The following is a 57,671-nucleotide window of genomic DNA, read 5'->3' on the forward strand; positions in this document are numbered from 1 at the left end:
GGTGCCAGCGACTAATGGAGCGTGGACGATCTATAGCGCCTACCTGAATCGCGCGTCTTACTTGAACGCCAGCGGGCTGCAGCGGCTTTGGTACGACCTGCCAAATGACCGGTGGGTGATTTCCGCAGTCCCAGGCACGCTTGGGGCGGCGTACTGGACGACAGCGAGCGGAGCCGGTCCCGATGGCGTTTACACGCCGAATGGAACCGCCACGGGCGTGCCGGATCTTGTCGGATACGGACCCACTGTACTTTCGAATTACCAGCCCAAATTGTCTACCCTGAAGTTCCCCGCGTCGATTGCGGCCGGGGACATCGCCACCGATGCGATTAATGCTGCATCGCTGAAGGCGGACGGCGTGACGAAGATTCAGACAGGTCTTTCAACGAACACGGCGGTTTCTGCAATCAGCACAACGCTTGGCGTTGCAGGAGCGGGACTCACGGCGATCACCGGAAAGACGAATCTGATTCCTGCCAACCCAGCTGAAGCTGGCTCGCAGATGGATCTCGTTGATTCGCCCAATGCGACGGCCCGCACTGCGATCGCAACGACGTTCTGGGGGTTGGATTTCAACGTCGTGCTGAATCTGCCCGGTTCCGTTGGTAACTGGATCATGAGCGGCATCAATCAACTTTGGGGTGGCGTGCAGACAATTGAGGAACGGACCAATCGGTTGCCGGATGCACCAGCGAGTACGACGAACATTGCCGAAGTTGGCTCGGTTGCAACACCGGTGCATGTGAACGTTCAAGACGTTGCGGGAACCGTGTGGTCGGCCGAAAGTCGAACTCTGACCGGAGATATCAGTGTTGATCTCTCCGGAATCCCCCCGTTGTCGATTGTCGTTCCTCAAGCAATTGCCGCTGTTTCACAAGAAGTATTGTTGATCGCAGTAATTCGGGGAGACACATTGCGAGTCTCTCTCCCCCTGGTGGGAAGTCTTGCATCAAGGTTGAAGCTGATACTGACGGTGAAAGCGAACATCAACGACAGCGATCGACAGTCTGTTGTGCAACTCGCAGAGGGTGTCGGACTTGTCCGGCTCAACGGACACGAAGTGGCCTCGCCCGTGGTGGGTGCACTGACTGTTCGCGACGAAGTCACCGGACAGGTGGATTTGGAGCTTGATGCAAGCGTGACAGCACAATTGGCCACGAGTGACTTCGTATGGGACTTGCAGGTTCACTCGGCCAATCTGATTCAGACACCGCTCACTGGAACGATGAGTGTCGTCGCTGACGTGACACAGTCCGTGACGTGAGTAAACGCCCGAATGGAACTCGTGCTGGCCAGAATATGGACGAAGAAAAAGCAAAAACAGAGCCGCCCCTGCCTCACCCGGGACCGCAACAGCAGTTTCTGGCCACCGAGGCGGAGATTGCAATTTATGGAGGTCAAGCTGGTGGTGGAAAAACGTGGGCTCTGCTTGCGGACGCTTTGAGGCATATTGGCAATCCACAGTTCGGTGCGGTGATCTTTCGACGAACGTCAAATCAAATCACGAATGAGGGTGGACTGTGGGATGAATCGATGTTGATCTACCCTCCATATAAGGCGACGCCGAAGCACACGCTGGATTGGAAGTTTCCTAGTGGAGCGAATATTGGATTTCGTCATTTGCAGCATGAACACGACAAGCTGTCATGGCAGGGGGCTCAAATCGCCTTGCTGGGCTTCGACGAACTCACCCACTTCACTGAATCTCAGTTCTTCTATCTGCTGTCACGCAATCGATCTACGTGCGGCATCAAACCGTATGTGCGAGCGACGACCAATCCAACCCCGGCAGATGATCCCATTGGCGGATGGGTGAATCGGTTGATTGCCTGGTGGATTGATCAATCCAGTGGATATGCGATTCCCGAGAGATCAGGGATTGTCAGGTGGTTCATCCGACGACAAGGGGAGCTGATTTGGAGTGAATCCAAAGGCGAATTGATTCGCCGATTTGGTCGAGATGATTTGCCTGAAAACGATGAGCGACAACCTGCTCAGCCGAAATCACTGACATTCATCCCCGCGAAGCTTTCGGACAATCCGACTCTTGTCGAGCGTGATCCTTCGTATCGAGCGAACTTGCTCGCCCTGCCCGATGTCGAACGTGAACGGCTGGCAGAAGGAAACTGGAATGCCAAGGTTCAGTCTGGTCTGTTTTTCAAGGTGGGAAGAGTCGAAATCGTTGAGGCACTGCCCGTTTCCCTACGGATGTGTCGCGCTTGGGATCTGGCTGCGACAGATGGAGCTGGCGATTGGACCGTAGGTGTCAAGTTGGGGCGCGATAGCGATGGCACGTTCTACATTGCAGATATTCAAAGAGGTCAGTGGGAGGCGAGCTATCGCGACTGCGTGATTCGACAGACGGCGGATCTTGATGGAGATTGCGTGATTCGGATACCGCAAGACCCAGCGGCTGCGGGCAAGAGCGAAGCGCAGCGGATGACAATCATGCTTGCCGGCCATCATGTGAAAACGATCCCTGTGACTGGCAACAAGGTGACTCGAGCAACCGGTTTTGCCGCCCAGCTCAATGTCGGCAATGTGAAAATCTTGTCAGGGCCTTGGAATCAAGGGCTGCTGCAAAGACTTGACGCGTTTCCTGCTAAGGGCATGGCGGATGACGAAGTTGATGCTTTGTCCGACGCATTCAACGAACTGACCTCAAAGAAGCGAGTTGTTGTCGGTCTTTAAGACGGTGGGTGACGCGCGGGCAACACGGATGACCAATCGCCGGCCCCTGGTCACACGATCGCGTTGCGTTCCAGCAACGTGAAAACCTCGGGAACGGGTTTCACTGAGACTTGAAAAGGGTGTGACAACGTGAAGGCCAACGGAATCGTCGCCGCCAATTCAACCTGCTGCCAGTGATGGCAGGCGAGCTTTGATTTCGACGTTTCGAGTCTGCGCAGCGCAATGTCGTCGTGAAAGGTGACCTTAAATATGAGTTTGATGAATTGGTTTGCACGATGGACTCGTCGCACTTCGAAATCACTCGGAAGCCTCGGTGTCGGCGTTCGCGCCGCGCTCGGAGGGGCCTCACCTGGCGGATGGGCGTCTGATCATCGAGAGGAAACGGCGCATTATACGGGGTTCAACTACGTTGCCATTCATGCGATCGCCGCGCAGGTTGCAGGGGCAACCGTCACGGTGTTCGCGGATAGTTGCCACCAGGTCCAGCGTCAAGCACGCCGAAAATCGCTTGCGGGACGATGTGGATCATTCAGGCAATGGAAATCGACATATGGAGCCGATGATCGAGAAACGGATTCATTGTCCTCTGAGCATCCGCTGGTTCAATTGCTCAAACGACCGAATCCTTATGAAAGTGGTGCAAGCTTTCGTTACCGGCAAGCTCAACAGATACGTCTGACAGGAACGTGCCTGGTCTGGAATGTTCCGAACAGGGCGGGGATGACTTGCGAGCGGTATGTCATTCCCACGGGTATGGCGTCGCCTGTCAGTCCGACGCAAGAACTTCCTGCGGGAGGCTGGAGGATCAGCCCAGTCGCGTCGCGTTATACGCCCATCGTGGGCGATGGCTTTGTCGACGGTCCAAGCTGGTATCGGATTCTTGGACAGATTGTCGACGCGCGGCAGGTGCAAGTCATTCGTTTGCCACATCCCTGGTATTTGGATGATGGCCAAAGTCCACTCTCGGCCGGAGCGAAATGGGTGGATGCGGGCGAGGCGGTCGACACGGCTCGATTTCACCAATTGCGCAATGGCATTGATCCCTCGATCGTCTGGAACTTGCCCCCCGACGTGTCGCCAGATCAAGACGAGATCGATCGTTTGCAAATGAAGATTAGCTCGAAATATGGCGGCCCGACGAACGTCGGGCGAGTCATGGTGGCTCAGAATGGAACCTCGATTACACCGCTAAGCGTTAGCCCCAAAGAGATGTGTTACTCCGAAGGCTTTCAGGATTTCAAAGCGGCGATTCTGGCTCTTCACCAAACGCCACCCGTGGCTGTCGGTTTGCAAGAACCGGGCGCTTATGCCGCTTACAACGCAAGCATGAAGGCTTGGCGTCATGCGGCGATTCAACCGCTGTGTGACATGATTGCCGAGTCCGAAACAGAGTATCTGGCACCACAATTCGGTGAAGGGCTGACTGTCGAAATCGAATCGGACACGGTTGACGATACGGAGTTGATTGAGCGGCAGTTGCAGAATGACCTTGCGGCAAAGACTCGAACTCGCAACGAATGGCGTGCCGTTCGTGGCATGCCTCCGTTGCCTGGACCATTGGGCGAAGAACTGGTGGGAATTGGAGAAGGCGGCGGGAGTGGAAAGATTCGGCAAAACTCCTCTGAAACCGACGATGTCAATGATCTCGATGACTCGTTTTCCACTTCCGATCGCGATCCAATCAATCGCAACGAGGACAAGAACTCCAGTAAGTCTCAGAGGCTCCAACGCTACGCTGTCTCCGCGGAGATGAAGGCCGAAGTACCGAGACGAATCGTCGACGATCCTGCGTTCGTCCAGATTGATTCGGGCGAGTCAGATGAACGACATCTCGAGATAATTGTCGAAATCCTCTATGGGCGATTCGGCGAGGCTCTGATCCCCTGGCTCGAGGAAACGCCTTCATCGAGCGAAAAGACTTTCGATCCTGAATTGCACCCGCGCGATGAGCGAGGTCGCTTTGTGCATCGTGGTTCGGGAGCAGCCAATGAGGCTGCGTATCAACTCATTTCGAACGTTCTGCGACAGCCCGATTCGGCATTGACTTCTGATCCGAAAATTGCGAATGCACTTTTTCAGTTGTCTCGATCTCAATTGGAGGCATTGCATCGCGAATACGGCGTTGTTCCGCTACCCCGATATCGAGACCACCTGATCGAGAGCGTTCGAGCGCGACTCGATCGTTGGTCTCTCGATCCCGAACCTGAATCGAAGCCCTCCATCAGTGCAACGACTTCGAAGCAAGTGGATGTTTTTATTCAGGAGCCGGATGTCCTCAATCGAATTCTTGGCAGAACGATGGGATCCGAACAGTGGAGTGGCCTTGTGGGGGCACAGCCGGGAGCACGCGTGCATGTTCTTCCTGTTCGAAGTAACCATGCCAAAGTGGTTGTGGAACACCCCGACTATCTTGCGATTCGTCAGATACGCGCGGACTCAATGACCAACGTAAGCCTCAAAGTTCGCTCTGAAGTTCAATCGGAAGGAATCGCGACTCGGATTCTCTCTGAACAAGTTGAAATGGCCGTTGCGCTCAAGTTCGATCGTATTGAAGCATTTGCCGCAGGAAACGGCACAGAGTTGCCTGACGTGATGCCCGACGGTGAAAGAGATGCAGGGTTTTACGCTTGGGCGCGCCTTGGATACGAAGGGAACGTACGGGAGGTCATCGATTCGCGGCAGAACGCAACGGATGAAGAGTTCGCCACGATTGCGGACTTTTATGATCGATTCGGAGATGTCAAGAAGATTTCCGAAATGATGCTGACGCCAGAACGCCGTGAATGGTGGAGGAAGTTTGGCGGGCCTTTTGAGGCGACCTTCGACCTTCGTCGCAATAGCCGGTCGCGGAAAGTCCTCGCTGCCTACGTGGCAGAGAGAGCCGCTCGACCGAAGCTGTCCGAAGGCAAGCAGTGGTTGCCTTCAGACGAGGGCCGCCATCTGGTTTCCGCGAAAATCCAGAATCTCGAATCGGAGTATGAATTGAATGAGACACCCGATCTTCTGACGGCAGATGACGAGGCACTTCTCGACCGGATTTGGGATCGATTTGGTCAAGAAGTGAGTGTCTTCGAGTCATAGATAGATCGTCGATCCGAGACTTTGTCGTCGCGCAATTCTGAGACGCGTGTCGAGATCGCGCGATGGATTTGTCACGAGACCGACGATCAAAACGCGTGCCGATCCCCATGGCCTCCAAAGGCGATTGGCCGCCTGTTGAAAAAAGGGGGCTGGCATATTTTCTCGGGTCATTGGAACCCACTGTGCTTCGACCCGAGAGCCCTTTTCTTTCCCGCGGGAAAATGAGCCAGTCCCTGGACGGTGAACGGTTACGTCTCGTTATTTCAGCAGGCCGTGACGCGTCTGCACGCAACCTCATCGAAACACTTCCGGCAGCAGTGATGCTTGCTTTCCGGATGAATCTCACTGCCGTCTCAACTCAGGAGAATGAATATGTCAACAACTCCCGCCAAGCGAAATTGGATACCATGGTACGCGCTGCCTGTACGTCCGATTTGCGTGGACTGTCAGGTCCCCTGTATCGTCAAACGTACGGAGACGGCTCCAAACGGCCGGCGAATTCAACATCGTTACTGTCCCTTGTGTCATAAGCCCAATAAGACGAGTTATACACCCGACGCTCCTGATTTATTGGCACCCGATTGTCCCTTGGATCAAGAGCGATCGTCGGATTCATCGAGTTGAGTCGAATGTGATTGCGAGCGCACCCTTGCCCGTGCGAGGATAGAATTCTCATGGCTGCCACGCGCCCTGACGCAGTTCAACGAATCGTGCGGACGAAGACGGGATTCAAGAACGTCCATTTTGGAACTTGTGCGAGAGGCAGCGTGATCGGTGTTTTTGTCAAAGCCTGATGTCAGGGCGCTAACAATCCAATGCCTAAAACACTCTTAGAATATGCAGATTGGTTGGCGGAGCGGAAGCTGCTTTGGCCATCGGCACCGAGCCGCGAAACGATCAACGCGACACCTTCCACGAAACCAGTTGAAAACATTCGAGCTGTCACGTGGAGTGCTTACGGCACGCTGCTCAGGATCGCCGATGGCGAACTTTTGTTTCAGCATCCGCAGACGATTCGGATGGAAGTGGCCATCGACAAGACGATTCACGAATTCAATATGTGGAATAGTATGACTCGGCGACCTGGAAAGCCGTCGGATTCGTTCCTGCCCAAATATCGGAATGCACTCGAAGATGAATGCTTAAGGTCAGGGAATCGCAAAGGCGATATCCCAGAAGTTGACTCGGCCCACGTGTGGAAGAAGATGCTCGGCCTGCTCAATAAAAAAGACTACCAATACGACGAATCGTTTTATGGTGAGCTGAACGCCTTCTCCGAGAAGATCGCCTATTTTTTTCACAGCTCGTTGCAGGGAGTGGAAGCATTGCCTCATGCCTTGTCGACGCTCACAATTCTGGCTGGGGCGGGATTTCGCCAAGCGGTCCTCGACAACGCTCAGTGCTTTACACTTGTCCAATTGACCCGAGCATTGCGCGCTCAAGGTGCATTGGCAGACGTCAGAGATCTCTTGCCAGACTCTCTGAATGCCATGTCGTACGAATGGGGGATTCGAAAGCCATCCGTGTCCCTTTACGCACAGTCGATCCTGCGATTCAACCAGATCGGGATCGAACCGAACCAGGTTCTGCATGTTGGTACACGAATGCAGGGCGACTTGGCCGTCGCGAAATCTTGCGGCTTTCGAACCGTCCTCTATGCCGGCGAAAAGCTAAGTCTTCAGGCTTCGCTCGAAGAATTGAAGAATCCTGCAATCCGACCGGACCGATTGATCACCGATCTGATCCAGCTTCGTGACATTCTTCAATGCTAGCCGTTTGAAATTTCTATCGAAAAGCGAGTTTCTCACCCCTACTTCGGTTTGCAGGGATGCATGACGACATGATTGATCACTTGCACGCCTGCAATCTCTTGCACGAGATCACAGAGGTCGATTCCTTCTTCGTTCGTTTCCAGCAGCCCTTCCAGGCAGACACCCTGTGCGCATTGATGAACTGACAGCCTGGCGAACTTCAGTCCAGGAACGGTTTGCAGGCCGCGCTGGATCAGACACTCCAACTCGTGGCGACCAGGCAATGGTGTGGAGGCGGATTGAACTGGCAACGTCGAATCGAGGGATTGATTTTCGCTGATTGTGGTTGAACGCTGTGTCATCCGAGTCTTCCTTTTCTCTACGTGAAGAGTGCGTCAAGCGATTCTGGCCTGGATAACGCAATGCCACGCTCGAATGTCGAACTCCAGACGACGAGCGGGGAGACTTCGTTCGTTTGGATGCGACGGTGGAAATGAAATCGATTTTTCTGTTCCAGGAGAATCGAACCACTGTTGAGTGTAGCCGTCACAGGTCCAAATTCGAACGCATTTCCTGTACGCGTCGCCAGAATTAGCAAATCCGAAACGTCCCGCGATATAGGGGCATTGCGGGCTATCACCGAACGTCGTCGGTGGTTTTCGAGATCCCGGACCGTAGTCCAATGAGACTGCGGCGTGTCGCGAGAATCCCGAGACCATTCTGATTCACGATGAAGTGTGTTGGCTCAGAGTCGGTACGGATTTTTTGCAATGGAATTCCGGTGTTCGCGTCGCACAGCCAGGCAAAGTGCCGTTCATGTGCACTTTCTCTGGCAGGCCAGGTGGCGACGACGGATCGGCCAGACGATGTCCGCAAGTTGCCTTCTGAGACTTCAGCCTGGGCTGGAGCTTTGCGAGTTGCTTGGACGAGCACGGTCTTCCATTGCGCCGATGAACTGCCAAGGTACGTTTCGAAGGTGATTGTGCCGGTCCTAAGCGAGATCGAGCGAAGAAGACCTTGAGACGCTACAAATATTTGGCCTTCGTTGAGTGCAACTTGTCGCGGAGGGTCCTGCAAAGGAAATTCCGCGAGCGACGTCATCCACCTGCGAGTTCCATCGGCAGGATCGAGAGAGATCAGTTGTGAATTGTCCGCGATGACAAACAATCGGTCCTCGTCCGCAAACGCGTAAGGCTCGCCGAAGGCATACGCAAAATCACGGCTGATCCACGAGGCCGATGTCGATGGCCGATGAGAATTGTTGCCTTGCCGGGTTGCGTCTGATCGCAATGACAATGGATCGATTTGATATCCCGCAATGCGATGTTCCGACATCGAGGCAACCAGCGTGTTCTGCAGGCAAATTGGCGATCTTGACCAGATGTCGCCTCCTTGCGAAAGCGTGTTGACACTCCAAGTTTTCATGGGTGACTGAGCGATTGCGGCCCAGGCGCGGGTGGGTTCAATCGTCTGCATCGCGATCAATGTCGTGCTTTCGCCACGACTGAGCACTTGATGAGCGGTCGAGCGTGGGCCCTGCGAATGTTGATCGGCGACTTGCGAAAGATTGACAATTCCCACCACATGATGCAGGTGTCCAGGTGGCTTCAATCGCGCTGTCAATTGACCCGTTTCAGGGGCAAAAAGTTCCAGTCCCAATTCGGGACTAAACGTCCCAGGCCAAACCGTGATCTCCGATTGTTCGACGACGATGGGCTCGATTGAACTCGGTACAACGAATTCCCAGACCCTGTCTCCGCGATCAGCTGTTCGTGCCTGCCATCCGTGCTGCGTTGCAATCAGCAAGTGGAAGGGGGACCAGACCGCCTTGTGAATGGGATCGGGGGCTGTCTCTTCCCAGCGTATCCGTCCCGTCTTCCAATCATGACACCGCCAGGACCATGTGTTGGGGGTTTTGGGGTGAGGAGTGCAGATCAGGACGGCGGCAAGTTCATCGGTGATTGGCTGGCGTTCGGGAACCACGATCAGGCTATCTGGTGCCAGCGATTCGGACCACACTCTCTCGATTGGTGCGGGGGCAATGAATTCGGAATCATTTGAAGCCGTGAGGTGCGATTTGACCAATTCCGGCAGGTCATGCGTCGTCCCCGAGTACGTGACGCGTTTCGATGAAGGTCGCGACGCCAACGATTGCCAAAGGGAATTGCGGACGTGTGTTGCCTTTGTGGGCGTGAGCAGTTCGATCATGGACAGTGTGGCGTCGATCACCACATCGTCACTCGCTGCATCGCGACGCAGTGCTTCAAGCACGGCGCATGCTTCGAAGATGTCGCCCGACTTGTGGTAGGATTCGACCAATTGCTGTCGCGCTTTCGCCGCCGCCTCGGCGTGAGGGTATCTCGCGATGAGGCGCTTCAATCCAGCGGTGTCAGACGGACCTTGTAATTCTTGGAGCTCCTGGTTCGCCATCGATTCAATTGCGTGGTAGGGCTGCGTCCCCAATTTCTGGAGCATGTTTTCGATGCCTGTCACGGCATCGTATCTGGCTGTCTGATTGACGCGCCATCTCGATCCCATCGTTTCGTCGAGGATGATTTGTTGCAGATGTGCCAGAGCTTGTTCCGTCTGCCCTAATGACGCTTCGACTTCTGCAACTTTGAAGAGCAGTTCCATTTTCGACTGGGGCAGATCCGTGACCGCCAGAGCCTCGTTCCAGTCATCACGTGCTTCAGGCAATTTGGCGGCAAGCAGATTGGCGTCTCCGCTTTTGAGCAACGTTTTCGAAAACTTCCGTCGGACTAGCTCGTCACTTTCGGATGTCGGATCAATGGTGCCCAGCAGCCTTCGAAAGTCGGCTTTGGCTTCATCGAACTGTCCATCGATTCCCGCAAGCTCTGCTCGTTGCACTGACAGTGCGGGGTCATTGGGGCGCGCAGTCAGTTCTGCGTCAATCCGCTGCTTGATTGCGCTAAATTCGCCGTACGCTGCCAGCCGATTGGGTTGGGCGACGAGTAGCACGCCTCCCGATAATGCCAGGTTGCCGCCCCGCTGATCGGAATCAGGAGTCTTCATGGGAATTGACTGCAACTGGACACCCGTCTTGGGGTCGAACACATCGATCGATTCGCGTAGAGGCACGAGAATTTGGTGGTCACTCACTAAGCCCCGTCCGAATCCAGGTTTCAAGCCGTGACCACCGGATCGGGCGGACCATGCGATTTGTCCGGTTTCGATATCGATCGCCATCAAGGAATTCCCACCTGCGATCAACCGCCCTTGCGTACCACCACGAACGATTCCGAGCAAATGCCACCACTCGCGACTTTGAAGTTGTGATTCCTGACGACTTCGTTGCAGCGTTTCAGGAATTCCTGCAGCCGTCTCTTGTGCGTAGGGAAATTGCCATTGAATGTGGCCCGAGTCGGCTTCGATGCAGAATCCCGACGTCGAGTCATTCGGTGCCACGAACAAGAGTCCGGCGTGATAGATCGCGGGAATCAGCGACGCCTTGCGTCGGAAGTCGCGCGGCAAAGTCAGCAATTCGTCGGTGCGACTTTCGTAGGAAAGCGCCCATTCAAGTCGACCGTCTTGAGCATCCAGCGCCACAATTGCGCCCGCGTCAGTAGACAGGAAGAGGCGCCCTCCGCCGGACGTCAACAACAAGTGGCTGATTCTGTTCTGGCTGTCTTCCACGCTTGTGCGGAAGGAACCGACAGGGCGTTTCCACAATAAACGTCCATCGTCGGCATCCACACAAACCACCATCAGTTCCAATTGGGGGTGACGGCGACAGACAACGAAGTACGCCCGCCCAGAAACAATGATTGGCGAACCTTCGTACTGCCAGGAGTCGTCATCAACAAACAGATCGTCTGCCGTCAACTTCCACAGCAACTTTCCTTCTTGATTGAGATCAAGGCAAACAAGCTCAGAGGCGCGCGCAGGCCGCAATTCTGACGTCGATGGACACGTCACGGGCGATCCCATTCTTGCGTACAGCCGTCCTTCGTCAATTGTCATCGTATAGTGCGGGGTGCCAACGCAGTTTCGTTCTGTGACGACGGCGCGATCATCCAAGGACGAGGAATAAATTGCCGCGGGATCACGCCCCTCGGACTGCCACGCGGGTTCACCGGTCAAAAGATTCCAGGCACGGATCGTGTTCGCGTCGTTGAGGAGTACGATTTTGTCATGTCGTTGATCGAAGACGACAGGGTGATAACTGAGTGGTTCGGCGGGAAACGGCAGCTTGTCATTCACTTGTGGCAGAAAGCTAATCGGCAATGGATGAACCCAGCGGATCGCGCCGACATCAATTGAATCGCCGATCTCTCGACAACGCGCGGCTGACTCGCCGAATGTTCTGACTTCTGCAGCCGATTGATTCGGTGTCCATCCCTTCGAGCTTTCAAATGTCTGTCGCAGAATTTCCGCGAACCGCCCATCTTGCCCTGCGATCCGGCCCTCAGCGAGCGGATACCGCGTCGCAAACTGTTCCAATTCATCGGCCGCACGATTGGATTCTTTTGCCAGGATTGCGCACATGACAATCCGCGCCAGAACGGTCGGCTGGTCCGCCTCTGAATCCGGATATCGTAGTACGGTTGGCAGCCGGCTTGCATCGGCGCGGTCAGGCAATGGAATCAGTTGTTCCCACCACATCCGCGCCGCAGAAAAATCGCCGCGGTCCCATGCGACTTCTCCGAGTGCAAGGAGAGCATCATCTCCGTAACTGCTGAGAAAAGCCTGTCGTACAATCTTGAGTAGCTCGGCTTCATCACGCGAGCGTTGCCAGCTTTCGAACCAGCGCCTTGCCTGTGCATCCGTCTTCTGCCGATAGGCCGTTCGGCCCACGTCTGGAATGCGCGACAGCAACACGTTGCAGCGAGTGGCCACATTTAAGTAAGTCGCAATCCCCCCCTGTTGCCCAGGCTGGACGAGCACAAGTGACTTGTTTTCCGCCTGCGCGAGCTCTTGCAGGATTCGAATCGCTTCCGTCCAGCGCGATTCTGACAGCAGGTCTTCAATCGTCCCGAAGAGTTTTGGCAGATTGTTGTCCGCTGGAAGTGAAACGTTCTCACGAAAGGGGCGTTTGATGATGCGTGGCTGCCCAGTCGCTGCCGGTGGCTGTCCAGAGATTGTCGATGAAACAGAGGCACCCAACAACAGGCATATTGCCAGCGTCAACGATCGTCGATTCTCACGCACCAGGAGACTCAACCAGTAGTGATCACGCGAGTTGGCACGTTCCATTGAAGTCATTGTCGCTTCGTTACTGGGGGGGCGTACTGGGGGCCATGAAACCGGATTCATGCTCAACTCTCCGTCAGGTTGATTCTCGCAATCGAGTTCCAATCCAGAACAGGATTGCCGCAGTCCCCAGCAATCCAGGCATCCAGATCAATTTGAAGCCAAACTGAATTTGCCACCACGAAATCAACGGTGTGATGGTGAGAACAATGAATTGCAGCGAGAAACCAATTGTTTGCTTCAGACGCATTGTAGTGCCGGTTCGGTGGAAGATGTTGATCCGACACGATTTTGATGGCTCCGAGTCCCGTTGTCTGCTCTGGCTCCAGACATTTTTTCGCAGGTGGTCAAGTAAAAATGGCCCGGCCGCCCTCAAGAGAGCAACCGGGCCACGGGATTTGGTTCAAGCGTCGGGCCTGTTCCTAAGGGTTGATGGAGATGTTCTGCGAGACCACGTTGCTTGTCGCTTTTCCGTCGGTGACCTGGAAATTGAGGGTCTTTGTCGTAGCAGCCGATCCACCATAGAGATACTTCACAGACTGAATAGCCGCACGATAATTCGAGACCGTGTCCGTTCCCGTCAAAGTGAGGGTTCCCGTTTGGGGATCGAATGTTCCTTGGATCTTTGCCGTATTAACGAACGACAAGATATCAACCCCTCGCTGATAGTTGACGGAGATCTTGATGGTTGCTCCCGCCAAGAAATCGTCATCTGGATCGGTCACCGTTGCCGTTGGCGCAACTGCAACGGCTCCGCCACCAATCTTGTATGCAACGGGCGATGACGAATTGGTTTGGATCACCGGCGGATCATTGACGGCTTGAACAGTCACAATCTGTGTTGCCGTATTGCTCGCCACCAGGCCATCGTTGACTGTGATCGAGATCGTCCGAGGCAACGTTGTCGGTGCGGTTCGAAGGTTCGAGTACCGGACTGATCGCAGTGCGGCTTGATAGTTGACGGCCGTGTCCTTGCCGCTCAGGGTCAGGGTGCCCGTCGTGCTGTCGTAAACACCATTGATGTTTCCAATCTTGCTGTAGAGCAAGGCTTCCTGTACGAGCTGCGCATTGGCCGTAATCTTGACGACGGCTCCAATCATGTAGGGGCTGTCTTCATCCTTGATCGTCAAGCCGGGAACGATGGCGACGGAACCGCCCTTCTCGACAAAGCTCGTGGCGCCAGAGCTATTGGTCAACAGAGTTGGAGCGACGTTCGTCGTCCGAATCTGCATATCTCGACTGACCGCGTTGCTTGGGACATCGGTCGTGTCGGTCACCTTGAACGTGATCGTCCGGGTCGCGACGTTCGGTGAGGACTTGGAGTTATTGTAAATAATCGATCGCAGGGCGGCCTGGTAGTTCGCCACCGTGTCAGTGCCAGTGAGCGTCAAGACGCCTGTCGCAGAATCCCAGGACGCCGTGATTTTCGGATTGGTGCCGCCCAGCGTCAGTTTGTCTTCAGTCGAAATATAGTTCTTCGTAATCTGAATCGTGGCGCCCTTGAGTTGCGGGCTGTCATTGTCGGCAACCGTGATCGTTGATGACACGAATGGTGCTGGGGTGTTGGGGTCGTTCAGCTTAAAAATTTGCGGAATCGATTCGATTCCGGCGAGCACTGACGGTGCATTGATTTTTGTAATCTGCACCGCACGGCTGACGGAGTTGCTCACCAGACCGGTTTGGTCGGTGATTGTTGCCGTGATCGTTCGATTTGGTGGATTCGGAGCATTGAACGAATTCGAGAACGTGACCGAGCGCAGTGCGACGCGATAGTTGCTGAATGAATCAACGCCCGTCAGCGTCAATGTTCCAGTCGCCGCGTTCCACGATGCCGTAATCTTTGCCGTATTGACGAAGTTCAGCTTGTCGATTGCTCCCTGGGCGTTGTAGTTGCCACTGATCTTGATCGTCGCGCCCATGGCATTGGGGGTTTCCGGATCAGTCACAGACATGTTCGGGAAGACCGCGACTGGGGTGGAACCCTCGGTGTAAACCAAGGTTGTGGTATCCGTGGTTGAAGCGACGGGAGGCTGCTCAACGGGAATCGTCTTGATATCCCGACTTTGCACGTTACTCAACAATCCACCAGCGTCCGTCACACTGAACGCCACCGTTCGCGTTGCCAGTGAGGGATTCGGATGCAGGTCGTAGTACTTAACGGTCCGCAGGGCCGCCGTGTAGTTGGCGACGGTGTCCGTTCCAGTCAATGTCAGCGTTCCGGTAACGTCATTAAAGCTCCCCGTGATTTTCGCCGTATTGGTAAATAGCAGGAAGTCTTGATAACGAATGTAGTTCCCTGTGATTTTGATCGTGGCCGACTGCAAATTCGCGTTGAATGGATCGGTGACTTGAATGGTCGCCGAGACGGGAACTTGCGTTCGTTCGGTATAGTCCAGCATCGTGGATTCAATTCCAGAGATCTGGACGACCTTGATATTGATTGTGGTCGTGAATGTGTTGCTGTTTGGATTGGTTGCTGACCCATCACTGACGACGAAGCTGACGGTTCTGCTGGTAGTTGTGAGAGTCGTCAGGCTGTTTGTGAACGTCACCGCCCGCAATGCGGCCTGCCACTGCGCCAGTGTTGCCGTTCCCCCCGATGAGGTCAGCTTCAGGATTCCGCTGGCATTGCTCACGATGGAAATGTTGCCCATCGTGGACCCATTGAGCACAAGGCCCAACTGATCTCCCGTCGTGAATCCCGTGAGGGTGATCGTAGCGTTCGACAGCGTGGTGTTATCGACGTCATTCACCGTGATCTGCGGATTGATTGCCAAAGTACCGGCACTGAGGCCGTAGCTGAGTGCGCTCAATGAGGATGCCAGAACCGGAGCGTCGTTGACCGCCGTCAGCTTGATATCGCGCTTCACCGTATTGCTGTCGAGGTTCTGCTCGTCACGAATCGTAAAGCTGACGGTGCGTGACGTCGTATTGGGATTCGATGACAGGTTCTTGTAGGTCACCGACCGGATCGCGGCCTGATAGTCACTAAGGCTGGCGATTCCCGACAACGTCAAGGTGCCGGAACTGGCGTTCCATGAACCGGTAATCGACGCCGTATTCGTAAACAAGAGCTGGTCTTGTCCATTCAGGTAGTTGCTCGTGATCTGAATCACGGCTTGCTTGGCGTTGCTGCTGTCAATATCGCTTGCGACGATCGCTCCTGTCAGAACGGTTGTGTTCTTCTCGGTATAGGCCAGCGGTGTGGTTTCAATTCCACTCAAGACAGGTGCAACATTGATGTGAGTGAGCTGAACCGTGATCGTTGCCGTGTCACCCAGGCTCGGTGACTGGCCGTCAACCACGAGCACCTTCAACGTATATGACTTGGTGTCCTTGTAATTGAAACTTGCCGTTTTGACTTTGATCTCGCCTGTGCTGGGGTCAATCATGAATACGTTTGCGGGACTCGCGCCCGAAATGGAATCGCTAGTGACACCGAGGATGGAATAAGTAAATGGCGTCGTTCCACCGGTCGCGACCAGTTTCGTGACAACACTGCCGATCGCTGCGGTGTCGGCGAGCGGGACCGTTTTATCCGCCAATTGCGGTTCTGACTTGTCCAGCAATTGAATCGTGACGTCGCCGGTGGCCGACTTCGAAGGGGATCCATTGTCGGAGACAGTGACCTTCAAGAGGTAGCTTGACTTGGTCGCGAAGTCGATCAAGCCAGGGTCGTTGACGGTAATGTTGCCGGTTCTCGAATCGATCGAGAACGCGCCTGATGAATTGCCGTCAACAATGGTGTAGGTCAATGTTTGCGCCGGACGATCGACGTCAATTGCTGTGACCTTGCCAACGAGTGTGCCTTTAAGGCTATGCTCGGCAACCGACAACGTTTGCGTCGGTACAGTTGGAGCATCGTTAAGGTCATTCAGGTTGATCGTGATATTCGCCTGCGTCGTCGTCGCAGGTGAACCTGAATCCGTCGCGCTGACGATCAAGGTGAAGATTGGAGTGGTCTCGAAGTCGAGAGCCGCTGAGTTGTTGACCTTGATCTGACCTTGGGCATTGATCGAGAAAGCGTTCCCGACGTTTCCACCGGTGATTTGGAATGTCGCAGTTTGGACTGGTCCATTCAGATTGTCAGGATCGTCCGTAAGAATTGTTCCAACGGTTGTCCCGTTCGCGCTGTTCTCGTTGACCGTAAACGACTGATTGGCGATTGTGATCTGTTCATTCACATCGACAACGTTGATCGTGTACTGCGCCGAAGTCGAAAGCGCGGGGCTGCCGTTGTCTGTGGCTTTGATCGTCAGGACGAACTGTTTGTGGAGTTCGTAGTCGATCGCGTTCGGGGTCAACACGGCGATACGCCAAATCGTCGGATGGAGCGGATCGTCTGGGATCAGTTGGAATGCGTTGTCCAAGTTTCCGTCGACAATCGTCATTGATGAAAATCGGTTGTTCGTTTCACCAACCGTTGCTGCGATGTTGATGATCGATTGGCCAACAGCAAGGGGATTGGCCGCAGTGCTTTCCACCGTTGTGGCCGTACCCGGCTGCATCGTCGGCGGCTTTTCGTTGACATTAATGAGCTTAATCAGAACCGTCGCGTTGCCGGATGTTGCGGCATCACCGCGGTCAACAGCCTTGACGACGAGCGAAAATGTGGGCTGATTCTCGAAGTCGAGCAGCACGCTATTCTTCAGATTCGAATCACTGAGGATCGGTTCGTTCTTGACCTTAATGACGCCGGTCTTGGGATCAATCGTGAAAATGTTGTCGTACGTTTTTGTGACCAGCGTCCCGTTTGGATTGGTCTTGAGTGACCCATCGTCATTCCTGACTGGTATTGTCACGCGATTTCCGCTGACGATCGAGTAGACCAGTTCTCCCAGTCCATTCGGTTTTTGCAAATCAGGGTCGTTGGCGATCACTGTGCCAACAATCGTGCCGTCCGCGGAATTCTCGGGCAGGTTGAAGACTTGACCGCTAGGAACCGTCGTATTTTCGTTGAGATCGATTACGTTGATGTTCAGCGTTGCGATCGTCGTCAAAGGCTGGACGTTTTGAACGGCGAAAACCAAACGATCAGAATCGGGATTGTCATCCATGACAGCGATCTGAAGGCTGAAGACATTCTGCAGTTCAAAGTTCAAGCCGAGTTGATTCTTGACGTAAACGGCACCTGTGTTCGGATCGATGCCAAACACGTCAACGATATCGGTCGATGTGTCGTTGGCTGGCTTGGTCGGGTCGTGATAGGTATTGCCGCCGACGATGTAGAAGCTATTTCGCTGTTGTGGTTCGGACGGATCGAATGGAACAAAAGTGTTCGCATCGGTCCAATAGCCTGATGCGGCAATGCGATTTGGCGTGTTTGTAAAGTTGGGATACCCATTGACCAATTGGAAGTAGCCAAGGATCAACCCGGGTGGGCTATTCTCGTTGACGCTGAGTGACTTTGTTGATTTCGAGACATCCGGCGGAGTCTCGCCGACGTCGCGTAGCCGGATATAAATATGCGATCCTTCGGTGATTGATTGCGCACCCGTGAACGGATCAAACTGAGTTGTACTCGACGAGGCGCCTTGTCGATCGGTGAACTTGACGCGGACATCAAGTATGACATCCGGGAAAGTCACGTGGATGTTCGGAGCCTCACCCAGATTTCCGATGACATTGGCCGTATCCCCCGCTTTGGCGCGGGCCTCATAGTCCAGGAATGTCGGATCGATGACATAGATGGCACCCGTGAAGGGATCGATTGAGAAGGCGGGATGGTCGGCGTCGAATCCAGGTACGGGGCCCACAAACTCATAAGTTCCGACGACCAAACCTGTCACCGGGTCATTGTCAAAAGCATCTTGATCAAATGCTGTCACGCCGTTGAAGCCGCCCGGTACCGTCGCCTGAATGCGTGCTCCATACGCACTATTTTCGTTGATTTGAAGAACATTGAGCGCCGACTTCGGCAGGTTCGGGATAGAGGGGTTCGGTAACGTTGGGTTCATGATGTCGGTGTACGGCCACTGGGGGATGATTGGGACGTGATTGACCCCTCCCAAAAGCTGGACCGTAATCGTGGTTGTCGCCGTTGCCGGGGTCGGCAGTGCGTTGTCTGTCGCGGTAAGAGTGAGTGTGAATGTGGGATTGGCGCGAAGAACCAGATCACCAGGATCGGTGATGTACAATTGGTCTCGGCCATTCACAACTCGAACACCGAAGGGAAGATTCCCATCTTTGTTGACGTCGGTATTGCCGCCAGTAATCGTCATGTTCCCCGGCGTATAGCTGGCGACAGGGGCTGTCCCCGTCGTGCTGACAGGAATACTCGTGATCGCTTGACCGAGCATCGATTGATTGAACGTGGGATAGGGAAACTGCGAAGTCGTTTCTGAAATCAAATAGGGAGCATCGAATTTAGGGAGTACCGGCGTCAGCATACGACGTTGTTCGAGCAATTCGACGATCGACGCGACGTTCGTATCGGCTTGCCGTCGATGTCGGCGACGCGATGCGGTTCGGGTGGCGGAAATTCGTGCAACAAGTGAGGTCAGCCATGAACTGAGGACCATGTGTATTCCCTGCGGATTTGAATCAGGACGAACTGTCTGAATGAAAAAACCACGTTTTGCCCAGAGAGAGCGCTCCGAGTCCACGCCGACCAAGTCCAAGTGGCCGAGTCTTTGCATCCGGCGTCTTGCCTGATGATCACCTAGGGTTTAGGAAACCCGAAGCAATGAATGAATTGAGAGGTTGGCTTAAGCAGGTTAAACGGGTTGGATGAGTCCTCGCAAGCGGTGACTTTTCAATTTTTGACAATTTGACTGATTTGTTTGATTTTTCATTTTTCGGAGAATGCTTCGAGTGCCGCTCAGTGTCATCTGTGCATTTGTACAAATTGGTTAAGTCGGATTGTCCGTTGCGTTATTGCTGTCTAGGGATTGAAAACGATACGAAGACTGTTCAAGTGAGTTGATGGGACGGAGTTGCTTTCTTTCCCCCGACTTCCGATGGTCACGAGTCGAGGCTCTTCTTCATCACTTTCGATCTCGCCGTCTGCGAATGGCGTACGCAAAACCGTTCGATCGATGGCCGTCGCCACGTTCGATAGAGTGGATCACGTGTTGCGCAGGCGTCGCAACGTCATGGCCTCAATCTGCTGTGTGCAGCGGCATCGCCGTTTGCCAAGTTTTCTCGCACTGGCAAGCTGAGGGGTCGGCAGTCCAAGCGTGCCATTTTGATGCTTCGACCTGAACGAAGTGCGTGTGATTTTTTCGAGGTGACATCTGCGAGTTGAATTTCCCGCGACAAAGACGTTTCAACAGGGATCGCAGCGGTCGGTGTGCGCGGATGAACTGACCCAACAATCAACCCGGATTTCTTTCGGATGACCGTAGCGCATCCGATAGAAGTCCTGCGATCAGTTCGTGGAACAATCCAGGGTGACCAGTTATCATTTAGGACCGAATCGGCTGGTGCGCGCGAGCTGGAATTTGAGTGTTGCCGTCTCTACAGGATCCACGATGAAAATTCATGAGTATCAAGCCAAGCAATTGTTGGCAGCCGCTGGGGTTACGGTTCCGAAAGGAATCGTCGCACACACGGCAGAAGAGGCCTTTGCCGCCTATCAAAAGTTGGGGGGTGAAGTCGCTGTGGTCAAATCGCAGATCCACGCGGGCGGTCGCGGAAAAGGAACGTTCAAACAGCACCCAGAACAACGTGGTGTGGTCGTCATCAAGTCGGCCGAAGCGGCCAAGGATAATGCTGCACGCATGCTGACCAGCACCTTGGTCACGCTGCAAACGGGTGCCGAAGGGAAAGTGGTCAGCACGCTGCTGATCGAAGAAGGTTTGAAGATCGCCCGCGAACTCTATTTGGGTGTCGTCGTCGACCGTGAATCGGGAGGCCCCATCCTGATCGCTTCGACGGAAGGCGGGATGGACATCGAAGTCGTTGCCCACAAGACACCGGAAAAGATCCTGCGCGAGCCGTTCGATGTTGAAGCCGGGCTCCGGGGGTATCAGGCACGCAACGTTGCCTACCGACTCGGGCTGGAAGGCGTCTCTGTCCGCGCGGCGGAAAAGTTGCTACGTCAACTTTGTCAGTTTTTCATCGACTATGACTGCAGCATGGTTGAGATCAACCCGCTGGTCGTGACGGCCGCTGGCGATCTCGTTGTCGGCGATGCAAAAGTGACGTTTGACGACAATGCGTTGTTCCGCCATCAAGATCTGCTGCCACTGCGCGATTTGACTGAAGAAGAGCCAATGGAAGTTCAGGCTCAGGCGGCGGGGCTCAGCTACGTGAAACTCGACGGAAACCTGGGTTGTCTCGTGAATGGTGCTGGCTTGGCCATGAGTACCATGGACATCATCAAATATCACGGTGGGGCACCGGCCAATTTTCTGGACGTCGGCGGCGGGGCGAATGTCGAACAAGTCACGGAAGCGTTCCGAATTATTCTTGCCGACCCCAATGTCAAAGGGATTCTCGTCAACATCTTCGGTGGCATCATGAAGTGTGATACCATCGTGACGGCCTTGTTGACCGCATACGACAAAATTGGCATTACCGTTCCGCTGGTGGTCCGACTGGAAGGAACGAATGTGGAACTGGCTCGCAAGATGTTGGCGGACAGCGGCAAACCGATCACTGTCGGAACCGATCTGACAGACGCTGCCAAGAAGGCCGTGAAATCACTCGGTGCCTGATTGTTCGCGGGACCGTTCCCCAACACGTTCGATTCGTGCTCGACATTCTCACTGTTACCCTCGAAAGCCAATAAGCGACCACCATGAGCATTCTTGTCGATAAGCATACGAAGATTATTTGCCAGGGCATTACTGGAAAGTCCGGCCTGTTCCACTCGCAACAATGCCGTGCCTACGCCAAAGAGCATCGTCCCGGCGAGGATGTGTTCGTGGGTGGTTGCACGCCTGGAAAAGGCGGTACAGAAATCGACGGCTTCCCGGTCTTCAATACCGTGGAAGAGGCCGTCAAAAAGACCGGAGCGAACTGTTCGCTCATTTTCGTTCCACCTCCGTTTGCGGCCGACGCGATTCTCGAAGCGGCCGATGCGGGGATCGGACTGATCGTTTGTATTACGGAAGGAATTCCTGTTCTCGACATGGCTCGCGTGAAGCGTGCCATGGTCACGAGCAAGAGTCGTTTGATCGGCCCGAACTGCCCTGGAATCATCACGCCCGGCGTTGCAAAAATTGGGATCATGCCCGGCTACATTCACAAAATCGGCAGCGTGGGCCTGATCAGCAAGAGTGGCACGCTGACCTATGAAGCCGCATGGCAGCTTGGAAATATTGGGATGGGTCAATCGACCGCCGTGGGGATTGGCGGCGATCCGATTATCGGAACCATGTATATCGACCTGCTCAAGATGTTTCAGGACGATCCCAAGACCGAGTCGCTGTTAATGATTGGGGAAATTGGTGGTGATGCGGAAATCCAGGCCGCAGAATACATCAAAGCCCATGTCACCAAACCAGTGGCGGCATTCATCGCTGGTGCAACCGCTCCTCCTGGAAAACGCATGGGACACGCGGGTGCGATTATTTCAGGCGGAAGCGGAACCGCGGCCGAGAAGCAAGCTGCCCTCGAGGCGGCAGGAGTCGTTGTTGCGAAGAGCCCTGCCGACATGGGTGCGGCTGTGAAGACTGCGATCGATCGTCGAAAGTAAACAACCCTTTCGACGGGAATCCATGGACTCGTCCTCAAATGTCGTCGTCCACTCGTTGGGTCTGCCTGCTGTTGATCTCTGTCAGTGGCATCGAATTCTGGATGCTCGGCGGCACTGTTGTTGCCGCCGAGAAGTCCAAGATTCAAGCTGCGATCAAGAAGGGGCAGGATTTCCTGCTGAAACAGCAGCTTTCAGGCGCTCATGGAACGATCGCGGGGCTGGCGTACATCAAGTCGGGCGGAGACAAAACGGCGCCGGCCCTTCAGCGGCTCGCGCAAGACATTCTTGGGAAAATCAAGGAAAGCACGTACAAGCCCAGTTATCAGCATAACTACGAGGCGGGTGTCGACCTGATGTTTCTTGAGGCATTCGATGCAGAAAAGTTTCGACCTCAGCTCGAAGCGATTTCTGCGCATCTTCTCTACACGCAGTTGCCGAACGGCGCGTGGTATTACCCGAACCCCACCGAGCCGGATGCGGGCGACACGAGTATCACCCAGTACGCTGTCATGGGTTTGTGGGCGGCGGCTCGCGCGGGTGTCGAGATTCCTGTTGATGCATGGGAGCGGTGTGCCAAGTGGCACATTGCAAAACAACGAGCCGATGGTGGTTTTTGTTACCATCCGTTCGAGGAACACTCCGCCGCGAGTTTCCAGCACAACCAAAGCATCGGAACGATGACGGCTGCAGGTGCCAGCAACTTGTTGATCATCCGTCGAATGCTGTTCGGCGACACCGATTTGGATGCCGAATTGCGGCCCCCCGAGGTCAAACGCCGCTTTGGGGTGCTCGAGAAATTCACGGAAGAGAAACGCATCGCACCAAAAGCGCAAGTAACGATCCGTGTCGCATCGATCGATAAGGTTGTCAAAGAGAGCGTGCAGTGGACGTCACTGCATCTGGGAGACAACGGCCGAGATCGCGCCAGTTGGTTGCTTTACTACATGTATTCGATCGAACGTGTTGCGGCCCTGATGGACGTCGATAAACTCGGCACGCATGATTGGTACGAAGAGGGGGCCGACGATTTGCTACTCAAGCAGGCCGCCGATGGAAGTTGGACAGATGGCTGCGGCCCCACCGCCTCAACCGCACTTGGACTCATGTTCTTGTCAAAGGCGACGACCTCGATCATCGCGCCCAAAGCTCGAGTCAAGTTGCTGGGCGGTGGTTTGCAGGCCGGTGGGCGCGGGCTACCAGAGAATCTGGATGCCGTTCAGGTCAAAGATGGGGCCGTCGTCTCGCGGAAGATTGTAGGGCCCGTCGACGACCTGCTCAGTGAACTTGAACGGTCGTCTGATGCGAAGGTGGAAGACATCCAGGCCGCAGTCGTGGATGCCGTGCAGCTTGATCATCCCGAAGAACTGATAGGTCAGATTGCTCGCTTGCGGAAGCTGGCGACGGATTCGCGAGTGGAAGTGCGTCGAACGGCGTACTGGGCGCTTGGGCGATCTGGTGATGTTTCGGCCGCACGCGTATTGATTCAAGGGCTGATGGACTCTGATCTGGACGCCGTCCGCGAAGCGAGCATCGGGTTGTGCATTCTCAGTCGACGGCCCGAAGGGGTTGGAAAGCCCATCGATCCAACGGATGACGTCGAAATGGGGCAGAAAGACGGAGCGACCGACGAGGAACGGCTGGCAGTCATCGCGGCCTGGAAGTCGGAATCCAAGAAACGCTGGACTGACTGGTACCAGAAGAACCGCAACTATGACGAGCGTGACGATCGGAATAGCTTAAAACGGTCGACGAAATAGAGTGGCGTTCATGCCACGTGTTGTGATGTGGTCCGCTTCCAGAATCGACACCCTGCCTTGAAAGCGAAATCATGTCGAGTCGACCACCCGTTCCTGTCATGCGCGTGACGCTTTACGAATGGGTCAGCTCCTGGGCGATCTCGTTGTTCATCGGGATTCTCCTGACCTGCTCGATGGTGGTTGTGGTTTGGATGACAAATCGCCTGCCGAAACCGCCCGAGGCCATTCCTGTCGAACTGGTAGAATTGCCGGGTGGGGCCGAAGACGGATCGCCGGATGAAACTCTGCGTGTTGATTCGCCAGAACCAGAAACGCGCGATGCCTCACCTGCGGACGTGGCGGACGATCAAACGGAAATCGCCGAGGCGGTCGAAGCGGTTGTCGAAATGTCGGAGGCCGCGACACAGCAGGTTCAGCAACAGTTCGAAACGGGTATCCAGAATACAGGCAAGGTTGGGCGCGCTACGGGGACCGGACGACGAGGTTTGGGTGTCGGACCTGGCACGGGAGGAATGCCACGAGAGCAGCGTTGGTTCGTCAAGTTCGGTGATCGAACGGCGGTGAATGAATACGCCAGGCAATTGGAGTTCTTTGGAATCGAAGTGGGGGCACTACTCCCCGATGGTCGTCTCGCCTATCTTTCAAAACCAACCGCCAACGTGCCTGATGTTCGCTATTCCAAGAGCGGCAGTGGCGAAAATCGGCTGTACATGACATGGCAGGGTGGCGAACGGCGCGTGGCAGACGTTCAGCTTTTTGCGAAGGCTAACGTTCCCATCCAAGCCGACACGCTGATCTTTCACTTTTATCCCAAGAACACCGAGAACATGCTCGCACAGTTGGAACTGAGCTATCGTGGGCGAACCGTCAATCAGATCCGTCGAACATACTTTGCCGTTGAACCCGATGGGTTGGGGTACAAGTTCTCTGTCTATCGTCAGATTTTCTTTCAGTGAACGCTTGGGCGCGCCGCGTTATCAATTCTCAGCCAGTTGTCTGCTTACTGTTCTTTGAATAACCTGCGATTGGCTGACCGCTCCGAGCGCTTGGCGTCAGCCGCAGAAATTCTGCGATGTCACTCATTCTGCGGTGTTTCGAATACAGAACTGATAATAGATCTCGGCGGCCTGATGCAGTTGCGCGATCTCGATCCATTCATCCTTCGTGTGTGCCTGCGCAATATTGCCGGGACCGAACACGACCGACGGAACGCCATTCATCGCGAACCGTGATGCGTGCGTCCCATAGGGAACGCCCAGCACGGTCTTGGGGCCGACGACGGACGTGATGGATTCCATGAGTTCCTTGGCCAATGCCCCGTTGGCACCATCTCCCAGGGGGGGACTGGCGCAGTAAGGCGCATCGTGCAGGACTTCAAAGTCGAGCTGTTTACGCAGGTGTGCGGCCAGTTCTTCGATCACACCATATTGATCTTCGCCGGGGATCACGCGGCGATCAACTTCGATGCTGCAATGGTCCGGAACCACGTTGACGCTGCTTCCGCCTTCGATCCGTCCGACGCTGAGCGTCGCTGGACCACACAGCGGATGGGCAGGACGTGAACCCGGCAGCCACCGTGCGTACTCTTCCAGGCAACTGACGACACGTGCCATCCGGTAGATGGCGTTGATGCCTTCATTGGGGCGCGAGCTGTGGCAGGCTCCCCCTGCCGTATGTAATTTCCAGCGCGAGGCACCACGATGGGCAACCACGATGTCGAGTTCCGTCGGTTCGGCGATGATCGCGACATCGGGACGCGTGGGACACAGTCGATAGGCGGGCGACTTATTGGACCAGCTTCCCGTTAAGGCATTCACGCCCAGGCTGGTCGATTCCTCGTCGCACGTCAGCGACAACACCACATTCGGCATGCGTGCGGGCCGTTCTTCGGCCAGTCGCGTGAATGCGAACAGCATCGCCGCCATGCCGCCTTTCACATCGCACGATCCGCGGCCGTACAGACGCCCGTCTTGCTCAACGGGATCGAATGGCGGGATCGTCATGCCATCCACGGGAACCGTATCTTGATGTGCATCGAGCAAAACCGTTCGGTTCGAATCGCGAGAATCAATTCGGGCAATGATATTGGATCGGCCCGGAGCGACTTCGATGGATTCGAACGGGATCGCCCGCGCGTTGAGGTACTGACAAAGATACTCAGTGACACGTGTTTCGAAGAATTCGGGACCAGAGACGTCGCGCCCCATCGGATTCACGCTCGGGATGGCGACAAGGTCTTTCAAGATTGCCAGTGGGCTGGTCATGGGTGGGCTTCCGTAGACGATCGGCGAAACGGCAGGCAGCAGTAGCGGTAGTCGTACCAGCAGGCTATCGACATCCCGCTCAGAGCTCCAGTGGTCAAACAAAAACCGCCTCGAGAATCGCGTCTCGAGGCGGTTTTCAATGAAATTTCAGATGGATTTGGTCTTACGACAGAGCCACCGTGACGGTCTTCGTTTCGGTGTAGTGATCCAGCGCCGCTTCCCCGTTTTCGCGTCCTTGCCCTGACATCTTGAATCCGCCGAACGGTGTCGTTGTGTCAACGATGTGATAGCAGTTCACCCAAACAGTTCCGGCTTTTACGTTCTTGGCATACCAATGTGCCTTGTCGATATTCTTCGTCCAGATCGCAGCCGCCAGACCGTAGGTCGTGTTGTTCGCTCGTTCGATCATGTCTTCGGCGTCTTTGAACGAGAGCACGCTGACCACGGGGCCAAAGATTTCGTCCGTGGCGATCGACATGTTGTCCTTCACATTGTCGAAGATTGTCGGTTCGACAAAGTAACCTTTGCCGTCTCCCGCTCGCTTGCCGCCGCACACCAGTTTCGCACCCTGCTTCTGGCCTTGATCGACATAACCCAGAATCTTGTCGAGTTGTTCCTGAGAAACCTGCGGGCCTTGCTCGGTTTTTTCATCGAGCTGGTTACCGACGCGTCGCTGACGTGCTCTATCCGCCAGTCGCGACACGAACTCTTCGCGGATCTTTTCTTCAACGAAAAGTCGGCTGCCGGCCGTGCAGCACTGTCCACCGTGGAAATAGATTGCATGGAAGGCACCGGCGACGGCTTGTTCCATGTCGCAGTCGGCGAAGACGACGTTCGGGCTCTTCCCGCCCAGTTCAAACGTCGTTCGCTTCAGTGTGTCGGCGGCGCGTTTCGTAATGATCTTGGCGGTGTCGACGTGACCCGTGAAGGCGATCTTGTCGATACCAGGATGGGTCACCATTGCATCGCCCGTGGTCTCGCCCATGCCATTCAGCATATTAATGACGCCTGCGGGGAATCCCGCTTCCTGTGCCAGCTCGCACAGTCGCAAGGCGGTCAGCGGAGTCTGTTCCGCCGCCTTCATCACGATCGCGTTTCCGCATGCCAGCGCAGGTCCCCATTTCCACGCGGCCATCAGCAACGGGAAGTTCCAGGGAATGATCTGGCCGACAACGCCCACCGGCTGTCGCAACGTGTAAGACAGAAAGTTGCCCCGTACCGGGACCGTCTTTCCCTCGATCTTGTCCGCCCAACCTGCGTAGTAACGGATGCAGTTGATGACGCCACCCAGGTCTCCGCGAGAATCGGTGATCGTCTTTCCACAGTTCAGCGATTCAAGACGAGCCAGTTCTTCGGAATGGGTCTCCAAGAGGTCGGCCAGTTTGAACATCAGCTTGCCGCGATCGGCCGCATCCATCCGTCCCCAGGGACCTTTGTCGAGTGCTTTGCGAGCCGCTTTGACGGCGGAATCGACATCTTGCTTTGTGGCATGAGCCACCTTTGCGATGACTTCACCGTTCGCGGGGTTGTACGTTTCAAACGTGCCGCCGTCAGATGCGTCACACCATTCGTTGTTGATGAAGAGTTTCGTTTTTCCTGCGAATTTCGTCGCGGTCGGAGGGGTGGCGAGCGTGGCGGTCATAGTGTCCTTTCTGGAGACAGTCGCGAACAGAACGGGCCCGAGGGACATCCCGTATCGTAGCCTGCTGCAACAGGCGACTCAACTCGTTGAAATCCCAACCGATCACCGCGTCAGTTCACGGCGTCAATTTCATTTCCGCCAACCAGGCCAAAGATTGATTCTGCCAGGCGTCCCACATCGGTCCTTTGTATCCATTCAGTCCATGCCCGCCTGAGGGCAGCTCCAGCAGTCGACCTGGAACATCGTGCGCTTTCAACGCTTCATAGAACAACCGGCTGTTGTCAATCACGACGGCCGAGTCATCGAGCGCGTGCGCCAGGAACGTGGGGGGCGTCTTGTCGGAGACCTGACGTTCATTTGAGAAGAGCTCGACCATTTTGGCAGAAGGTTCCCCGCCCAGCAGATTCTTCCGTGATCCTTGGTGAGTCTTTTCTCCCATTGTAATCACAGGGTAGATCAAAATGGCAAAGTCCGGTCGGCAACTGATGCGATCGATCGGGTTGGCGGACTGTGCATTGCCGAGATCAAAGTGCGTGGCGGTCGTCGATGCCAGATGCCCGCCTGCCGAAAAACCGATCACGCCAATTTTAGCAGGATTAATCTTCCAATCGGCGGCATTCAACCGCGTGTATCGAATCGCCCGCTGTGCATCCAACAGCGGCACGAACGTTCGCTGCGCGGGAAGTCGATATTCGACAACCACACCCGTGATGCCGTGCCGATTGAGCCACGCGGCAATGCCATCTCCTTCAGGGACTTTGGCAAGTCCCCCATAGCCACCGCCCGGAAATATCACGATCGCCGTTCCATTCGGTTCGGGCGCGAGATGAACCGAGATGAACGTGTCTGCCGTTTCGAACTGGCCTTCGCCCGTCGGCGCCTGGCCGTTCCAAAGTGGGATTCGCCGAAGATCGGCTTGCTGTGCCGAACAGAAGCTTGGAGACTGGATCAATCCTGTCAAAAACACCAGGCCGATCAATACCTCACGTCGCTGACAAATCATCGCGAATTCCCTGGAGCGTGGCAGGTCCGGATTCGATTCGAGAAGAACGCGAACCGGTTTTAGTGTGGGGGCACCGGCAAGTTACTTTGAAACGACCGGCATTCGCAAATGAACGAGCCCCTATTGTAGACTGTTTACAGACCTTGGATTCACTCGTTCGTTCCGCGGAAATCAATCTTGCCTCACGATAGTCAATTTCAACGTCCGAAACGTCAGATCGAGCGAGAATTCGGCGTTCCGGTTCCCGGCGAAATCGTATCTCCCGATCAATGGACGCAGACGGGCTTAAAGAAACTCCCCCCAGAGGGACCACTCAATTTTGCCGAGATCTTCGGTCGCGTCGCACCGATCATGCTCGATATCGGCTGCGGGAACGGGAGGTCAACCCTGGCTTCGGCCGTGTGGCGATCCGATGTTGACCACCTTTCGTCGGACGTGTTGCCGGTTGTGATTCGTTATGCAACCCGTCGTGCCAATCAACGAGGATTGAAAAATGTCCGGTTCGCGGTGATCGGTGGGCGGGAAATCCTCCAGGACTACATCGCGCCTCAAAGCGTCAACGAGATCCACGTCTATCATCCGCAACCCTACTATGAAGCGGACCAGGTGCATCGGCGTTTGATCACACCGGAATTTATCGCGCTCGTGCATCGGTCTCTCGTGAACGACGGATTGTTTGTACTGCAGACGGACAATCCAGGGTATTGGAAGTACATGCAGCAAATCGTCCCATTGTTTTTTGACTGGACCGTCCATCCTGATCGATGGCCTGATGCTCCCAAGGGACGCACACGCCGCGAAATCATTGCCCTTCGACAGTCGCTGCCGGTCTTTCGTGGAACCGGTCGACCCCGCAACGATATCTCGGCCGCCGACGTCTTGCAGCTTGCAACGACGCTGCCGCCACCGACCTTTGACGCGGATCGAAAACTGCGGGATCTCGACCGCGTCGAACGCGAAGGGTGATTCCGCACACGGACGTGACGACGAAGGAGATTCCTCTGATCCTTCCGAGACTTTGCATCCTCTTGAAAGTCCCCAGTCGACGCTCGTTCGCCAGTAAGCACTGCCTTGGAGCGCGGGGAAACGCACCCGAATCAAACGAATGCCGTGTACGTTGATCCCTGTGTTGTTGTCGCGGAATTCATCGACTTTGGTCGAAGATCTCCCCGAAATCACAAAAAAAGCCGCGAAAAACGGTCTGGCCACATTCAAACTGTTTCGTTAGCATCCCCCGCCCATCGGGACCTGATGCCCGGGGCCGACAGGTAATTGTGTGTCGATCATGGATGACTGACGCCACCGTTCAGGATGAACGCTCCCATCATGCGACAGATTTCTCGATTCCGATTTACGGTGTTCGTGACCTGCGTGACTGCCAGCTTTTCGACTGTGCTTCTGGCACAGAACGGTAAGTCGCCGCAACGTCAATCTTCTCCGCCTGCGACAAGCGGCAAGTCTTCGACGGGGCGGCCATCGTCTGCTCCGCCCAAAGGGGCTGCTGCCGAGGCACCCGCGAAAATTGATCGCAATCTCGTGCGACAAACGGCTGCCACCGACGAATTGCCGCCGGAACTCGAAGAGATTCTTGCGGACTGGGAAGCGCATTCGAAGTCCATCAAGACCTTGCACGGGATTCAATCGCGAAGCGAATTCAATCATGTGTTCGGTGTCGAAAAGGTCACCAAGGGGCCCTTCTTCCTCGAAACACCCGACAAAGGTCGAATCGACATTCTTGCGGTGAAGCTCGGTAAGGGGGCTGTCAGCAACAAGTTGGATAAAGAAAAAAAACCATATAAGCTCGAATCCGGGCAGTCGCAAAAGTGGATCTGCACCGGGGAAGAGATTCTGATCCTCAACGAGGACGAGAAAGACAAGACCTACTCCCGCGAAGCGATTCCCGAGAATCAACGCGGCAAGAACATTATTCACAGCCCATTGCCATTCCTGTTTGGGATGGAAGCAGAAGAAGCCAAACATCGATTCAAACTGCAATTTGATAAAGACAAGACCGACGGGTCCATCAAGAATTCCAAGGATTCCGCGACGCTGTTGGCCTGGCCGAAGATGGAGAAGGATCGACAGAACTACAAGGTCGCACGGATTACGCTGGATAAAACCAAGTATCTGCCAAAGGAAGTGCGTCTCTTGGACGACAGTGGCACCGAAGTTGTGTACACCTTTGAATCTGTCAGCGTCAACACCAAGAATCTGCAAGGGGTGAGAGGGATTTTTGGGATCGAAACCGATCCTTATCATCCAAGCCTCAAAGGCTACGCACTGTACATTCCGCCCGAAGATCCAATCGAGGAACGGGAAAAACGGATGGGGATTCCTGTCCAAAAGTCAGGTCAGAAAGTGAGAATGGCGACACCTGTCGAGCCGAGTGCGCCGCCAACCAAAGATGGAAAACGATCTGCGACAGCACCGCAGAACTCGATCCGGAAATGATCTGACCAAGTCACGTTCACGCGGGAGTGATCCCGCGTGAACTCGTTTTCAGCCCTCAATCTTCTCACCCTGCCGTCTCGTCGCTTTCGATCTTTGCGCGATCAATTCCCAAATCGATCAAAGTGACGCTCTGGTTTCTCGCACGTTCTGTGCGGTATCCTGTCTGTGACGGAGGTACCGAACGTGACGAATGGTTGGTCGGCGTCGGGCGATACTCGCGATTGCGCAGAATCCCCCCTGCCGCTGCGGGGTGTCGCGGAATTGCGACTGGACACGTTGCGAATTGTAACGTAGGTCTTAGTGTGCCAGATCGTATGCGATATACGGGTGCCCGAAGGAGAGTCGCCGAACTGACCGGCCGGACCTTCGATCCCATACGGAATGGCCTTCCTCTATTCCACGGGTCCCCAGAATGAATTGTTTGAAGCGGAAAACTATGCCAGTTCGTCCTTCAAAACGGAACTTCTTAGCACGGGCACTCGACATCACCGGATGTGGTCGAATGTTGCGAGCGGCCTCCACGTGGGAAGGCGTTCTCATTCTCAACTACCATCGGATCGGAAACAGACACGATTCGTTGCTCGATCGGAATCTCTGGAGTGCTTCGGACGAGGATTTCGACGCACAAATCAGGATGGTTGCCAAGAACTTCGATGTCGTGGGACTCGATGACCTGGAAACGGTCATGCACGGTCACAGCGGTCGCCACGTCATGGTGACCTTCGACGATGGTTACCTCGACAACTACACGAACGCGTATCCGATTCTGAAGTCGCACAATGTTCCTGCCACCTTCTTCATCACGACCGGATTCTTGGATGTCCCGAAAGTTCCCTGGTGGGACGAGATTGCATGGATGGTTCGATCCAGTTCGAAAAAGGGGCTCGATGCCAGTTTCTGGACGTCCACCCCGATTGTCTTTGACGAGCCTCACCGTGAAGCCGCGATCAATCGGCTGCTGGCCATCTACAAGAACATGACAGGCGTTGTGACAGACGATTATGTCGAATTCCTGGCCGAGTCACTTGGGACCGGACGGTGTCCTCATCAAATTGCTCGGGAACTATGGATGACCTGGGATATGATCCGCGAGATGAAGCAGAATCGCATGACGTTTGGCGGCCATACCGTCAATCATCCGATCCTTGCCAATCTTTCGGGTGAACAGCAAGACGAAGAGATCGGAAATTGTCGCCGCCGTCTGGTCGAAGAATTAGGTGAACCGATCGACGCTTTCAGCTACCCCGTGGGAGGCGCCCGGAGCTTCAACTCGGACACGCGGAAAGCACTCGTCAAGCATGGGTTCAAATGGGGATTTACTTACCTGGGTGGTTACTGCCACTACGGGGAAACAGACCTTCTTGCCATTCCGCGAACTGCGATTGAGACCGATATTGATTTGTCGATGTTCCGCGCGATCACCACCCTGCCTCAAATCTTCGCTTGACACTTCTCTTCGCCTGGCGACCTTCTTCGTCGGCTTTCCCGCTCTTCACAATTCGTGTTTGACCTCTGATTGAAAACGTGCCGTTTCAATTCGTACGGTGTTGTTTCGCGCTGAAAGTCCGTCCGTCCAACAGTTGACGGCTTGCCGCTTTCGGTTATCGTGACACGACGCTCGCGTATGACTGCAAAGTGTCTTTGCGGGTCATCTCGTACAGGAACTGCGACGGAACGTTCCACGATCGAGTTCGTGAAGGGCCTTAACATGACGTTGATGGATCAGAAATGGGTTCGTGTCGGCAAGGTGACATTCGGCAAGGGGGTCTTCGCCCGGCAAGATATTCCTAAGGGAACGACCATCGGAAAGGTCGATGGTCGTGTGATTGATGATCCGAACTACGCGACCTCGTACTGCATCGATCTGGGCGGTTCGATGTCGCTTGAGCCACAAGCCCCGTTCCGGTTCCTGAATCACTGCTGCACGCCCAATAGTTGTTTGTGCATCCAGGAAGTGTTGTACGACGACGGATCGCCTGCTCCCTCCGAAGTCTATGTCGAAGCAATCGCCGACATTCCGAAGGGGGCCGAACTGACCATCGACTATCAATGGGCCGCGTACGGCGCGATCAAGTGTCTTTGCGGAAGCCCTGCGTGCCGTGGTTGGGTCGTCGCGATCGAAGAGTTGCCGTTGCTGCAAAAGAAAACGAAAAAGGCCAAGCAGGCCTGCTGATTTCACCTCAAGCCGTTTCCTGCGCGATTTCCACTACCGTGTCCTCCGAGTCTCAGTGGCAAGATCTCTTTTCCAAGGTCAAGAAGGTCACCCCTGAGGGCACAAAGAGGGAAAAGGCTGACGTTGGCTCCTGTGTTCGGTGAAATCCGCGGAGGCACTCGGGATGCAGCTCATTCGAAGAATGTGGGTCATCATTCTCGGATTGTTCTTCGCACTGACGACATGTCCGCAGGCTCGGTCCGACGATCAGCCAGACGATGTCCTGGTCATCCGCGAATTGCGGTACCGCGAGGGTGAGAGTAAGAACTGGGCGCTGGACCTGGCTCGACCGAAAGGTGATGTCGCAACATTGCGGCCCGCGATCGTGATCATTCATGGTGGCGGCTGGAAATTTGGCAACAAATCCAGTTTCTCGAAATCGGATTCCCCAGCCCCAGGAAACATCGTCGACTTTGCGCGACTCGGATTTGTCGCCGCGACCATCAATTATCGTCTCTCCACTGAAGCGGTCTGGCCTGCGGCCCTTCATGACTGCAAGAACGCCGTGCGCTATTTGCGAGCCCATGCCAAAGAGCATGGTATCGATCCGACGCGAATCGGTGTCTGGGGGAACTCTGCGGGCGGGCATCTGGCACTGCTTTTGGGGCTGACAGAATCACAGTCCAAATGGGAAGGCGATGGCCCGCACCTGGACCAGTCGAGTTCCGTGCAATCCGTCTTCAGCGACAGCGGTCCGATCGATCTTGTCCATCAGCACCAGCAAGATCAGGTGCGGATGGTCATCGAGGAATTGTTTGGAGGCCCGCCCGAGGGCCCGCGGCTGGATGACTATCGGGCCGCGTCACCCATCAACTACGTCAACGGGAAGTGTCCACCGACCCTGCTCGTCTATGGTGCCGCCGACGAACAAGTGGGCATCGAAACCGCGGATCAGTTCCTGGTTGCGGCAACCCAGGCCGGACATCGCGACATCAGCTACATCCGTCTCGCGAATGTCCGCCATTGCCCTTTCTCGATTCGACGAATTGCGTTTCTGACTCCGATCGTCAACGAGTTCTTCACGCGCACGCTTCGACTTCAGGATGCTCCGAAGCCCTGAGCGTCAGTGGCGGTTGAACTTCATGCCCAGAACGACACGTTCGCTCAATATCGTTCTCGAGGTCGCCGCGGCTCATCGGGATCGACGATCTGCTCTTTGCGCTTTCGACCCGTAACAATCCAATAGTCGTTTGCTTCGGTGACTTCGACGTCGGCGTACCACAGCGGCATTCGTTCCACGAACCAGTTGGGGGTCTTCGTGACGATCAGCACCTTCGCGCGCGGTTTCAGAGCACGGTGAGCCGTGTCGAGAAACAGGTCGGCAATCGCATAGTTCGAAAAATAGGGAGGGTTCGCAAGTGCCAGATCGAATGTATCGGATTCCGGTGATGCTCCCTCGGCATCCAGCACCACGGTGATTCCGGGGGCCTCGTTCCGAGCGATCCCTCGTTCGAGCGATTGAATCGCGCGGGCATTCGAGTCGACGGCATGAACTTTCACGCCCTCGGCGCTGAACGCCGATGCCAGCGATACGGTTCCGGCCCCGCAACCCAGATCCAGGAACTTCATGCCAGGCTTCACCTGCATGGTATTGATCAAGGCTCGGGCACCGGGATCGATGTGCCGATGGCTGAAGACACCGGGGCGACTGTAGGCGTAGATCAGCCGCCCACGATCGCGAAATGCGAATTCACAGTCGAAGTCGCGCACTTTCTTCAGGGGACCCACCTTCGTGGCCAGGTACACGGTTCCTTGTTTACGGATCGGTCGTCGCGTCACCTTCGGAAATAGCTCGCGCAGTTCGCGATGGATCCATTGGTCTTCGTCGTTGTCCGTCGAAACAACCATCCTGCCGCCTTCGACCAGGCGCAGGTAACCCTGCTGCATCAAGTCTCGGGTAAGTTCTGCTTCGCCCCCTTTTTTGAAGGCGAACGCCACAAGATCCGCTTCCTGCTCAGGCAAGTCCGGCTGGCAATGAAACTTCAGGTTCGGTGGCACTTGGCCTTCTTCACTCACGCGAAATTCGGTCTGCGATTTATGGAAGACATCCAGAAACCAGCAGTCGACGGTGGCGTCGGGCTTGTCCTGTGCGTACGCGACGGCAAACTGTGCCCGTCCTGCCGACGTGCAGATGACGCGTGTTCCACTCAATTCCGGAATCACATCGATCAACAGCTTTTCTTGCGGTCGAACGAAAAATGAATGCGGAATCTCTTCTTCAACCTGCTTTTGACGACGTGCCACGCGAAACTCGACTAGTGAGAGTGATTAAGAAATCGGATCGACAAATCAGCGGAATCATTCAGAACCACGAGCCGGCGAACGAGGGGTTGCGCGGGACGACACGATAGGGGTTATAGCACCCGGCCAAGGTAACACTTCAGGTAGTCCGTTTCGAGGCAATGGATCGATGCCGGGTGATCCGCCGCGGCCCCACGGACTTCGATCAGCTGCAGTCGACGATTCGCGTGCAGTGCGGCTTGCCCTAGCATATCAGCGAACATTTCATGTGTGACCTGACCCGAACAACTGCATGTCACAAAGAATCCGCCCGGCCGGATCAAACCCATTGCGAACCGATTCAAGCTGTAATAGCCACGAAGCGCCGCCTCGATCCCCTGACGATTCCGCGCCAGCTTCGGTGGATCGAGAATGATTGTATCGAAAACCTCGCCCCGCTCCTCGAATTCTTCCAGAAGTTTGAACGCATCTTGCTTCACCGTCTGCAAGCAGTCGCCGACCCCGTTCAGTTCGGCGTTGGCGCGGGCTTGCGTGAGCGCCGCTTCTGATGCGTCGACTGCCACCACCTCTGCCGCCCCGCCATTGACCAGGCAATTCAACGAAAATCCACCGGTGTAGCAGCAAACATCCAGGACGCGATGCCCCTTCACAAAGTCCGCAATCCGGCGACGGTTGTCCCGTTGATCCAGAAAGAACCCGGTCTTTTGCCCTTCCGCGACGTCGATTCCGTAGCGGACGCCGTGTTCCTCAATGAACAGCGGCCGCGGTGGTGCCTCGCCCCACAGCAATCCGTCGGCAAGCTCCAGTCCTTCAGCGGCTCGAATCCCCTTTTCCGTTCGAAGCCAGATTCCCTTGGGATTGAGTGCCTCGCGCAGCCGAGTCAGGAGAACCTCTTGACGCTGTGCCAGTGCCCGGCTGGTCAGTTGCACCAGTAACCAGTCGCCATACCGGTCGACGGTCAGGCCAGATAGTCCATCAGCTTCGCTGAAGATCAGCCGACAGGCGGAGGATGAATCTGGGCTGGGAAACAAAACCTTGCGCAGTCCGATTGCCTCGTCGATGCGCGTGCGCCAGAACTCGTCCGTGAGTGGAATCGATTCATCCCACGAATAAAGCCGCACGCAGATGTTGCTGTTCGGGTTAAACAAACCCCAGGCGATAAAGACGCCGTCGTGTGCATGCAGCCGGACAATGTCCCCCGCTGCGGGATCACCGGTAATTCGGCTGACGGCACCGCGGAAGACCCATGGGTGACGACTGAAGAACGGCAATGCCTTGCGAGGCTGAAGGACCACTCGAGGAACAGAATCGGTCAGCAGAGTATCGTTTTTTTGCGTCAGCATTCCAACAATTCCATGATTGCCGTGATGCTGAAACCTGATCTACTCGGCGCGTACTTTCGCCAAGTGGGGGTGGCTGCCAGCGTTCTCAAACAGGTGTTGGTAACCTGCGGCGGTCAAATTTTTCCGGTCTAGTTTCGAAACCCACCACAGCAGTACGGCGACGCTGGTAAAGAGCGTGGTAATCATGCCCAGCATAAACAGGATGCTGATCATATACGCTCGCGGCTCGTTTTCGTCTGTTTCCAAGGCAAATTTACACATGGGACAAGCCCATACGCTCGATGCCTGTGCAAGGAAGACAGATCCCATCGCGATGATGTTCAATGTTCGTTTCATGAACAACCCTCAAGGAGCCGTGCCGGGCCAGTGGTAGAGCATGACGTAAATCATAACGCCTGTCACGGATACGTAAACCCAGATTGGAAATGTCACCTTCGCGATGCGGCGATGACGCACCCAATCTTGCCGCCACGCTCGATAGAGAGTCATGATCGCCAAAACCGGAACGACTGCCGCCAGAACGACATGCGTCAGCAGGATCGCCAGATATGACGTACCGAGCAGCGTGCCGCTGTGGCCAAATCGTTTTCCGGGCTCGCCCGTGTAGACATGCAGTGCGTAGTGGTAGGTCAGGTAACACCCCAGAAATATGATCGACGTGACAAACGCCGAAATCATCACCCAAGCATGTTCTGTCCGACGTTTTTGCCGGATTAAACCATAACCCACGAGAAGCATGATTCCCGCCAAGCCGTTCAAACCCGCATTCACAGCTGGTAGGGTCGCGGCCCACGCAGGAAGTTTGCTCAACGGGTTCTCGTCATCATCCGTTAGAGTCGCGCTGTTGGATACGGGCTTGATCAAGCGCTTCAGATCCTTACGAAGCTTCGCCATCTCGTCGTCTTTTTGAGCATTGTACTTGCCGACGATTTTTCCGGCTGCGTTGACCAGCATGATGTTCGTCGAATGGATGATCTCGAATCCCGGGATGCGCGCGTCACCCTTGGCTTCTTCCACGGGCATCTTGAAGCTGCGTTGAATCAGCCCATAGATGTCGGTCTGATTCCCCGTCAGGAATTTCCATCGCTCAAAGTTCGCGCCCTGGTCACTGCCATACTGTTTCAGGACATCTGTGGTGTCGCGTTCGGGATCAACGGTCAAGGTGACCAGGTTAAAATCGAACTCTTTCAGTCGATCCTGGATTTCGCGCATCTGACGCGTGACGTTTGGACAAGGGCCCAGGCAGTGCGTAAACACGAACGCGATCAGGAATGGCTTGCCCAGCAGGTCCTGTTTCGTCACCGTCTTGCCGTCGGTGTCCGTGAACGAGAAGTCTTCAATTCCTTCCGCGTCCCAAGGGCTGTCGTCTTTTCCCTCGGCGACCTCATGAGCGGCAAAGCTTCCATCCTTCTGCGGAACAAGCTTGATCTGCTTGGTGGCGCGGCCGTCCTGGGTCTCGAGCGTAATCGAGTTCGGCTCGGACTGAGCCTGGGATGCTTTCTGTCGTTGCTGCACCCATAGCCAGAAGAGACCGGCGAAGCAAAGTACCCATAGCAATCCACCTGTGATCAGGCGTGTGCGAGTTCGTTTTTGTCGTGCTGAGATCTCGCCGGCGGCGAGGTTTTCACCTGTCATGATAGTTCCTAACGCGCGTTGAATGCACTGGGACGCCCAGTCATCCAGATCGCAATCGCGACATAAACTGCGGCTGAAATTAAGGTGACCGACACACTGAGCCCCAGCGATGGCAGGTTCGCGACGGCATCTGTGTTTTGTGTGATCAGCCGACGAAGTCCTGACGTCCCGTAGGTTAAAGGATTCAGCCGGATAATCCAGGCGAGCCACCCTGAAGAGGGGGCTGGAAAGAATGATCCGGACAATAGCCACATGGGCATCAGAAAGACGCTCATGATCGCATGAAATCCATGCGTTGAATCCATCGGCCACGCGATCACATAGCCGAGCGCGGTGAGTGAGAACGCAACCAGCGACAAATAGGCAATCACCAGTGGCAGGTTCAGCCAGGTTAAGCCTGTGGTAATCTGTGGAGACAGTCCGACGAGTGCGAGGGCCGGGCCGACGGCCAGAAACAATACGGCTTGGAGAACGGCCAGCACCGTGCCTCCACAAACTTTGCCCAGCACCAAAGCGGCCCGGGGGACGGGGGCAATTAAGACCCCCTGCAAAAACCCTTCTCGTCGATCTTCGATAATCGAAATGGTGGAAAAGATCGCAGTGAACATCACGATCATCACGGCGACACCTGGAAAGAAATACTCTTGATAAGAGATCCCCGCTGGTCCCTGAAACGATCCGCTCAGGCCTGCTCCGAATAGCACCCAAAAAATGATCGGCTGGCCCAAGGCCCCCACAATTCGCGTCCGCTGACGTAAAAAACGAACCAGCTCGCGCAGCGCGAGTGTATAGACCGCCAATCCCATGGACGGCTTCAAGGCCGGTGCAGTCCGCATCGCCGGAGGCTTCAATGTCAGGCGATCAATAGTATTGGACATCCCATTCTTTCCTACGTCCCTCGTTTTTCCTCGTTCCCAAGCTCCCGTTTGGGGACGCTCCCTGCGATTCCGGTTCCTACAGAGCGGGAAAGTGGCCCGCATCCATGAGGGCGTAAGAGGCGTCCCCAAGCGGGAGCTTGGTAACGAGGAACTCACCCACTCAATCCTGCTCTGACTCCCAGAACCGATGACCTGTGCGGACGATGAAAACGTCCTCCAGAGTTGGCTTGGCGAGTGAGATTGCCGTGATCTCGTCGGGAAACGCGGCCACGATATCGCGCAATAGTTCGTGACCCGCCTCGCGCTCGATTTTCAGTGTATCACCCAGTCGACGCGGAGTGATCTGGAATCGCGTGGCAATCTGTTCGGTGAGCCGATCCGGGCATGGTGATTCAATCGTCAGGCAATCGCCGCCAACGGTCAGACGCAATTCATCCGGTGAACCCAGCGCGACGAGTTCCCCGCGATGGAGAATGCCCAGCCGATCGCAGCGGTCGGCTTCCTCCATCAAATGAGTCGTGACCAGAATGGTTGTTCCTTCTTCACGACGCAAACGGAATAAATACTGCCACAGATCGCGTCGGGCACCCGGGTCGAGCCCCGTACTGGGTTCATCCAGCAACAGGATACGGGGTCGATGCAGCAAGCTTTTGGCCACTTCAACTCGGCGCTTCATCCCGCCAGACAGCGTATCGACGCGATCACCCTGGCGGTCGGAGAGTTCTAGCTGTCCGAGAATCTCATCGATTCGGGCTGAAGCAGATGACCCCGCCAGTCCATAGAGATGTGCCTGGTGCCGCAGGTTCTCTGCGACGGTCAACTTCCCGTCGACGCTGGGCGATTGAAACGTCACGCCGATCACATGGCGGACGGCATCGGCTTGCGAAGCCAAGTCCAAACCCATCAGCGACGCCCGCCCTGTTTTCAGTGGCAGCAATGTCGCAAGCAACCGAAAAAGCGTCGATTTTCCGCCGCCATTAGGGCCCAGCAGTCCAAAGATTTCGCCACCAGGAACGTCAAAATCGATCCCGCGCAGCGCTTCGCGGTCTCCGTATCGATGATGAACCCCGGCAACACTCACGGCGATGTGATCTGACATCGCATTCTCGGTCAAGGTCTCGTACACGGTCTTCCAGGTTCTGCCCAAGGGGCTGTTGCAAACTGATGATGCTCCAATCAGTTTGCGGATTCTGTGCCTCTGGCGATGCCAGTGCGCGTCCTGAGCCCCATTGAGAATGAAACGCTCATCGAATCCGAATCGCTGACAAAGAACTTGTCACCCGTGATGCCATCGCGGCTGACAGAAATCCTTCGTCAGTGAGATCTTGTTTCACGCGGGTATCCGTTCCCGTCGAGTGCCCAAAGGGCAATCGATCAATGATGCTCTGCGGCATGTTCGCCATGCTGCAGGCTCGCTTCATGTTCCGCGTAGTCGCGAATCTGCGGGACATCAGGAGTATAGTAGGTTTCCCCAATGTCGGGTCGTAGCGAAAGCGGCAGTGCCAGGGCCAGAATGATCGTGGGGGCGAGCAGCAGATATTTCCATGCACGCTCAAACTTGAGGTGCATGAAGAACATCATGACGCACAGTGCCTTGGCGGTCGCGACGGCCAGGACGATCCCTCCCAGCAACACCTTATTCTCGAGATGAACGAGGTCCGCGGCGACAGAGACGATCGTAAATCCAACCAAAGCAAGGAACACACGGAAGTACGCCGCACCGTGGGATTCTGGATGATCGTGATCAGACATGGCGAAGTTCTTTCAAGACAGGAATGACGCGCAAGTCATCAACGAATCAGATGATGTACAGCAAAGGGAACAGGAAGATCCACACCAGATCCACAAAGTGCCAATAGAGTCCAATGTTCTCAACCAGCACCGAATCGTTGATCGACAACCGACTTCCCTTCATCAAGATCAGCGCGAACATAAACAGTCCGACGATCACGTGAATGGCATGAAAACCGGTCATGAGGAAATAGTTCGACGCGAAAAGATTCCCGTACAGAATTGGGTGTGCCGGAGTCAGGCCATGTGCAAGTGTTGCCAGTTCTGACGACTTGGTTCCATCGGCAGCCTTATCATTCACCAGTTCTGCAACCTTGTGATTCACTTCGTCCAGTGTCACGGGTGGGTATTTGCTGGGCGCGTTCTCTTCCTTGCGAATGTCATTGAATTTCTCGGCGGGAACAGTCAATGACAAATCCGATCGGACATGGTCCTTCAGGCTGACGTATTCCTGATTCAATTTCGCCAGCGCCTGCAGTTTGGCCAGTTCTGCCGTTTCCGCGGGACTTCGATCAGCCTTTTCCGTCAACACCTTAACGCGTGCATCGAGAGACGCTTTTTGATCTTCACGGGTGAGGACTGGATTGGACTCATATTTCGAACCCAGCGGAAATACGGCGCTCAACCGCTTGTCCATCAGCACGCCGAACTGATTCACCACCTTGTCCATCGCCTGGCGGTTATTTTCGGGAATATGTCCTGGCAGAATGTCGTGCTCGAATTTGCCAGCGTACTCGATTCCCTTGATCCCCAGAAACACGCATCCCAACACGAATGTGTACAGCATGTAACGCCAGGCCTTGGCGTACTTGTTAGTCAGCAGGCAATCGTGCGAGAGCACGACGAGATAGCTCGAGACGATCAGCACGAATGTATTGGTGCCACCCAAAGCGATGTTGATGTGCGTGACGTTGGTGTCGGTTGGCCACCCCTGCGACCCCATGCGCATCACGATGTACGTGCCGATAAAGGCCGTGAAGAACATGATCTCAGTGCCCAAAAAAAGCCACATCCCGAGCTTGGCGTTCGGAATGGGGATGCCCATTTTGAGAGTTGGAGCGGCTATGGCGTGTGTCATGTCAGTCTCATTCGCAACGAGAGTCGTTCACGTCCTGATGGAGCAGCAGGGTCGCTCAATTTTCGTCAAAACCGATCCAGCAATCGCTGGTGATCCCAAACCAGGACCAGCAACAACGCGGGCAAGTAAACCAGTGAAGTCAAAAGAAGTCGCCGGGCACTTGTCCGGGTTTCGTTCCACGCAAACAACATTGACGCAGCCAGATAGGCGATTCCCAACCCTAGTGCCACGCTCGAATAGAACGATCCCGCCATGCCGAACTGGCTGGGAAGCAGGCTGACCGGAATCAATCCCAAGGCGTAGACAACGGCGAGGAGTCCTGTCACCCGAGGAAGCGACTTTCCAGCAGGCAGCATACGTAGCCCGGCCTGGCAATAGTCATCTCGATACAGCCAAGCGATCGCGAAGAAATGCGGGAATTGCCACAGGAACAGCGTTCCAAAAAGGGCGAATGCACCGTAATCCAGTCGCCCCCCTGCCGCAGTCCAACCCAATACCGGAGGCAACGCTCCAGGAATCGCGCCGACGACTGTGCAGAGCGACGTGTATCGCTTCAGAGGTGTGTAAACACCCGCATAAAGCACAAACGTCATTCCGGTCAGCAACGCAGTGAGTGGATTCACGAACACCGTCAGGTACGTGCACCCGATGATGGCGGCGAGGAATCCGACGATTAGCACTTCCGACGGGGCCAGCCGACCTGATGGCAGTGGACGATTCTTCGTCCGTCGCATCCGTCCGTCGGTTTCGCGTTCGATCCATTGGTTGATGGCCGATGAGCCGACGGCAACGACAGCGATTCCCAGGCAGGCATGCAGCAACGTGATCGAAACGGTCGACGTTTCCATCCCAAGGACATACCCGCAGGAAACCGTCAGTAGCACCATCATCGAGATCTTCGGTTTGACGATCTCAAGATAGTCGGCCACACGCGTCACAGGTTTGGAAATGGCTCCATACTCCGCCGCCTTGGTGACGTCGGACGAGAGGGGAAGCTGGGAAACGGTGCTCATGTTGTCGCCCCCGCTACCGAGGTCGCGACTTTCGTCGTCCGTTGATCCTGATGAAGCGGTTTGACCGCCCAACTACAAAACACCGCCAGCACGCCAGACATCAGCGTCAGCAGTCCCACAACTTTATGCATCGAACAAATCACAATCTGAGCCGGAGAATCCTGTTGGGCAACAACGCCCCAGGACGGCACACCGTACTTCACGTACCAGGTGGCGAGCCCCACCAGGGATTGAACGGCGGCCAAACAGAGTAAAGCCGTGGCACAGCGCCGCAAATGCGGCGATTCGGTGCCTTTCACAGCGAAAAAGAATAACACGGTCATGAACACGACGGCCAGTGCGAACCAGGGATGAACCATCCACGCCCAGGCAAATTGGCCGCGTTCACGTAAATGTCGCAAAAATCCGCCCATCACGTACTGGGCGGCAATGGTTGCCAACAGCACATTGGCGGTTCCCGAAATACTGTGGCTCTCGTCGATCGATGTCAGCCGAGGTCGCTGATCCCAGCCCGGACTGGTGATCAGAATCAAAGTCGCCATCAGGCTAAAAACCAGTGCCGCGAAATCACCGTGTAATAGGGCGAGCAATTGCTCGTCCATCAGCACACGGGCACCACCCAGCATTCCCTGAGCAAAGACCGCGAGAAAGATACCCGTGGCCACGGCGCGAACCGAGCGACGACGGTCCAGGCACCACGCCGCAATCGTCAGTGACAGGCTCAGCAGGCCGATTGTCATTCCCGACAGCCGATGGCCATGCTCAACGAATTCATCGCGAGCTGATGTGAGCCAGGGATACGCCAGCATGTTATAGCCGTCCGACGAAGGCCAGTCGGAAAAGATCATGCCTGCTTTTAACGTCGTCACGATGGCGCCCGTCGTGACAGGCAGCAACAGAGTGAGCACGGCAGTCAGCCATGCAAACCGGTGCAGCCAACGCGACGGAGGTGTTGAGTTCATGGAAGCGATCAAACGTGGTCAGAGTAAAGGTTGTTGGATGCGAAAAACACTAGTGGTCTTGCAACGCGACGCGCTGTGCCAGCGGCACATAATCCGTCTGCATCAGATGATCTTTGTCACCTGCGACGGGTGATCCGTATTCGTATGGTCCGTGATAAACGATCGGCGGAATGTCAAAATTGCCATGTCCCGGCGGCGAAGGTGCCGTCCATTCCAATCCATTCGCACCCCACGGATTTCGACCACACTTGGGCCCGAAGAAGATGCTCAGGAAGAAATTGCCAAGTAGCAGGAACTGGGCAAATCCCATCAGGAATGCGGCGGCCGTCATGAACTGATTCATCGGCAGCAAGTGTTCCAGATAAGGGAAATGATAGGGATCGGCGTAGCGGCGTGGCATCCCCGCGATACCCAGCATGTGCATCGGATAGAAGGTGCAATTGAATCCGATAAACGTCAGCACGAAGTGAATCTTTCCGACAGTCTCGTTCATCATGCGCCCGAACATCTTCGGGAACCAGAACTGAACGGCGCCAAACACACCGAACAACGTGGCACCGAAAATCACGTAGTGGAAGTGGGCCACGATGAAGTAGGTGTCGTGGATGTAGATGTCGACCGGCACCGCGGCCATGAAGATGCCGCTCAATCCGCCGATGATGAACATCGAGACGAATGCCGTGCAGTTCAGCATGACGGTATTGAATTGAACTCGACCGCCCCAGATTGTACCGATCCAGTTGAACGTCTTAATGGCCGAGGGCAACGCGATCATGATGGTGCTGACCATGAAGGTCATGCCAAGGGCCGGATTCATGCCGCTCAGGAACATATGGTGTCCCCACACGATAAATCCCAGTCCGGCGATGGCCGCCATCGAATAAACCATCGGCTTGTAGCCGAAGATTGGCTTGCGGCACATACAAGCCAGCATGTCGGACACCATCCCCATCGCGGGCAGTAGCATGATGTACACGGCAGGGTGAGAGTAGAACCAGAACAAGTGCTGCCATAGTAGCGTCTGCCCACCCCCCACCGTCGGCGGCGCGTTGTTGACGACGATTCCGGCGGGGACGAAAAAGCACGTACCAAGCAACCGGTCGGCCACCATCATGAAGCCTGCCGCGGTCAACACCGGCAAGGCAAACGCTTGCAGAATCGCCGTGATGAACATCGACCAGATGGTCAGCGGCATCCGGAACAACGTCATGCCCGGTGCACGCATGTTGATGATGGTCGTCATATAGTTGACCGAACCCATCATGGACGAAACACCAACGAACGTCAGACCCATCAGCCAGAACGTTTGTGCATTGCGCGAACCCGGTGCCGCCTCACTGAGCAGTGACAGCAATGGATATCCCGTCCAACCGGCCGCCGGTCCACCGCCATGCATAAAGAAGCTGGCGCCGAAAAAAAATATCGCTGGCCACATGAACCAATAGCTCAGCGCATTCAGCGTCGGAAACGCCATATCGTCGGCGCCGATCTGCAAGGGAATCAAAAAGTTGCCGAAGGCACCGGCCAGAACCGGAATGATCACCAGGAAGATCATGACTGTTGCATGCATCGTGAACAGCATCGTATAGGCGTCCGGCGAAATCTGGCCGCCATCCCCTGCAAAGACAATGTCACCGAAGATCGGCATCCGTTCCCAGGGACGTGCCAACTGCCAGCGAACACCGAGCGCCAGTCCTCCACCCACCATCATCATCAAGAGGGTGGTGACCAGGAACTGTTTCCCAATCATCTTATGATCGGTTGACCAGATGTAGGTGAAGAAGAAACTTTGCGAGTGACCGTGATCGCCATGTTCGGCGTGTCCCGCATGTTCCAGTGTCGGATTGAGAGTGCTCATATTCGATCTGCTTTTAGAGAACGTCTACGATTTTGTGATCGTGTCCGAGTTTCGCGTTCGCGGAACCCAACCGCATGGGCGGCGACCAGAGGTGTGTCGTGGTCACCGTGTGATGCCTGTCTATTCCGCCGGCTTGCGAAAGCCGTCATCAAATTGCTCTGCCGAGACCTGGTCTTTCCAGGCGTCGAAATCTTCGGTCGAGTGCGCGACCAGTTTGGCTTTCATTTTGTAGTGTCCCCAACCGCAAAGTTCGGCACACAACATTTCGTATTCCCGGGTATCCGTGACGTCGAACCATACGGGAATCAACTTTCCAGGCACCGCATCTTGTTTCACCCGAAGCTCTGGGACGAAAAACGCGTGCTGGATGTCGTCGGTTCGCAAGGTGATGGATACCAGGTCCCCCGTCGGGACGTGCAGTTCATTGACTGAATACAGGTCATCCGGTTGAGGTGTGGGCTTCAAAACCTTCCCTCGAGCCGGATACCGGATTCGCCATTCAAACTGCCGCGCCGTGACTTCTGCAACGGCGACAATTTGCTTCGGCGATCCGTCCCGGTTCTTCACGAATCCCTTGATACGGTAAGCTGCCCACACATCAAGCTGGTACAGCGCAATGAACAGCAAAATTGCCGATGGGACAATCGTCCAGATCACTTCCAGGCTATGGCTGCCGTGCGAGAACCAGACTTTTTCGTCCTGCTTGATCGTGGCTCCGCGCCATAGGGCATATCCCAAAGCGGCATTCGTGCCCACGAAAGTCACGGCGACAATCACCAGGATCAGATAGAACAGATCGTCAATCTTGCTTCCGAGCGTTGAATGAGCCAGGCCGTCGCCAGGGAACCACCAATTCTGGCTTGGCGAGATCCACGAGACCACGAAGATGATGACCGCGGTCAGAACGAAAAAGATTGCCCAAAATCTGCCCACGATATGTCGCCTTTGTTACTCCGCCCGCTGCGGCGTCGTCCACTGGAGGATTCATCTGCCGAATCGACGGTTGCGATGCGGATCGCAATCCAATGCTTCGCCCGAGTTGTTAAGGGGTTCGTGTCGAACCGCTCAACGGCTCCTCATGTTTTGCTGCTAATGTGCAGGTTTCTCGTCCAGTTTCGCCATGTTTCCTCCGGGTGCCGCCGGTGAAGGAGGACGCGAATAAGGAAGACTCATCACGAAATTCACGAGATCCCAGATCTCTTCATCTTTGAGTGCCGTACCGCCGAATGCCGGCATGGGTGTGCCTTTGATGCCCGCGTACATCCGACGAAACAAATCCACTGGTCGGCGGCCGCCGCGATACTGACCCAGTGTCAAGTTTCTCGGCTTCAGTTGATTGCCCCATTCGTCATGCAGACCACGGTTTGCGTATTTTTCTGTTGAGCCCGGCTTTGGCCAGAAGTCCTCGGTGGCACCTCCATCGCCTCGACCTGTCTCACCATGGCACGTGTAACACTTGGTCTTGTCAGACATGTAAAGAAGTCGGCCACGCTCACGAGAAGCCACCGTATCTTCGACCCGCTGAACCGTGGGAACGATGATCGAGTCCGCTTCTTCGGCTCGTGTCCAGGCCTGAGCCAGGATGTCCACGGTTTCTTCAATGACGGCGGGTAATTCTTCTTTTGCGAATTTGGCAAACTCGCCATTCGCCGTCTTGATCGCTTTGTTCAAGCTTGGTGGACGTTCTGCTTCTTCCTTGTTCTTTTGCTTTTCTGCATACGCTGTGTTGGCTTTCGCGGTGGAATCGGCGATCGATTTTTCTGAATAGTCCGACGATAGTTCCGCGGTCAGCCGTTTTTCGAATTCACCACGGATGGCGAGCCAGCGGACGTACTCGATGACCGCTTTCGTTTCTTTGTCGCCCAGCAACAAGAACGAGGGCATATAAGTGCCGGGGATGCCGTACGCCACGATCCGATGCAGGTCGTCGCGGTTGGCTTTTTCGCCTGCCCGCGTCGAAGTGAATTTGAACTGCCCGTTCCGGTAATCGCGGGGACGTGGATTCAGGAACTCACCCGTTGGCCCGGCACCGTCGCCTGTCACGCCGTGACAGTGCATGCAGTTCTTCATGTAGACATGACGACCCAATTGAAGCTGTTCGCCAAATCCAAGGATGAACCGATCGCCCGCGGCAGGTGACTCGCCCTTATTGACGAGTTGCAGTTGGCTCGTTTCATTCTGGAAGATGGCCACATGACTGGGCTTGGACTTCTCGCCCGACAAGCCGCCCGTCAGCCAGACCACTCCCGTGCCATGCTTGATCTTGCCCGCTTCTTCATCCAGTTTCACGACGATCGATTTGTCGTCGGTAACGGACTCGACGGTCCCATTGATTCCACCATACGCGACCGGAAGTCGTTCCCACGCAACCAGATCGTTCGGGGTTCCGAATGAGTCGTTCAGCGTCGCCTTCACCGACTTCTTGGCATCCGAGATCAAATCTTCGGTCGTCGCGCGAAACTTGAATTCCGCTGGCGGACCGGCTCCACAGCCCAGACTCAGTAAAGTGAATCCACAGGCCAGCAGGCCACCAAACGCGTGGCGTGCTGAACAGGGCCGTGAGAAAGGAGAAATCTTAAAAAACATCATTTGCACCGTCAGTGCTAAAACGTCGAACTCAGTCAAATACCGGATCTCGCCCTGCGGGATTACTTCCCGAGTTGTGAGGGGGACACTTTGATCGTCAGCGGGTCATTCTCACCCGGCTTGATCGTGACGACCAGTGCCTTCTCCAGCAATCCTCCAGCTTCATGCCAGACTTTGAACTCATGCTTTCCGGCAGGAAGATTTTGAATCTCAAATGTCCCATCTTCAGCGCTGATCGTCGCGAATGGATGATCGATCGGCAGGTGATAAGCGCGCATCCACGAGTGGATGTCGCAAACCACTGAAAACGGTTCCTGCTCGGCCTGTTTGTAGATCAACGGGGCCCCCACGGAATCGTGAGGGTTCACAATTTTATTGAAATCCGTGTTCTTCTTGGCGTTGGTATGCGTGTTGTGAGCAACCCCATCGCTATTCAAGACACGAATCTCTTTTCCGACTGGGACAATCATGGCGTGTGGTTTGAACACGCAATTCTTCTGATCAAAAATCAAATTCCCCGCTGGAGCGGCGTCGCCAGTGATCTTCGGAGCCTTACGCAAATAGATGAACACATTCGCCAACCCGCCATCTTTGACGATGATCGTCTCATTCGGCGCTTCCGCCGCGGCGCAAACAGCCGCATCCTTCACATCCGCTCCTTTCGCATAAAGCGGAGGCAATGGCGTGAATGCTCCGTTGTATTCCACCTTGCCTTTGAGCGTTCCCACTCCGTCCGTGACCGTGACCTCTGTCGTGGTTTCTGCGGGGGTCTCGCTCTCCGCTGCGGCTTCGCCAACCTTGCTGGGTTTGAACCGCACGGCGGCCTTTAAGTTCGCGCCTGTGTTCAACTCGCAACCCACGGTCGTGAACACGAACGAACAGACCACCAGCCCCGCACAGACGCGGAGGATCGAATCACAAGTTGGCATGACAGCTTTCAACATTAATCATCACCTCCAGCAACGGGTGGAGTCGGTTGAGACTCCGTCTTCCCTTCACGCTCCATCAACTTATGGTAATTGAAGAGCGCGTCCCTCAGCGAAATGGTCTGTTTATGACCATCGTCACCGAAAATCTCGGGGAAGCGAGGTTGTGAACCCGCCTGTTGCGGCGGTAGCGGTACGGGCATCGACGTGTACGGCGTAATCCACTGTGGTTTGTAGAGCCAGAGCAACGTCCAATCGGGTCGCAATCGGTCACCGGCGAAGTCCAGGTTTGGACCGCGAATGTCCGTGGCGGGATTCGAGATTTTCACCTGTTGACCGCCCACCGAGTGGCACTTGATACACAGCGGGGCATTCAACATTTTCCAGGATTCACTGAGATAGTCATTCTTCTTGTCAGGGAAGGCCGTGTGGAATTCCACTTCCTTGCCATGCACATATTCCGGTTCACGTTCTGCGATCAACTGATAAGGGTACTGTGCCCCATCAACCGCAGCGAAGTAGTTCGCCAATGCCTGGGCTTCCTCGTCACTCATGTTGAAACGAGGCATTCGCAGCACTGTCGTATGCCGAATTTTGCCAGGATTCCTCAGAAAGTTAAACAGCCAAGGAGTTTGAACCTTCGTCCCCTCTTTATAAAGCGGGGGAGGTGACATTTGCCATGCCAGTGTCCGTTCCTTCGCCTGTTTCGTATCCACCAGTCGATTCACCAGCCATTCGGCATAACGTCCACCGCGGGCAGGCTCGATCCCGTCCAGGTTGGCGGCCGGGAAAATGAACTTGTGCGTCGGCAGGAAGTCCTTACCTGCTGCTTTAATCGTCTCCCAAAGCTCGACCACGTATTCCTGATCCTCTGGCGGATCTTCCGGGTTCGGACTGCTTGTGACCATTCCATTGAATTGTAGCACCGGCAGCGATTTTGACCCTTCTTCGGTTTTCACAACCTTTTGACGGCCAGTAAGCCCACTGCGCGCTGGACGCAAGTGCATCAACAGATCAACTGCACCGGGGTATTCCGCCGACGTGTCCGTCGCGGTCAAGCTGTCGAGATCAGCTCCATATCGAATCTTCGGCATTTCCAGCATATGACAGCCGGAACAATTGTACTGCTGAATCAATTGTTCACCGCGGATCGTCGCACCCGCAGCTCCACCTGGGTTATACAAGTATTCCGTCACGGGCGGTTCGGCCGTCAACCCCAGGATAAACGTCGCGATCGCGTCGATCTCGTCTTCTGAGAACGGGAATTTCGGCATTCGCAGACGGTCGTCATAAGACGACTTCGTTTCGACCGTCTTGTAGTCATAGCTTCGTGGCTGTCGCAGTTTCTGCCACAAGAAGCCGGGGCGGCCATGATGCGTCAGGCTCTCGTAGTAGAACGCTGCAGAAAGTTCCCGGTCTTTTTCCTGTTCCTGCTTGAAGTCGCCTCGCTCAGCCCGGCCGATCGCCTCTTCGACACGCTCGTACAGCGAGCCATCGGCGACAATTTTCAAATCTTTCTCGTGATCCGCACGCCAGACTTTCAGTGACAACTCCGACCCGACCACGCTGCGACTCAACTGATCGCGTAGTTGATCAGGGTTCGTAATCGCAACGCCGTCGATGTTCAGGATGACGTCGTCCAATTCCAGCTTGTCACCGACAGGCGGATGCCCCGGTTTGATTTCGGAGACACGTGCGCCCGTGACGGAAGCCAGCTTCAACCGTTCGGCTTGTTTCGCATCCATCGCTTCAAACCGAACACCCAAATCCTGGTTGCCGTGATGGTGCAGGTATTCATGGATGTGCTCAAACGCCAGACGCGAACGATCCTTCTTGCCCCAGTCCTGCAAGGCGGTACCAATCGGACGACCTGATTCGTAGTTGGGGATGTCGTGGCAGCCGTAGCAACCATACTTCGTAATCGTTTTTCGACCGACGTAGGTCAGCTTTCGCTGCTTCCATTCTTCGATCGAGAACTCGCCATTCTTCCCGACAAGTTCGATTTCGTCGGTCTTGATGGCGTCTGCGGCGATTGGGAATTTGCCCGTCTTCATCAGTTCATCAATCTGATGAACGGTCAGCATCTTGCTGAGCATGGAACGAACAAGTCCGTCCAGAGCGGCGTCATCAACCAGGGGCGTCTCGTATGAAGCCGTCGGCTTGAAACTGGCCGGCTCGCCATCCAGCTTCAGCAAGAACGCGGCAATGTCCGCAGCCGGATCGATCGTGCCACTGGCGGTCGTTTCCGCATCCAGGAACATGTGCGGCATCTTGGTGCGGGGGTGATAACGCTCTGGCTCTCGAATCCAGGTGTAAAGCCAGTCAAACCCGGCCTTGCCTGCTTTCAGCTTCGCGTGAATCTTGGAAAGTTCAGGACCAAACGTCATATCAAGGCCGGCCACCGCGGCGTGCGAATGGCAGTTGACGCAGCCCTTCAGTGCGAAGAATTCTTGACCACGCGCTGCATCGGGCTTGTAGCCGGCGGCCGGTGACAAGGTCTCGAACGCTTCCGACTTCGATTGCAGATAGTGCGTGATCCCGGCGATCTCGACGGGGTTGTTCACATGGGCCAGATGATCGACTTGATTGTCGAGTTTAAAGAACTGCGGCATGCGCGTCGTCGGACGGAACCGCTTGGGCTCTTCCGTCCAATACGCGATGAACCCGGGATCGGATTTCGATGCCGAGTGGCGAAGTGATGGCCCCACTTTTCGCATCTTACCTGCAACTTGCAGCGGATCCTTCGCGATTCGCTCGGCTTCTTCCGACGTCGATGGTTCCAGACGCAGGTCTGGGCCGACGATCTTCGTCCCGTCGAATCCCGAAATGTCATGACAGCCGAAGCAGCCATAGGTCTTTACCAGTTCCCAGCCGCGATGCACCTTGGGTGCGGTCGGGCCGAACTTCTGATTGACGCCAAGTTCCGACACGTTGACGTGGCACTTGATGCATCCCGATTCCTGGAATCGTTGGGGATACATCGGATGCTCCCAGAAGTGATTGTCAAACCACTTGTGATCGTGAGCCCACTTCTCCATCTCCGCCGGATCGTTTGGCGTGTGTGAGGCATTCGTGAACGACGTTCCCGACCCCTGCCCTTCGTGGCAGACCGTGCAGCCAAACTTCGGCAGCGGATGCGGGCTGGATGAGGTCAGATACAAGTCGAGTCGAGGGTGTGATGCGTAGGGGTGCGGGTACTTGCCGTCTTCTCGTTTTCCCAGCGGATACGCGGGGGCCGTTCCCACGTTTACGGTATCAATCATGGCGTGACACGTGCGGCAGCGGTCGAATCGCGAGACCTTGGTCATGCCACCCAGGTCGATTTCCAGTTTCGGCATCCAATCCTGCGTGATGCGCTCGCGGCCGTTAAACCCGTCAACGATCGGCATCTGCATCAACTGCAGCTTGGCGCTACGCAAGGTGCCGTCGAGCCACGTGGACGTGCCGTCCCAGTTCGATTTCTCAGGAGCAATTTTTTGAATCGAGGCATGGACCAGTGAGATTTCGGCTTCGGCTTTTTTGAGCTCCAGTTCGGCCGCGTCACGCTGTGCGGTCACCTTGGCCACGGCTGCCTTGGCCTGACTGGCTTCGTATGCCAGTGCGACGTACTCGGCTTCCATCGTCTTGACGTGCGTTTCCTTGTCATTGAAGCTTTTTTCGAGCTTCTCCAGGTTGGGAACGTTGTCTCGGACACCCAGGTTGTAGTCGGCGCGAGCCACATCGCGTTCGGCGCGACGCAGCTTCAGGGTGCGCAGATGACCGTCCGCTTTCTGCTTGGCCGTTTCTGCAGCCTTCTGCAAATTGGCGAGTTCCGATTTGTTGTCTTTCAGCGCGTTTGTCGCGGCATCGACCTTGGCCGACAATTCTTCGACGGACTGTTTGAATCGCGGGTCACTCTTGATGGCCGTTTCGCGCGCTTTGTCACGGTCGGCCTGATACTCGAAGGCGGTACGCTGGTACGTGCGCCATTCGTCGTTGTAGTCCGCCCACATCATCCAGAAGGTGACCCCCAACAGCACGATCGCGCTGCCACAGAACACCTTGTGCATCGATTTGAGGTCGCGAAGATAATCGTCGGTTGCCGGCATGATACCGAACCATCCTTATGAGTCGTCGTCGACAAAAAAGGCCGTCGTCGCGCCCGACGAGGACCTCATACCTTTGTCAAATATTGAAGAACCATTCCGGGATCGCCACGATGTACTTCAGATTCACGGCCCACCGCAGCACCATCTTGATTGGCAATGACATCATCATCAGCATCAGGTTGGCCAGGACCATGTATCGCAGGAAGCCCATCCGGATGTAGAAACTGCGAAAAACAGTGATCGCCATCAGGTTTGGCAAAGCCAGCAGGTACAACGCGACCGCCAGCAGTCCCACGAACTCACGCAAGATGATGATCGGTGCCTGGACTGCGAAGGTGGCGCCCGGAGGTACAGCCGGCAATTGCATTCCCAACCACTCGATCCAGAAAAGCTCTGAAAGGTTGATGTTGTTCAGCAATTCCAGTTTGTGAACGTCCCAATATTCATAGGGGCTGAAGAAGTTCCAGTTTGGCCCACGCAGAAATGTGCCGAGCACAATCATCGCGACCCACAGCGGCAGGAATCCGAAGAGGAACGTCGAGACTGCAAATTTTCGCTCGTTGAATGTGTAGTAGCCGTTGCCCAGTTTGTTGAAATCGATGTACGGCACCGCCATCAAACCGACCAGAATCACGCTTGGAAGCACCACGCCGGCCATCCACGGATCGAAGTAAACCAGCATTTCCTGCAAACCCAGGAAGTACCACGGCGCTTTCGACGGATTGGGTGTTTTTGCCGCCGACGCCGGCTCTTCCAGTGGGGCTTGAAGCACGATGCCCCAGGCGATCAGCACCGCCGTGACCAGCACCATGCAGACGAGCTCAGTGTAGACCAGATCCGGCCAGGTCAACACTTTTTCATTGTTCTCTTGCTCGATCAAGGGCTTACCGGCCGCCTTGCGGGCGTCGTTCTCGACCGACTTCTTGAAGTACAGCCAGGTGAAAAAGCCGACGATGTAAAGCATCGCCACGATCGGCACATTGTCCGGCTTACCGACAATCTGGCGAAAGTCGTAGTCGGTGATGCTGAGAGCCAGAAACAGAATCGAGAAATTGAGCAGTAGCCAACCCGCCGTCGGGGTCGTCCACCATTTTCTCAGTACGATCATCAGGATGTAGATCGTCATTGAACCAACGAAGAAGGCAACCGGGTTGGAGGCCTTGTTGATTGGAGTCTTCAGAATCTCGGGCATCACCAGCGAAAACTGCTGAGGGTTGTTCCAGCCGGTCAAGTGCGTGATGGCGACCATCAACAACAATCCGGCATACAACGCCCAGAATGCCGCATACGGAACTTTCTGTCCCTCGCCGAGCAGGCCACCCATACGTATGTTGCACATGCCATCGTGGACCAGGCTGCGGTGAGCCCAGAACGAATTCATGATGAACAACAGCAAATAGACCCACCCCAGCCCGTAGATGACCGAAGCAGTAAGATCGGGGTTATGTATCAAATGGTCCATAGTGCTTGTCGCCAGCCACCTAAACTTGTCCACCCACTACGCCACGATTCGTCACGTCACAGGTTCGTCCGTGATCCCCCCTCGCATCGATCACAGCGGCTGGCTGATGCCCCCGTCCTTACGGACACGCCAGAAGTGAATCGCAATCAACAGCGATACCACCAGGGGGATGGCAACGCAGTGCAGAATATAAAACCGGTTCAATGTGGCTTCACCCACGAATCGGCTGCCAAGAAGCAGAAAACGTGCATCGCTACCGTTGGTAATCAGGTCATAACCGCCGATGTTGAGCAGCTGAGCGCCAGGTCCTTCGTATCCCAGGAACGGTGTGGCGCGTGCCATGTTCGAACCGACGGTGATCGCCCAGATCGCCAACTGATCCCACGGCAGCAGATAGCCTGTAAAGGACAGCAGCAACGTCAGCACCAGCAGCAAGACCCCGATGACCCAGTTGAATTCGCGAGGCGGTTTGTAGCTGCCGGTCAGAAACACGCGATACATATGCAGCCAGACGGTGATCACCATGGCATGGGCCGACCAGCGGTGCACTTCCCGCATGATTCCCAGCGTGGTGACATCGCGCAGTGCAAGAATGTCATTGAAGGCGAATTCCAGCGTCGGACGGTAATAGAACATCAGCAACACGCCCGTAATTGTTTCCACCAGAAACAAAAAGAACGTGATTCCGCCCATACACCAGGTGTACGACAGCGCAATGCCCTGTTGCTTGATCGACACTGGATGCAGATGCAGGAAGAAGTTCGTCAGCATCACGACGATGCGATTGCGACGATCGACCGGCGCGGGATGCCGAAAGATGCTCTTCCAGATCTGTGAACCGCGAATATAGTCACCAACTGACATCGAACGATTCCCGAGGAGATCCCGTCAAACACCCGCGACACCGGATACGCTAAGTTCAGGCCGTCAAACCACGTTCACGAACGAGGTTGGATCGGTCCATTGACCCATTTCTTCCTGGAATTTCACGCTCTTGTTGACTTCGAGCATGCCATCCTCGGCGATTCGTAATCCCGCTCGTTCCAGTGGACGCGGTGCGGGGCCTTCGAAGTTCACCCCGGTGATATAGAAGCCTGACCCATGGCAGGGACATTTGAATTTCTGTTCGCCATCCAGCCAGTTCGGCGTGCAGCCCAAATGAGTACAGACGGAGGTCAACGCGAAGATCATGTTGCGGCCTTCATACTGATCGGTGTGAACGATCCAGATGCCGAATTGATCTTTCCATTTGTTGGAAACGGTGTTGATCGGATAGTCAGACAATGGCCCGACTTTGAATTTGGAGGGTGGTTCAACCAAGACATTTGGGAACATGAATCGTGCGGTTCCCAGCGTCCAAATTCCGCCGATTCCGAGCAGCGATGCCCACGCGGCGGCGAAAGGAGTCATCAATAACGCCCACACCAATGCCCCGGAGACAAGCAACATCTTGCTGCCGAGCATGAACCCCAAGACAAAACAGGCGGCACTGAATATGGCGACTGTCGACAACCCGGCGAGTCCTCGTCGGACTGGTTCCGTCTTTCCAGCCTTGGCCGTTGCGACGGGCTTGGCCGGCATGGGAGGCGCTGCGACGGATGCTGCTTTGGCCGGAGCCGCCGATGCAGGTTGAGCGGCCATCGTCCCCGCTTTACCTTCCCGCACGGCTTTCAACATCTCTTGAACGGAGGGACGAGGACCTGCTGCGGCCGCTGCTGGAGCTGAAGCCGCCGGGGTTGTAGAGGCTGAAGCGGCAGGAACCGGGGCCGCCGCGGGTGTCACTGACGCTGCGGCGGCGGCTGGTTTGGCTCCGCCTGCACGGATCGCAGCGAGGATATCTTTCGTTGAACCGGGCTTGGCACCGGGTGCCGCCGGTGGCTTTGGTGCAGGAGCAGCGGCTGCTGGAGTCGCTGCCGCGGGAGGCGAAGTGCTGACATCAGCCGCAGGTGTTGCGGGTGCGTCCGCAGGAGCCCCCTGGGTTTCCCCAGCAGCGGCTGCCGCGGCTGCTTTCTGGGCTCGGATTTTCGCGAGGATATCGGCAGTGGAAGGCTTTTTTTCTTCCATGATGCATTCGACCCATAACGAGTGAGTTGGGCGCGGCAAT

The 57,671-nt window shown here is 55.4% G+C and carries 38 protein-coding genes; 13 read left to right on the forward strand and 25 right to left on the reverse strand.

Going from position 1 to position 57,671, the window contains the following annotated elements:
• The 4 genes from OSO_RS46960 to OSO_RS0139860 all read left to right on the forward strand — a co-directional run.
• Positions 1-1,264, forward strand: a 1,264-nt coding sequence (locus OSO_RS46960; protein ID WP_040594022.1) for a hypothetical protein, incomplete at its 5' end; no start/stop codon positions are given.
• Positions 1,261-2,691, forward strand: coding sequence for a phage terminase large subunit (terL, locus tag OSO_RS0139830; RefSeq protein ID WP_202800045.1), 1,431 nt, complete (start codon positions 1,261-1,263; stop codon positions 2,689-2,691). The genes OSO_RS46960 and terL, both read left to right, overlap by 4 nt.
• 249 nt (positions 2,692-2,940) lie before the next feature.
• Complete coding sequence (locus OSO_RS0139840) at positions 2,941-5,772, forward strand: phage portal protein (RefSeq protein ID WP_010588281.1); 2,832 nt, start codon at positions 2,941-2,943, stop codon at positions 5,770-5,772.
• Between the two features lie 815 nt (positions 5,773-6,587).
• Positions 6,588-7,544, forward strand: coding sequence for an HAD family hydrolase (locus OSO_RS0139860; protein WP_010588283.1), 957 nt, complete (start codon positions 6,588-6,590; stop codon positions 7,542-7,544).
• 38 nt (positions 7,545-7,582) lie between these two features.
• Here the strand turns inward: OSO_RS0139860 and OSO_RS0139865 are convergent, their stop codons facing one another.
• The 4 genes from OSO_RS0139865 to OSO_RS0139885 form a co-directional block, all read right to left on the reverse strand.
• Positions 7,583-7,885, reverse strand: a complete 303-nt coding sequence (locus OSO_RS0139865) for a hypothetical protein (protein ID WP_010588284.1) — start codon at positions 7,883-7,885, stop codon at positions 7,583-7,585.
• Positions 7,886-8,159: 274 nt separating this feature from the next.
• Positions 8,160-12,797 carry a BamB-related PQQ repeat family beta-propellar protein gene (locus tag OSO_RS0139875; RefSeq protein WP_040594024.1) on the reverse strand — a complete coding sequence of 1,546 codons (4,638 nt, stop codon included), beginning with the start codon at positions 12,795-12,797 and terminating at the stop codon, positions 8,160-8,162.
• A 13-nt stretch (positions 12,798-12,810) separates the two neighbouring features.
• Positions 12,811-12,984, reverse strand: coding sequence for a hypothetical protein (locus tag OSO_RS51255; RefSeq protein WP_157606233.1), 174 nt, complete (start codon positions 12,982-12,984; stop codon positions 12,811-12,813).
• A gap of 172 nt (positions 12,985-13,156) precedes the next feature.
• Complete coding sequence (locus tag OSO_RS0139885; RefSeq protein ID WP_010588287.1) at positions 13,157-19,255, reverse strand: cadherin domain-containing protein; 6,099 nt, start codon at positions 19,253-19,255, stop codon at positions 13,157-13,159.
• A gap of 951 nt (positions 19,256-20,206) precedes the next feature.
• On the opposite strand from OSO_RS0139885, the gene sucC reads away from it, so the two are divergent.
• The 4 genes from sucC to OSO_RS0139915 all read left to right on the forward strand — a co-directional run bounded on the left by sucC (position 20,207) and on the right by OSO_RS0139915 (position 25,090).
• Positions 20,207-21,394, forward strand: coding sequence for an ADP-forming succinate--CoA ligase subunit beta (gene sucC, locus OSO_RS0139900; RefSeq protein ID WP_010588289.1), 1,188 nt, complete (start codon positions 20,207-20,209; stop codon positions 21,392-21,394).
• 83 nt (positions 21,395-21,477) lie between these two features.
• Positions 21,478-22,377, forward strand: a complete 900-nt coding sequence (gene sucD / locus OSO_RS0139905; protein ID WP_010588290.1) for a succinate--CoA ligase subunit alpha — start codon at positions 21,478-21,480, stop codon at positions 22,375-22,377.
• A gap of 38 nt (positions 22,378-22,415) precedes the next feature.
• Positions 22,416-24,134 (forward strand): HEAT repeat domain-containing protein, encoded by a 1,719-nt coding sequence (locus tag OSO_RS0139910; RefSeq protein ID WP_010588291.1) that lies wholly within the window; start codon positions 22,416-22,418, stop codon positions 24,132-24,134.
• A gap of 71 nt (positions 24,135-24,205) precedes the next feature.
• Complete coding sequence (locus OSO_RS0139915) at positions 24,206-25,090, forward strand: hypothetical protein (RefSeq protein ID WP_010588292.1); 885 nt, start codon at positions 24,206-24,208, stop codon at positions 25,088-25,090.
• 123 nt (positions 25,091-25,213) lie between these two features.
• On the opposite strand, the gene OSO_RS0139920 is transcribed toward OSO_RS0139915, so the two are convergent.
• The 3 genes from OSO_RS0139920 to OSO_RS46965 all read right to left on the reverse strand — a co-directional run bounded on the left by OSO_RS0139920 (position 25,214) and on the right by OSO_RS46965 (position 29,043).
• Positions 25,214-26,500, reverse strand: a complete 1,287-nt coding sequence (locus OSO_RS0139920) for a M20 family metallopeptidase (protein WP_237729400.1) — start codon at positions 26,498-26,500, stop codon at positions 25,214-25,216.
• A 61-nt stretch (positions 26,501-26,561) separates the two neighbouring features.
• Complete coding sequence (locus tag OSO_RS0139925; protein WP_010588294.1) at positions 26,562-28,040, reverse strand: aldehyde dehydrogenase family protein; 1,479 nt, start codon at positions 28,038-28,040, stop codon at positions 26,562-26,564.
• Between the two features lie 115 nt (positions 28,041-28,155).
• A complete protein-coding gene (locus OSO_RS46965) occupies positions 28,156-29,043 on the reverse strand; it encodes an alpha/beta hydrolase (RefSeq protein WP_010588295.1) in 888 nt (295 codons plus the stop codon).
• A 177-nt stretch (positions 29,044-29,220) separates the two neighbouring features.
• Here OSO_RS46965 and trmB point away from each other — a divergent pair, with 177 nt between their 5' ends.
• From trmB to OSO_RS46970, 5 genes are all read left to right on the forward strand, one after another.
• Positions 29,221-30,009 carry a tRNA (guanine(46)-N(7))-methyltransferase TrmB gene (gene trmB, locus OSO_RS0139935; RefSeq protein ID WP_010588296.1) on the forward strand — a complete coding sequence of 263 codons (789 nt, stop codon included), beginning with the start codon at positions 29,221-29,223 and terminating at the stop codon, positions 30,007-30,009.
• A gap of 360 nt (positions 30,010-30,369) precedes the next feature.
• Positions 30,370-31,494 carry a hypothetical protein gene (locus OSO_RS0139945; protein ID WP_157606235.1) on the forward strand — a complete coding sequence of 375 codons (1,125 nt, stop codon included), beginning with the start codon at positions 30,370-30,372 and terminating at the stop codon, positions 31,492-31,494.
• A 436-nt stretch (positions 31,495-31,930) separates the two neighbouring features.
• Positions 31,931-32,941, forward strand: a complete 1,011-nt coding sequence (locus OSO_RS0139950) for a polysaccharide deacetylase family protein (protein WP_040594026.1) — start codon at positions 31,931-31,933, stop codon at positions 32,939-32,941.
• Positions 32,942-33,187: 246 nt separating this feature from the next.
• Entirely contained in the window at positions 33,188-33,667 is a 480-nt protein-coding gene (locus OSO_RS0139955; protein ID WP_237729401.1) for an SET domain-containing protein, read from the forward strand.
• A gap of 163 nt (positions 33,668-33,830) precedes the next feature.
• Entirely contained in the window at positions 33,831-34,766 is a 936-nt protein-coding gene (locus OSO_RS46970) for an alpha/beta hydrolase family protein (RefSeq protein WP_010588300.1), read from the forward strand.
• Positions 34,767-34,810: 44 nt separating this feature from the next.
• Here the strand turns inward: OSO_RS46970 and OSO_RS49235 are convergent, their stop codons facing one another.
• The 18 genes from OSO_RS49235 to OSO_RS50480 all read right to left on the reverse strand — a co-directional run bounded on the left by OSO_RS49235 (position 34,811) and on the right by OSO_RS50480 (position 57,631).
• Complete coding sequence (locus tag OSO_RS49235; RefSeq protein ID WP_010588301.1) at positions 34,811-35,950, reverse strand: class I SAM-dependent methyltransferase; 1,140 nt, start codon at positions 35,948-35,950, stop codon at positions 34,811-34,813.
• A 110-nt stretch (positions 35,951-36,060) separates the two neighbouring features.
• Positions 36,061-37,290 carry a class I SAM-dependent rRNA methyltransferase gene (locus OSO_RS0139975; RefSeq protein ID WP_010588302.1) on the reverse strand — a complete coding sequence of 410 codons (1,230 nt, stop codon included), beginning with the start codon at positions 37,288-37,290 and terminating at the stop codon, positions 36,061-36,063.
• A gap of 39 nt (positions 37,291-37,329) precedes the next feature.
• A complete protein-coding gene (locus tag OSO_RS0139980; RefSeq protein WP_010588303.1) occupies positions 37,330-37,626 on the reverse strand; it encodes a hypothetical protein in 297 nt (98 codons plus the stop codon).
• 9 nt (positions 37,627-37,635) lie between these two features.
• The gene (locus tag OSO_RS50305) at positions 37,636-38,925 is read right to left on the reverse strand and encodes a DUF420 domain-containing protein (protein WP_010588304.1); all 1,290 of its coding nucleotides are present in this window, start codon (positions 38,923-38,925) and stop codon (positions 37,636-37,638) included.
• 8 nt (positions 38,926-38,933) lie between these two features.
• Positions 38,934-39,803: an ABC transporter permease gene (locus OSO_RS0139990; RefSeq protein ID WP_010588305.1), complete on the reverse strand. Its 870-nt coding sequence runs from the start codon at positions 39,801-39,803 to the stop codon at positions 38,934-38,936.
• A 160-nt stretch (positions 39,804-39,963) separates the two neighbouring features.
• Entirely contained in the window at positions 39,964-40,902 is a 939-nt protein-coding gene (locus OSO_RS0140000; protein ID WP_040594060.1) for an ABC transporter ATP-binding protein, read from the reverse strand.
• A 275-nt stretch (positions 40,903-41,177) separates the two neighbouring features.
• Positions 41,178-41,555: a cytochrome C oxidase subunit IV family protein gene (locus tag OSO_RS0140010; protein WP_010588307.1), complete on the reverse strand. Its 378-nt coding sequence runs from the start codon at positions 41,553-41,555 to the stop codon at positions 41,178-41,180.
• A gap of 46 nt (positions 41,556-41,601) precedes the next feature.
• Positions 41,602-42,672 carry a cytochrome c oxidase subunit 3 gene (locus OSO_RS0140015; protein WP_010588308.1) on the reverse strand — a complete coding sequence of 357 codons (1,071 nt, stop codon included), beginning with the start codon at positions 42,670-42,672 and terminating at the stop codon, positions 41,602-41,604.
• A gap of 65 nt (positions 42,673-42,737) precedes the next feature.
• Entirely contained in the window at positions 42,738-43,685 is a 948-nt protein-coding gene (gene cyoE, locus OSO_RS0140020; RefSeq protein WP_010588309.1) for a heme o synthase, read from the reverse strand.
• Complete coding sequence (locus OSO_RS0140025; protein ID WP_010588310.1) at positions 43,682-44,647, reverse strand: COX15/CtaA family protein; 966 nt, start codon at positions 44,645-44,647, stop codon at positions 43,682-43,684. The genes cyoE and OSO_RS0140025 overlap by 4 nt, the downstream gene beginning before the upstream one ends.
• A 49-nt stretch (positions 44,648-44,696) precedes the next feature.
• Positions 44,697-46,505, reverse strand: coding sequence for a cytochrome c oxidase subunit I (locus OSO_RS0140030; RefSeq protein WP_010588311.1), 1,809 nt, complete (start codon positions 46,503-46,505; stop codon positions 44,697-44,699).
• Between the two features lie 120 nt (positions 46,506-46,625).
• The gene (locus OSO_RS0140035) at positions 46,626-47,438 is read right to left on the reverse strand and encodes a cytochrome c oxidase subunit II (RefSeq protein ID WP_010588312.1); all 813 of its coding nucleotides are present in this window, start codon (positions 47,436-47,438) and stop codon (positions 46,626-46,628) included.
• A 156-nt stretch (positions 47,439-47,594) separates the two neighbouring features.
• Complete coding sequence (locus OSO_RS0140040; RefSeq protein ID WP_010588313.1) at positions 47,595-49,094, reverse strand: c-type cytochrome; 1,500 nt, start codon at positions 49,092-49,094, stop codon at positions 47,595-47,597.
• Positions 49,095-49,153: 59 nt separating this feature from the next.
• Positions 49,154-50,020: a cupredoxin domain-containing protein gene (locus OSO_RS0140045; RefSeq protein ID WP_157606237.1), complete on the reverse strand. Its 867-nt coding sequence runs from the start codon at positions 50,018-50,020 to the stop codon at positions 49,154-49,156.
• Positions 50,021-50,034: 14 nt separating this feature from the next.
• Positions 50,035-54,105 carry a PDZ domain-containing protein gene (locus tag OSO_RS0140050; protein ID WP_010588315.1) on the reverse strand — a complete coding sequence of 1,357 codons (4,071 nt, stop codon included), beginning with the start codon at positions 54,103-54,105 and terminating at the stop codon, positions 50,035-50,037.
• 76 nt (positions 54,106-54,181) lie between these two features.
• On the reverse strand, positions 54,182-55,567 hold the full coding sequence (locus tag OSO_RS46980) for a cytochrome b family protein (protein WP_010588316.1): 1,386 nt from the start codon (positions 55,565-55,567) through the stop codon (positions 54,182-54,184).
• A gap of 90 nt (positions 55,568-55,657) precedes the next feature.
• Positions 55,658-56,431, reverse strand: a complete 774-nt coding sequence (locus tag OSO_RS0140060; protein WP_010588317.1) for a cytochrome b N-terminal domain-containing protein — start codon at positions 56,429-56,431, stop codon at positions 55,658-55,660.
• A 63-nt stretch (positions 56,432-56,494) separates the two neighbouring features.
• Positions 56,495-57,631: a QcrA and Rieske domain-containing protein gene (locus tag OSO_RS50480; RefSeq protein WP_010588318.1), complete on the reverse strand. Its 1,137-nt coding sequence runs from the start codon at positions 57,629-57,631 to the stop codon at positions 56,495-56,497.
• Positions 57,632-57,671: the final 40 nt, after the last annotated feature.

Source organism: Schlesneria paludicola DSM 18645 (assembly GCF_000255655.1).
Lineage (GTDB): Bacteria > Planctomycetota > Planctomycetia > Planctomycetales > Planctomycetaceae > Schlesneria > Schlesneria paludicola.

Excerpts from the sequence above, each read along its gene's own strand:
- OSO_RS0139840 (WP_010588281.1), top strand. The coding sequence starts at position 2,941 with ATGAGTTTGATGAATTGGTTTGCACGATGGACTCGTCGCACTTCGAAA.
- OSO_RS0139860 (WP_010588283.1), top strand. The coding sequence starts at position 6,588 with ATGCCTAAAACACTCTTAGAATATGCAGATTGGTTGGCGGAGCGGAAG.
- OSO_RS0139865 (WP_010588284.1), bottom strand. The coding sequence starts at position 7,885 with ATGACACAGCGTTCAACCACAATCAGCGAAAATCAATCCCTCGATTCG.
- OSO_RS0139875 (WP_040594024.1), bottom strand. The coding sequence starts at position 12,797 with ATGAATCCGGTTTCATGGCCCCCAGTACGCCCCCCCAGTAACGAAGCG.
- OSO_RS51255 (WP_157606233.1), bottom strand. The coding sequence starts at position 12,984 with ATGCGTCTGAAGCAAACAATTGGTTTCTCGCTGCAATTCATTGTTCTC.
- OSO_RS0139885 (WP_010588287.1), bottom strand. The coding sequence starts at position 19,255 with ATGGTCCTCAGTTCATGGCTGACCTCACTTGTTGCACGAATTTCCGCC.
- sucC (WP_010588289.1), top strand. The coding sequence starts at position 20,207 with ATGAAAATTCATGAGTATCAAGCCAAGCAATTGTTGGCAGCCGCTGGG.
- sucD (WP_010588290.1), top strand. The coding sequence starts at position 21,478 with ATGAGCATTCTTGTCGATAAGCATACGAAGATTATTTGCCAGGGCATT.
- OSO_RS0139910 (WP_010588291.1), top strand. The coding sequence starts at position 22,416 with ATGTCGTCGTCCACTCGTTGGGTCTGCCTGCTGTTGATCTCTGTCAGT.
- OSO_RS0139915 (WP_010588292.1), top strand. The coding sequence starts at position 24,206 with ATGTCGAGTCGACCACCCGTTCCTGTCATGCGCGTGACGCTTTACGAA.
- OSO_RS0139925 (WP_010588294.1), bottom strand. The coding sequence starts at position 28,040 with ATGACCGCCACGCTCGCCACCCCTCCGACCGCGACGAAATTCGCAGGA.
- OSO_RS46965 (WP_010588295.1), bottom strand. The coding sequence starts at position 29,043 with ATGATTTGTCAGCGACGTGAGGTATTGATCGGCCTGGTGTTTTTGACA.
- OSO_RS0139945 (WP_157606235.1), top strand. The coding sequence starts at position 30,370 with ATGCGACAGATTTCTCGATTCCGATTTACGGTGTTCGTGACCTGCGTG.
- OSO_RS0139950 (WP_040594026.1), top strand. The coding sequence starts at position 31,931 with ATGCCAGTTCGTCCTTCAAAACGGAACTTCTTAGCACGGGCACTCGAC.
- OSO_RS46970 (WP_010588300.1), top strand. The coding sequence starts at position 33,831 with ATGCAGCTCATTCGAAGAATGTGGGTCATCATTCTCGGATTGTTCTTC.
- OSO_RS0139975 (WP_010588302.1), bottom strand. The coding sequence starts at position 37,290 with ATGCTGACGCAAAAAAACGATACTCTGCTGACCGATTCTGTTCCTCGA.
- OSO_RS0139980 (WP_010588303.1), bottom strand. The coding sequence starts at position 37,626 with ATGAAACGAACATTGAACATCATCGCGATGGGATCTGTCTTCCTTGCA.
- OSO_RS50305 (WP_010588304.1), bottom strand. The coding sequence starts at position 38,925 with ATGACAGGTGAAAACCTCGCCGCCGGCGAGATCTCAGCACGACAAAAA.
- OSO_RS0139990 (WP_010588305.1), bottom strand. The coding sequence starts at position 39,803 with ATGTCCAATACTATTGATCGCCTGACATTGAAGCCTCCGGCGATGCGG.
- OSO_RS0140000 (WP_040594060.1), bottom strand. The coding sequence starts at position 40,902 with ATGTCAGATCACATCGCCGTGAGTGTTGCCGGGGTTCATCATCGATAC.
- OSO_RS0140010 (WP_010588307.1), bottom strand. The coding sequence starts at position 41,555 with ATGTCTGATCACGATCATCCAGAATCCCACGGTGCGGCGTACTTCCGT.
- OSO_RS0140015 (WP_010588308.1), bottom strand. The coding sequence starts at position 42,672 with ATGACACACGCCATAGCCGCTCCAACTCTCAAAATGGGCATCCCCATT.
- cyoE (WP_010588309.1), bottom strand. The coding sequence starts at position 43,685 with ATGAGCACCGTTTCCCAGCTTCCCCTCTCGTCCGACGTCACCAAGGCG.
- OSO_RS0140025 (WP_010588310.1), bottom strand. The coding sequence starts at position 44,647 with ATGAACTCAACACCTCCGTCGCGTTGGCTGCACCGGTTTGCATGGCTG.
- OSO_RS0140030 (WP_010588311.1), bottom strand. The coding sequence starts at position 46,505 with ATGAGCACTCTCAATCCGACACTGGAACATGCGGGACACGCCGAACAT.
- OSO_RS0140040 (WP_010588313.1), bottom strand. The coding sequence starts at position 49,094 with ATGATGTTTTTTAAGATTTCTCCTTTCTCACGGCCCTGTTCAGCACGC.
- OSO_RS0140045 (WP_157606237.1), bottom strand. The coding sequence starts at position 50,020 with ATGCCAACTTGTGATTCGATCCTCCGCGTCTGTGCGGGGCTGGTGGTC.
- OSO_RS0140050 (WP_010588315.1), bottom strand. The coding sequence starts at position 54,105 with ATGCCGGCAACCGACGATTATCTTCGCGACCTCAAATCGATGCACAAG.
- OSO_RS46980 (WP_010588316.1), bottom strand. The coding sequence starts at position 55,567 with ATGGACCATTTGATACATAACCCCGATCTTACTGCTTCGGTCATCTAC.
- OSO_RS0140060 (WP_010588317.1), bottom strand. The coding sequence starts at position 56,431 with ATGTCAGTTGGTGACTATATTCGCGGTTCACAGATCTGGAAGAGCATC.
- OSO_RS50480 (WP_010588318.1), bottom strand. The coding sequence starts at position 57,631 with ATGGAAGAAAAAAAGCCTTCCACTGCCGATATCCTCGCGAAAATCCGA.